The following is a 55871-nucleotide window of genomic DNA, read 5'->3' as shown; positions in this document are numbered from 1 at the left end:
TGGAAGCTGGCGAGGTCGAAGCGCAAGCGCGCGATCGGCAGGCCGGCGGCATCCAGCTCGTCCATGCCGAAGTCGTGGCTCTGGTGCAGGAAAGCCGGCTTCAGCCGGATCGGCGTCCGGTAGCGGTCATAGGAATAGATCGCCCGCTGCACGGCATTGCGGCTTTCGACCACGAAGGTGATGTCGCTGTTGCCGATGCGACCGGTGTAGATGGCGTGCGAGGCCCACGATGGCAGGGACAGCAACATCAAGGCAGTGCCAGCGAGCCGGGCGATCCAGGCGCAATGGGTGGCCATCAGAACCGCTCCTCGCTTTCGCCCACCCGTTCGAGACGGGTCGGTGTGACGAAGCGGTAGTGCCGCCACTGGATGGTGCCGGCTCGGTAGTCGATGCCATCCTGCGGGCGCAGGCTCACCCTCCCCTCCTCGCCGAGCTTCAGGTCACCCTGGGCTGCCAGCGATCCAAGCTTCTCGTTTCGCACGTAGCCGGTGTCTGCTCCGTAGATGTAGTAGTCCCGCTGCCTTGCGGTACGTGTCGGATCGTCCGGGCGCATCGGCATGACGGAGAAGTCGAGCACGCCGTCGCCGTTGAAGTCGTGCAGTGCCAGTGTGTCCGTTCCCGAGAAGAACAGGTCGAGCCCGTCGATGACCTGCACCGGTTGCCCGTGCGCCCTGTCGAAGACGGTGATGGTGTCCACCCGCCCCCCATGCTCGCCCCGTGCCTTGCGCGCGTGCACCCGGAAGTAGAAGCGCTCGTCCGCCGGGACCTGCAGGAGCTCCCCATCGTAGGCGTCGCCCTGGTCACTGGAGAAGCGCACCACCCGCTCCAGCTGGATGTCCTGTTGCTCCCGGCTGCGCAGGTCGATCGAGCGCCCCCGCAGATGCTTCGCGCCGGGCACGGCCGGCTGCAACGCAAGGGCCGCCGTCGGCAGCTTCGGATCGCCGAGCACGTTGATCAGCAGGCCTTCGTCCTCGCTGTACGGCGTCTTCTCCAACGGCACCAGCGAGCGCTCGACATCCGTGAAAAGGTATCCGTCCATGCCGTCCAGCTGCCAGTCGTGGATGAGCAGCACTTCAACCGCAGCCCCCCCGATGGTGCCGCGGTAGGCGGTGATGGGCTTCGCCTGCGCGGAAGCGGTGTGCACGTGGAACGAAAGCATCGTCGCGAAAACGGCGGCCACTGCACCGACTACGCGCCACTGCCTGCCGGCACCGGACCAGATCTCCAATTTCGCCCTGCCATACCCCAATGAGGCGGAGAGATTAACCGGTCCGGCGCGATTTTCGTCGGCGAGTCCAATGGCCGATGCCCCGGAACTCCCTCGTTGGATGGGATGAAGGCCCCGCTCCCATGCTTCGGGGCCTTCCCGGGCCGGAGGGTCCGGTTCCACCACGGCATGGATCCGCTATGGAATCGAGGGATCGACATGAAATCCATCAACGACAACCAGCTCCAGTCGCTCAAGAGGCGGCAACCGAACAACGTGATCAAGGTGTCACTGCCTGCCAGCGCCTACTACGACCTGGATTCATTCCAGAAGGTACAGAAGGACATCCTCGGACGGCTGGGGTGCATGGCCTGTTGCTCCGGCTGGGACATCCGGTGGGATCTGCAACGCCGCTTCCTGGTCGACGAGAAGCTCGACATCCAGGGCGACAGGTTCGGGGGACCGGGGTACTGAGGCATGTCCCCACTTCCCGAACTCGGCGTCGGGATCGTCTACTTTCCCGCGCTCGAGCATGTGCTCGACGCGGGGGAGGGACTCATCGACCTCATCGAGGTCGAGCCGCAACCGCTGTGGTTGAAGGATTCGCGGCAGGGCGCTCCCCGTCTTGACGATCGCGCCTTCGCTCGCCTGGACTCGCGCCCACAGCGCAAACTGGTCCACGGCGTAGGCATCCCGCTGGCGGGGACCGTGGGCCTGGACCCGTCGCAACTGGGGGCTTTCAAGGAATCGATCGAAAGGCTGGATCCTCCGTGGGTCAGCGAGCACCTGGCCTTCCTACGCGCCGGCCAGGGGCATGGCGCGTTTAACAGCGGATTCCTGCTGCCCCCACTGCAATCGAGCGAAACCGTCGATACCTGCGTCCGCAACATCCGACAGCTGCAACGCGCGATCGACCGCCCACTGGCATTCGAGAACGCCGCCAACTACCTCAAGCCACTGACAGGCGAGATGCCCGACGGCGAATTCATGGCCGATATCGCCGAGCAGGCGGACTGCGGCATCCTGCTGGACCTCCACAACCTGTGGTGCAACCAGCTCAATGGCCGGCAATCGGTCGAGGAGGTGCTCTCGAGCCTGCCGCTGGAGCGCGTGTGGGAGATCCACCTGGCCGGCGGTGATGACGTGGACGGATACTGGCTGGACGCACACTCCGGCCCAGTACCGGAAGCACTGATGGAGCTGTGCCGGCATTGGGTTCCGCGCCTTCCGAATCTCAAGGCGATGGTGTTCGAGATCATTCCCGATTACCTGGCCGCCAAGGCCATCGGCACCGACGATGTGTTGGGGCAATTGACGACGATGCGCGAGGTCTGGGCCACCCGGGGATCGCGTGCCGCTCCGACGCACGTCCCGGCACTGACGCGTGCCGCGCCGCGAAGTGCACCACTCCCGGCACAGGCCGAATGGGAGGAAAGCCTGGCGCTCGCCGTCAATCGCCGAGTGCGGGTATCGCCCTCGCCTGCCGCATGGCTGGACGACCCCGCCGTCGGCGTGTTGCAGCAACTGGTTACCAACGTCCGCGCCGGCATGCTGGTCGACCTGCTCACCCTCAGCTATCGCCTGATGGTGCTGCACCTGGGGGAGGAGCGCGTCCACGCGCTGATGGACACCTACTGGCAGCAGACCCTGCCCGAGCCGTTCGCGGGCCAGGAGGCGGCACGCTTCGCGAGCCATGTGCGGGACCTGCGGCTTCCGGTGCCCCACCTGGAAGACGTGCTGGCCTACGAGGTCGCTTCAATGGACGCGGTCGCTACTGGAGTCGACGTGCAGGTGCCGTTCTCCTGCGACCCGCGCCCCGTCATCAATGCCCTGCGTGCAGGCCGGCGTCCGACGGTGTCAGCGGTTGGGCACTACGAGCTGACCGTGACGCCCTGAGTCGAAAAGATACTTGGCACTGTCACGCGTGATCCGACGCTCCATCACCGCGCAGGCGCAGCGTCAGCCCCTTGAGGAAGTTGCGCAGCAACTGGTCACCGCAAGGCCGGTAGTTCTTGTGGCCGGGCTGCCGGCACAGCGCCGACAGCTCCGGCTTCGACACCGGAAACCCCGCATCGGCGAACACCTGGTGCATGTCCACGTCCTTGAGCTCGAACGCCACACGCAGCTTCTTCAGTACGACGTTGTTGCTGATGCGCTTCTCCACCGGCCGCGGCGGCCGGCTCTCGTCGCGGCCGCGCAGATGGATGATCAGGCCGTCGAGGAAGTGCGCCAGCACGCTGTCGCTGCAGGCCACGTATCCCGGCTCGTCCTCCTTCAGCAGGAACGCGCGCACATCGTCCTTGTCGATGTCGAGCGCGGGGTCGGCGAGATGGGCGATCTCCACTACCTTGCCGTCGCTCAGGTCGAGCATGTAGCGGATGCTGCGCAGGACGTCGTTGTTGATCATGGATCCAGCGGGGTCTTCATGGGCGAGGCACAGTCTACCGGTGGCAGCGCGTCAGCCCTGGAACACCGGGCCCAGCATCCGGAACGTACCTGCGTCGGCATCCATCTCCACCCTGCCCCCCACCGGCACGATGAACTGCTGGCGGCTGTGCCCGATCATCGCCCCGCGGTAGGCGGGAATGCCCAGCGGCTTGATGTGGTCATCGAAGATCTGGTCCAGCGTCAGTGACCCGTAGCCTGCACCGGGATCGCAGTCGGTGCACTCGCCGAAGATGAACCCTGCGATCCGGTCGAGCGCGCCCATGAGCTTCAGCGTGGTCAGCATCCGGTCGACGCGGTACGGGGCTTCTTCGACATCCTCCAGGAACAGGATGCGGCCCTCGAAATCCGGCAGGTAGGGCGAACCCGCCAGACCCACCAGCACCGACAGGTTGCCCCCGACCAGCTCACCGCGGGCCTTGCCGCCGGTGATGGTGAGGGTGCGGTTCCTGCGGGGGACCAGCTCGTCGCCCGGGTCGGACACATTCTTGTAGTGCATCAGCTCGCGGTCGAAGAACAGTCGCCGGAACTGATCGACGTTGAAGCGGTTCCAGCTGGCGGCGCCGATCGGCCCGTGGAAGGTGACCAGGCCCGCCTGCGCGAGGATCGCATTGTGCAACGCGGTGATGTCCGAATAGCCCAGCAACGCTTTCGGGTTGGCGCGGATGGTGTCGTAGTCCAGCAACGGCAGCAGCCGCGCCGCGCCTGATCCGCCACGGACGCAGACGATGCCCCTGACCGACGGGTCGGCGAACATCGTGTTGAGGTCGCCGGCACGCTGCGCGTCGGTGCCCGCCAGGTGGCCGTGCCGTGCGGCGTAGTGCTCGCCGGTCTTCACCTTGAAACCCAGCGCCTCCATCACCTCCCGTGCAAGCTGCAGGTTGAGGCGCTCGTCGGTCGCCGAGGACGGACTGACCAGCCCCACCGTGTCGCCAGGATTGAGGGGCACCGGCAGCACCCGCCCGCCTTCCGCCGCAACCGCAATGCTGCCTGTGCCTACCAGCGGCAACAGTGCCGTCAGCGCCGCGCTTCCCAGGAAATCCCGCCTGTGCATGCCATCGCCTGTCGAGTGGAATGCAGCCGAGATTACCGCACCGGCCGCAGGCTTCCGCCGGTTTGACATCACATCGCGCGCCTCGGAGCATCTATCCGGCATCGCCACGGAGCACCCCATGCGTCGCGTCGCACTGTCCCTGCTGCTGTTGTCTCTGTTGTGGCCAGGCGCTTCCGTCGCCCGTCCGGACAACATGCCCACCGGCGCCGCCGCCAGGACGACGCCACCGCCGGCCTGGCTCGGCGAGCTGGACGCGCTGTACGAAGCCCGCATCCGCGTGGCGGGTTTGGAGGATCGAGCCTTCCAACCCGAACACTGGTGGCAGGTTGCCAATCCCTTGCTGGAGGACTCGCGCGGTTTCGAAACCCGCGAGATCGGCCGCAGCGTGGAAGGGCGGCCGCTGCGCCATGTGTCCTGGGGTCGCGGCAACATCCCGGTGCTGCTGTGGTCGCAGATGCACGGCGACGAAAGCACGGCGTCGATGGCGCTGGCGGACCTGTTCCACTTCCTCGGCGGTCATCCGGGCCACCCGCTCGTGCAGCGCCTGCGCGAGGCCACCACCCTGCACTTCCTGCCGATGATGAATCCCGACGGCGCCGCGCGCTTCCAGCGCCACAATGCGCAGGGCATCGACATCAACCGGGACGCGCGCGCCCTGGCCTCGCCGGAGGCGCGCGCCCTGCATGGACTACGCGAACAGGTGAGACCGGCATTCGGCTTCAACCTGCACGACCAGCAGGTCGGCTATCGGGCCGGCGATTCCGACCGCGGTACCGCCATCGCCCTGCTCGCCCCGGCTTTCAACGAAGCCCGCGAAGTGGACGCAACCCGCGCCCGCGCCATCGAAGTGGCAGTGGCCGTCCGCGCGGTGCTGGAGCCCTACATCGCCGGCCACATCGCCAAGTGGGACGACACCTTCAATCCCCGGGCATTCGGCGACCTCACCGCCAAGGCGGGGGTGTCGACGGTGCTGATCGAATCGGGCGGCATAGAGGGCGACCTGCAGAAGCAGCAACTGCGCAAGCTGAACTTCCTTGCCCTCGTCGGCGCACTCGACGCCATCGCCACCGGCGACCACGCCGGCCTGCCACGCGACGCCTACGAGGAGCTGCCAGAGAACGGCGAGGTCTGGCCGGACCTGCTCATCACCGGCGGCACCCTGGCGCCGCCGGGGCAAGCCCGCACGCAGGTGGACCTTCTGATCAATTTCGATCGTCCACTGCTGGAACGCGGCGGCACCATCACCGAGATCGGCGACCTCGCCGATACGGACGCACGCCGCACGATCGACGCCTCCGGCCTCTACATCATCCCGTTCCACCCGTCCGGCGAACCCCCGCGCGAGACCGGCGGGCGACTGACAGACGACATGCCCGCGTACTTCCACCTCAGTCGTGACCCCGAAGGCCGAAATGTCGTATGGACCCTGGCCGGCGACGTCGACCCGAAAAATCCGGGACCAAGCGCCGACGGCCAGGCATCTGCCAGCCCGCAACTGCGGTGACGGCCGCTACTCGATCTCTACGAACGGCGGATTGGAACAGGAACGGCACCAGAGGAACCATTCGGCTCCGTCATCCAGGATGACGGAGCCCGTGCCGTACTGGCGAACCGTCCATGTGCCCTCTCGCCCATCCGCCAGCACCACCCGCCCCCGCGCAAGGCACGGCGACCATGGGAGATGGTGCATGTACTGGTCACGACTGATCGCCTCGCCAGCCTCCAGCGCCTGTCTGGCCGTAGGCTCGTCGATCACGAAGCCCTCGCATCCCCGGGCTTCCACCTCCGGCGAAGCTGCGCCGTTCTCCGTAATGCGTAGCGATTCCACAGCCAGGCCAGCCCCTGCATGGCGATCGATATGCGCATGCCTGGACGACACACCGCACGCAGCGACCAAGCAGCAGGCCCCGAAGGCGGCGGTTCGGAAGACCCACCTCACCATGTCGCGGTCGCCGCTTCGGTCGTGGTCTTGTAGGACACCTGTGGGTGCCGATACACCTCTTCAGCGGCCACCTTGAGCGTGCGCCGCAGCTCTCCGACCAGCCACCGCAGTGCGGCGTTCTGCTCGCCGGTAACCGCGACGTATACGAACTCGTCGGCCCCGCGAATCTTGCCAAAATCGGGATTCCGGTTGTATTCGCCGACGAGCTCCACGCCGATGCTGTCGCGGTTCGAAGGGAATCGGTCCGGAAAAACTTTCCCGTGCTCCATCGTGCTGCGCTTCCGCAAGGTAGTGGACTGCAATCGCTTGAGCTCCGCCGGAGCGCAGGCATGCCGCTCCAGGCAGCGCGACTTCAGCAGCCCAACATGATTGGCACGCTTGAGCAAAGAAGCCGTCTGGTAGATCTTTCCGTCCTTCTCGATCAGGAAGTGGGCACCAATGGTGCTGTTGCGGTAGCTGTTGAACGTGGACTGCGCCGTCGACCCGCCGGTCTGGTGGACGACGATGCCGTTCACCACCGGCATGTCACCGCGCTCCAGCGCAGTGAGTCGGCGCGCTTCGACGAGCGCGCTGCGAACCATCCCGTCCTTGTCGATACGAAACATGCATCCTCCTTGATGAAACAGAGCCGCGATCCTGCGACACGATGGAGTTTGCCGCCCGGGCCTGATGGAGGCAAATCCCGGCCAGCAGTAGGATTGGCCCTGCATCCAATACCCACCGTCAAGGAAGTGACCATGAAAATGAAGAAGACACTCGCGCTCAATGTCCTGGTCGCAGTCGCGCTGCTCGCCATGTCCACCGTGGCCGCCGCGCAGGAAGTCGCCATACGCAAGGGCGTCGTGACCGGCATCGCGCCGATCCAGGTCCAGACGCAGACTGCCCGGCCGCAGCGCCCGACTTCCACGGGCAACGCCCTCACCCGCTCGCTGTCACGCCTAGCGGGCCGCGCCGCTTCGAATGCGACTGATGGCTCCTACGACGCCTACGACATCGCCAGTAGCGCCACCCGCGACGCGACCACGTCGACCACGGCCGCGGCGTCGGCGCGGCAGAACACCGGCACTGCCTACATGGTGATGATCAAGTTCGATGATGGCAGCGAATCCGCCATCCAGTCCGCCGACGCCAGCGGGCTTATCGTCGGCGCTCCGGTTCGTGTATTGGGTTCGGGCGAATCGGCGCAGATCATCCCCGGGAGCTGAGCCTGCCCACTTCCGCCCGTCAGGCCACGCGCGCCTCTTCTCCCAGCAACCGCCCGAGATCCTCGTCCTTCTCCTGCCACAATCCGTTCATCCACTGCTGGAACCGGACGCGGAAGGCGCGGTCGTTCTGGTAGTCGCCGTGCAGCAACTCCTCCGGGATGGGCCGCTGGCGCACGTGCACGTGGATGTCGGGGATGCGGTCCGCCAGCAGGTCGACCATCGACGGCCGGCCAGCGGGATAGGCGATGGTGACATCGAGGATGGCGTGCAGGCCGGTGCCCATCGCGTCCAGCACGAACGCAACGCCGCCTGATTTGGGCTTGAGCAGGTGCCGGTAGGGCGATCCCTGCCGGGCATGCTTCTCCGGCGTGAACCGGGTCCCCTCGACGAAGTTCATGATCGCCACGGGAATCTCGCGGAACTTGTCGCAGGCGCGGCGGGTGGCTTCGATGTCCCGGCCGGCCAGCTCGGGACGGCGCGCGATCTGCTTGGGCGTGTGGCGTCCCATGAAGGGGAAGTCCAGTGCCCACCAGGCCAACCCGAGCAGTGGCACCCAGATCAGCTGCCGCTTCAGGAAGAAACGCATCAGCGGGATCCGCCGGTTGAACACCTTCTGCAACACCACGATGTCGACCCAGCTCTGGTGGTTGGCCAGAACGAGGTAATGACCGTCCTCATGCAGCGTCATGTCCTCCTGGACGTGGAAGCGTGTGCGAAAGAAACGGTCCACCATCCAGCTGTTGACGCCGATCCAGCTCTCGGCGATCCCGGTGAGCCAGGGGTCACTGGCCTTGCGTAGCCGCTTGGATGGCAACAGCGCCTTGATGAGCGCCACCAGCAGCAACGGGCCCACATGCAGCACCGTGTTGGCCACAAGCAGGAGGGAGACGAAGGTCACGCGCAATGGGAGCATCGGGATCGCTGGGGGCACCGGGGTCCCCATTGTCGCGGATAAGTGGTCACTTCCGCGTCTCCGCCTCCTCCCGATCGTGGACAATGCGCCCATGAGAACCTTCGTACTCAGGGCCCGGGCAGCCCCCACCGACAGCGCGAAGCTGCTGGCTTCCGTCGGCACCGAGGTGCATGCCGAGATCCTCGCCCACACGCTGATGAACGCCATCTTCGTGGCGCAGTCGCACCGCCCCGACGTGGTGGTCTACCTGGTGCTTGAAAGCACGCAGGATTTCTCGCGCACCATCCGCTTTGAGGCCCGGGCCATGCACGAGATCGGCGGCTTCAACGAGCAGGCACTGCTGGGCAAGGTCGCGAAAGCGCTCGATGCATCCCGGGGAATGGGCAAGGAGGAGGAACGACCGGTGGAATCCGGCGTCACGGTGCGCACCATCAGTTTCGAGCGGTTGGTGCAGCAGCTGGCGGAGGACCACCAGCTGTTCGTCATGGACCGCAAGGGCACCCCGATCCGCGAGCAGGCTCTCGAAGGCAACCCCTGCTTCCTGCTGACCGACCACATCCCGATGCCGAAGAAGACCTTCAACAGCCTGGACCGGCTCGGTGCGAAAAGGATCACGCTGGGCAGGACGATGCTGTTCGCCTCGCAATGCGTGGTCCTGATCCACCACGAACTGGATCAACGGTAGGGCCCAGGGACCCGGCGATCCGCGACAGCAAAGCCCGGCCCCCGCACGCGGCCTATTAGTCCAGCGTGGGGTAGTCCGTGTAGCCACGCTCGCCGCCGCCATAGAAGGTCGAGGGATCGGGTTCGTTGAGTTCGGCACCCAGGCGGAAGCGTTCCACAAGGTCGGGGTTGGCGATGTAAGGGCGACCGAATGCCACCGCGTCGCCGCCGCCATCGCGGATCAGCGCATCCGCAGTGGCGGCCGAATACCCGCCGCAGAACACCAGAAGGCCTTGGAACTGCTTGCGCAGCGCGCCCCGGAAATCATCGGTGAGCTTGGGACCGCCTGCCCAGTCCGGCTCGGCGATGTGCAGGTAGGCAATGCCGCGCTTGCTGAACTCGCGGGCCAGGTAGAGCGCACTGTCCTCGGCATCCTCATCGGCAATGCCGTGGGCAGCGAAGTGCGGGGAAAGCCGCACGCCGACGCGGCCGGCGCCCAGCTCCGCGACCACCGCGTCGACCACCTCGAGGATGATGCGCGCGCGGTTCTCGAGCGAACCGCCGTACTGGTCCGTGCGGGCATTGCTGTTGGTGGCCAGGAACTGCTGCAGCAGATAGCCATTCGCTGCGTGGATCTCGACCATGTCGAAGCCGGCGCGATCGGCGCGCTTCGCCGCCTGCACATAGTCCCCGACGATGCCGGGGATCTCACTGGCTTCCAGCGCCCGCGGCATCGCGGTCGGGATATTGGCGGGCGTCCCGTCGGGCTGCACGACGAAGCACTTCGCGCCCTCGGCAACGATGGCCGAAGGCGCGACCGGGTCTGCGCCATCCGGCTGGATCAACGGGTGTGAGATCCGCCCTACGTGCCACAACTGCGCGGCCATGCGCCCTCCCTTGGCGTGCACGGCATCGGTCACCAGCCTCCATCCGGCTTCCTGCTCGTCGCTGTGGATGCCCGGCGTCCACGCATACCCCTGCCCCTGCCTGGAGATCTGTGTCGCCTCGGAGATGATCAGCCCGGCACCCGCGCGCTGGGCGTAGTACTCCGCGTTCATTGCCGTAGGCACGTCGCCCGGCTGGCCGGCACGCGAGCGCGTCAGCGGCGCCATGAAGACACGGTTGGGGAGTGTGGTGGAGCCGGCGTCGACCGGCGACAGCAGGTGGGTGTACATCGGATCTTCCGGGTGCCTGGGGATCCGTCTAGATGGGGGCGCAACCGGACCAGGGCAACTCGGGAAAGTCCACCCGGCTGACGGGTCGGCATCATCAGCCCGGTTGCGACGCCGCAGGGACCGCGCTGGGCGGGACCGAGTCGTCCGCATCGACCGAGCTACGTTCAGCGGCGGTGCTCAACACCACGATGCTGATCCGCCGGTTGATGGGGTTGCGCTCGTCCGTCTTGTCGAACGGCACCGAAGACGACAGACCCACCACCCTTGAAAGCTTGTCGTCGTGCAGCCCACCGGAGACCAGCGCGCGGCGCGCGGCGTTGGCACGCTGGGTTGAAAGCTCCCAGTTGCTGTAGCCGCTGCGGCCGGAGTAAGGCGCGTTGTCGGTATGCCCCGAGATCGCGACCCGGTTCTCCACCTGGTTGAAGTAGGTCGCCAGCTCCACCAGGATCTCGTTGGCGTAATCCTTCAGGTTGGACGAGCCCAGGTCGAACATCGGCCGGTTGTGCGTGTCCACGATCTGGATACGCAAGCCCTCCGGAGTGATGTCGATCAGCAACTGGTCCTTGAACGGTGCCAGCGCCTGGCTGCTGGCGACAGCCTCCTCGAGGGCCCGTTGGAGGGCCTCCAGCCGCTGCCGGTCCTGCGCGTCACGAGCCGCCTGCCCTGTATCGTCCCTGCTCCCTGCCCCTGCGATGTCGGGCCCGGCACCCGGCGGGTTGCGAACCTGTTCGAACATCTTGATAGGCGCGTCGCCGGCGCCCCCGGGACCATTGGAACCGGGCGCCATCAGCGCCGCCTTGCCGTCGACGATGCTCGGGTTCTTGAAGTAGTCGGCGATGCCGCCGAGCTTCTCCTGGGGCATCGTGGCGACCAGCCACATCACCATGAAGAAAGCCATCATCGCGGTCACGAAGTCGGCGTAGGCCACCTTCCAGGCGCCGCCATGGTGGGCGCCGCCGCCGCGCTTCTTCTTGCGGACGATGATGATCGGTTGCAGTTCGGCGGCCATGTCCGTGCCGTCAGCCCTTCGCGGCCTTCAGGTCGGCTTCCAGGTCCTGGAAGCTGGGACGCACGTCCGAGAACAGCAGCTTGCGCGCGAACTCGATCGCGACCGGGGGCGCATAGCCGCGCAGCGAAGCCACCAGCGCCATCTTGATCACTTCGAAGGCCTTGCCGTCCTCGTGAGCGCGGTTCTCCATCGCGCTGGCAATCGGACCGACGAAGCCGTAGGCGATGAAGATGCCGAGGAAGGTACCGACCAGCGCCGAGGCCACCTTCTCGCCAATCTCCGCCGGGGGCGCGGTGCCGACGATGGACATCGTGATGATGATGCCCAGCACCGCCGCCACGATGCCGAACCCCGGCAGCGCATCGGCCACCTTCTGTATCGAGTGCGCCGGTTCCAGCGCTTCCTGGTGGTGCGTTTCCAGTTCGTACTCGAGCAGCGACTCGAGCTCGTGGGGATTCATGTTGCCGCCCACCATCAACCGGAGGCAGTCGGTGATGAACGCCAGGATGTGGTCGTCGGCGGCGACCTTCGGGTACTTCTGGAAGATCGCGCTGTCCTTGGGGTTCTCGATGTGGCCCTCGATCGACATCGTGCCTTCCCGGCGGATCTTCAGCAGCAGCTCGTAGATCAGCTTCAGCAGGTCGACGTAGTCCGCACGACGGTACTTCGGGCCCTTGAGAAGTGATTTCATGCCATGCAGCGCACTTTTCATCACCTTGGGCGGCGTGGCGATGACGTAGGCACCGGCGGCGCAGCCGCAGATCACGATGATCTCGTTGACGTGCCAGAGGGCCAGCAGGTTCCCGCCGACCATCGTGAAGCCGCCAACGACGCTGGCGATGACGACGATGGCACCAATGATGAGATACACGAGCGGCAATCCACGGGAGCAGGAGTCAGGCAAGTAACGGCACCCCGCCCCCCACCTTTAACCAGCACCTCGCGCTATATCCGCGCCGACAGCGGTGCCGAGCTACGCGTATCGGGCGCGGTGCCGATCAAGCGTGCGTGAGACCCGGTCCAGCGCCCCCTCGACCTCCCGGGTAAAACCACCCGCCGGCAGGTGTCTCACGGCCGAATGCGCCGCACAGACGGTTCGCGTATCGGCCCAGTGGGCAGCCAGCCCACGTGCCCAAGCGGCGTAGGCATCGGCCGCACCAGCTTCCGGCTTGAGCGCGTGCCGCAGCATCGGGTGCATGCGCAGGGACGACTGCGGCAGCAGACGGCGCAGCACGCCCGGGCCGGCCATGACGTTGAGCGTGTCATCCACGTGGACAATCCCGCTTTGCCGGTGGCGCACCAGCACCGAGGCGACGTGCACGCGTTCGTCCGGGCAGGTGAACTGCACGCCATCCGGCACCGAGAGGTCGAACAGGTCGGCGAAAGGGTGATCCGGCCCCCACTCTTCCACGGGCGCCTCCGACCACGGCAATGACGGAGCGAGCCGGCGGTGGCGCGCGGTGCCATGCAACTTCGCCGACGGGAACAGCCGGTGCGTGGCCTCCACGTGCAGCGTATGGAAGGGATGCACGTGCACGACGGCCGCCACCCGTTCCCCATTGGACGTCAGTGCCATGAGGGCTTCACGCCCACCCTCGTCCAGCGCGCAGCCGTCGATCAGCACGAAGCATCCATCGCCGCCTTGCACCACCGACATATGCGTGCCGATGTCGAGCACCCCGCCGACGCGGTAGGTCCCACGGATGTTCCAGAAGTTTTCAGCGAGTTTCTGCATCCCGACAGCATAGGCCGGTGGCGTGAAGGCGCTGCGCCTGTCTTCGCCAATGCACACGGGGCCTCAGGCGGCATTCCGTTGTACCTTGCGCGTCCCCGTTGCCCGCATCCTGCCGCCAGCTCCAGTGAAGCCACAGCCTCCCCATCGCGCCCGCCCGGCTGCAGGCATTGCGCCTGCAAGGCCCGCGCTGCACCCGCGCAACCGCCACCAGGGACGCTATGACTTCGGGCGACTGGTGAAGGGGAGTCCCGCCCTGTCGGCGCACCTGGTGACCACGCCACGGGGCGACACCAGCATCGACTTCAGCAGTCCCGCGGCAGTGCGGGAGCTTAATCGCGCGATCCTGCGCTGCGACTACGGAATCGCCCACTGGGACCTGCCGGACGGCGCACTGTGCCCGCCCATCCCTGGTCGGGCCGACTACCTGCACGGGCTGGCGGACCTGCTCGCCGCGACCGGCGACGGTACGATCCCAGGCGGCGCGGCGTTCCGCGTGCTCGACGTCGGCGTCGGCGCCAACTGCATCTACCCGCTGCTGGGCCACGCCGAGTACGGCTGGCGTTTCGTGGGTTCCGACATCGATGCGACATCGCTCAGGGTGGCTACGGCGATCGTGGAAGCGAACCGGCTCGACAAGGCGATCGCGCTGCGCCTGCAACCACGGCGCGGCAACGTCTTCCGGGGAGTCATGCGCGCGGATGACCGGTTCGACCTCACCCTGTGCAACCCGCCCTTCCACGCCTCTGCCCGCGAGGCCGCCGGCGCCAACCAGCGGAAAGTGCGCCAGCTCGGCAAATCCGCTCCTCGTCCGGCGGCCACGCCTGAGCTGAACTTCGGCGGGCACGCACACGAGCTGTGGTGCGAGGGCGGCGAAGCGGAGTTCCTCCGTCGGATGGTCCGCGAGAGCGCCGATTTCCGCGAACAAGTGCGGTGGTTCAGCAGCCTCGTCGCCCGCGCCGAGCATCTCCCTGCACTGCGGAGCCAGCTCCACCGGCTCGGCGCGACGGCCGTGCGGGAGGTGCCGATGGCCCAGGGCAACAAGCAGAGTCGATTCATTGCCTGGACGTTCCGGAGTGTCGATCCGCACAACTGAAGGCATGGCGCGCGAGCCACCAGGACACCTGCCGCGGGACTTCGCGTGACTACACTTGTGCGATGTGGGATCAGAACAGCGTGCGGGACAAGGTGGACAGTGGCGACACAGGCGTCGCGGACGACCGGGCACTGCTGCGCGGCATCCTGGCCCACGATATCCGCCAGGACCTTCGGCGCCACTTGCGCCCGATGCTCGCGTGGTACCTGCTGTTCACCGCATTCGCGACGGTGGCGGCCGCGCCGCTGACGACCTGGTCCCTCGCTGCGCTGCTGCACTGGATCGAGGGGCCGCTCGCGGGGTACTTCGATGGCCTGCCGGCGGGCCTCCTGGCACTCGCCTGGCTCATGCTGGCGGGTGCGCTCTCCTGGTACGTCGTGATGCTCCAGCAGGCCGGCATGCTGCTGGTCTCGGCCAGCCACGGCTGTCGCTACCGCACCGCCGCCGCGGCCCTGGTCGGCATGCTCCGGCGTGCGGGCCCCCTCGCCGTACTCGCTGCCTCGCAGGTCGTCGCGCATTCGCTGTTGGCATTGCCGTGGCTGCTGGTCGGGATGGCGCTCTACGGATGGCTGCTCGGGTCCTACGATCCCTACTACGTGCTGATGGCGCGCCCCCGGGAGCTCTGGTGGTTCCTTGGCGCCTTCCTGCCCGTGCTGGCGGTTGGCCTCGTGTTGCACGCCACGCTGTACTTCCGGTGGTTGCTCGCCACGCCGGCACTGGTACTGGAAGGCCTGTCGCCGGTGGCGGCGCTCATCCGCAGCCGGCGGCTCACCCGCGGCCGACACCTGCGGATCGCGATACTGGTGGTGGGCGTCGCCCTGACCGTCGCGGCCATGCCGGTCGCCGTGACCGAGCTCTACGACCGTGCGGCCACGCCGCTGCTGGACTGGCTGCCGGACCACCGCGCAATGGTCAACGCGGGCATGGTCGTCTACCTCACGCTTTATGCCACCACCGTACTGGGCGTGCTGCTGCTCGGGACCACCTTGAACACGCTCCTCGTACGTGCGCTGTTCCATCGCCTCGGCGGCGCCCGCGGCCGCCGCGTGGTCGAGGCCACGCCACCGCATCCCGGCCGGTTCGTCTGGGGGGCGGAACTGGCCTTCCTGGCCATGGCACTGGTACAGGCATCGCTCGCCGTCACCAGCATGAACCTGCGCAACGAGGTGACCGTGACCGCACATCGTGGCGCCGCGCTGGTGGCACCGGAGAACACACTCGCGGCCTTCCAGGCCGCCATCGACGCCGGAGCGGACGCGATCGAGTTCGACGTACGGCTGAGCGCCGACGGCGTCGTGGTGGTGTTCCACGACAGCGATTTCCTGCGCGTCGCGGGGGACCCACGCGCCGTCGTGGATACCCCCCTCGCGGCCATGCGCGACATCGACGTCGGCAGCTGGTTCGATCCCGCGTTCTCGGGAGAACGCATCGCGACACTGGCCGAGGTGCTGGCGTTCATCGATCGCCGGGCGCTCGCGCTGGTGGAACTCAAACCGGACCCGGGCAACGAACAGGCGTTGCTGGACGCCACGCTGCGCGTGGTCGAGAGCGGCGGCTACGGGGACACCGTCACCCTCGCATCGCTCTCGCCCGACCTGGTACGCACGGCACGCGCCGCCGCACCCGACGCGCGCCTGGCGCTGTTCGCCAATGCCGCGCTGCCGGGCATCGCACGCAGGACGGACTTCGACATGCTGGGGCTGAACCACCTGCAGATCGATACCGCCGTCGTCGCCAACGCCCGGCGCCGCGGCTACCTGCTGCAGGCATGGACGGTCAACGATGCGGACCGCATGACGCGCTACATGGACCCGGGCGTGGACGACATCAGCACCGACATGCCGGCCGAAGCGGTCCGCCTGCGCGCCGAGCGTGCTGCGCTGAGCGACGCCGAGCTGCTGCTGATGCGGCTGCACAGCTGGTTCCGGCGCTGACGTCACCCGCACCCCGGCGTCTCTGCCGCACTGCATCAAGCCCTTTCGTACAGTGGTCCGCAGGCACGCGCGGGCGGAGGATCGGTTCGATCCCACCACTCGAGAGGGTGCGCCATGAACGTCGATTCGTCCCCAGCCCGGCCCGCGACCGTCCGCTTCCGCCTGCAGATCGCCCTCCTCGCGCTCACCACGCTCTGGGCCGGCGGCGCCGCGGCGCTGGAGTGCGGCGGGAACAACGGCTACACCTGCACCGGTCCCGGCAGCCAGTACGCCGGGGGCTTCAATCCCGGTACCGGCTACGGCGGCTTCGGCGGCGGCGCCTGCACCGCCAGCAGGACGCCGGTGGTGTACATCCACGGCAACGGGGACTCAGCGATCAGCTTCGACATGCCGTCCGGCACGGTCGCGGGCTACTCCAGGCCCACGCGCTCACCCTATGAGGAACTGAGGGCCGCCGGCTACAACGACTGCGAACTCTTCGGCGTGACCTATCTCTCCGACGTGGAACGCGCCAACCCCCAGTACAACTACCACGAGCCTTTCACCTACGACGTCCTCAAGGACTTCATCGACGCGGTCAAGGCCTATACCGGAAAGGCGCAGGTGGACATCGTGGCACACTCGCTCGGCAGCTCGATGAGCCTGGCGATGCTCAAGTACACCGGCTCACAGGGCAGCGTTCGCCGTTTCGTCAACATCGCCGGTGCCATCCGGGGCCTGCAGACCTGCCGCTACACGGGCTACCAGAACCCGATGGCACAGACCTGCAACGCCGAAGCCTGGATGTATCCGTACAACCACTACACCTTCGGCCTGTATCCGAGCAGCGGCATGCCCGGCTACGGCTACAACCGCTGGACCGGCAGCGGCAGCGGTTCGCTGCGCAACCTCCCGGGCAGTTGGACGTCGGTCCGCTTCTACACCATCACCGCAGGCGTGCACGACCAGGTGCATTGCTTCACCACCAACAACGCCGCAACCTGTCCCAGCGGTGCCTTGTTCAATGCCCGGAGCAACGTCGCCGCGCAGGTCGACGTCGGCTTCGGCAACAGCGCCTACAGCTACGACTGGGACTGGGGCGACGGCATGCCGGTCAACGCCGGCGGCGGTGACAACAGCAACGGCGTGGGGCACTTCCGCTCACTGGCCAATACCGGCGTGATCCTGCGCAACATGCTGACGACCACCTGCACGACCGGCTGCGGCAGCGGATATGCGGGCGTGCACGGGCCGGCGCAGAACCTGTAACCGCTGACCCTGCCGGTCCGGTCAGTACCCGGCCGAGCGCTCCACGCGGATGCGCTCGGCCAGCCATTCGTTGTTTCCCAACGGACGTACCTGGACACGCACCTGGTCACCACGCTCCAGGTTCTCCGGGCGATAGCTGCGGCCCTGGTACTCGACGGTGGTACGGCTGTCGAAGCGCAGCCGGGTGGCGTTGCGGTAGCCGACGCGGTCCAGGCTGATCAGCTGGGCCCGCTCGTCGACGAAAGCTACCTGCCCGCTCAGCTCCTGGAGAGGACCCGCACCGTACCGATCGTCGTAGCCACGATCGTCGTAATCCCTGTCGTCGTAGCCGTCGCGACCGTAGCCGTCGTCGCGGTAGCCACCGCCATAGCCGGTCTCGCGGACGTTCCGCACCACCTCGATGGTTCGCGCCCACAACTCACGGCCTGCGTCGGCCACCTCGACCCGGATCACATCGCCCCGCTCCAGGCCCTCCACCGCGTGCTCGCGCCCCTGGTAGAAGAGCCGGGTGCGCTGGTCATAGCGGACTTCCCGCCGCTCGCCGCGTCCGCTGCGAGGGTCGTCGACCAGCAACAGGATGCGGCCATACCGGGTGTCCACCGCGTCCACGGCCCCCTGGAGCTGGCGGCCATACTGTGAGGGATAGCCTGCTCCCGGCTGCCCGTAACCACTCCCGGTGGTGCCACCGAGGATGCCCGGACCGACACAGCCCGCAAGGACCAGCACGCTCATGGCCAGCATGATGCCGAGGCGGCGGCGGATCACGTCGTTCATGGAATGCTCCTGACTCTTCGAAGAGGTGCCATATGGACCCGGGGCGCGTGAACGGGAGGTCTTCCCGGCGCGGCACGACCGGCGGCCGTTGAACCGCGTTACGGCGACAACCAGCCCGGAGCGGGAATCTGCCGGTGCGCCTCGCTCAATGCCTGCGACCAGCGCTCCCGCATCATGCTGAAGTACTCGTCGCCTTCCTCGATGCGCTGTTCCACCACCCCATCGATGCTGTCATTGCGGTAGACCAGCAGGTCCAGCGGCATGCCCACGCTCAGGTTGGAGCGCAGGGTCGAGTCCATCGAGATCAGCGCCAGCTTCACGCCTTCGCTCAACCCGAGGCCACGTGTCACGGCACGGTCGAGCATCGGCTTGCCGTACTTGTGCTCGCCGATCTGCAGGTAGGGCGTGTCCGTGGTGGCCTCGATGAAGTTGCCGGCGGCATAGACGTGGAACAGGCGCAACGTGCGCCCTTCGATCTGTCCGCCGAGCATGATCGATACGTCGAAGCCCACGCCCTGCTGCTTCATCGCCTCGCCGTGCGTCTTGTGGACGCGGCGCACGGCCTCGCCAACCAGCGCGGCGGCGCGGAACATGGTGGGCACGGTGTAGATGGTCTCGACCTGGCCCGTTTCCGGATCCGGCAGGCCCTCCTGGATCAGGTTGAGCACCGCCTGGGAGATCGCCAGGTTGCCCGCCGTCAGCGTGGCGATCAGGCGTTCGCCGGGCTGGTGGAACTTCTGGAGCTTGGAGAAGCAGGAGATGTTGTCGAACCCGGCATTGGTGCGGGTATCGCCCAGCATCACCAGGCCTTCGTCGAGCAGCAGGCCAACGCAATAGGTCACTCGGTCACTCCCAAACAGGAACGCAGGCTGCGAACGTTACTGCGTAGTCTGCGCGGACTGCGTGATGCGCACATCCACGTCGAGTGTCTCGTCGCCCCCGCCACGGTGCAGGCCGCGGACGGGGGCGGCGTCGCGGTAGTCGCGGCCGCAGGCCACGCGCACGTAATGTTCGTCCGGCGAGACCCGGTTGGCCGGGTCGAACCCCACCCAGCCGAGCCCGTCGACGAACAGCTCCGCCCAGGCATGGCTGGCGGCCGCGTCGTCCGCCTCCATCGGGCACAGGTAGCCACTGACATATCGCGCCGGGTAGCCGAGGTGGCGGGCCGCGGCGATCAGCACCTGGGCGTGGTCCTGGCAGACGCCCGTACCGGCCTCGAAGGCCTCGGCGGCACTGGTGCAGGCGTCGGTGGTGTCGCTGACGTAATCGACCTTGTCGCGCACGGCATTGGCCAGGCGGTGCAGGCGTCCTAGGCCCTCGCCCTCGCCCTCGCCCTCGCCCGCCGCGGCATCGGCCAGGGCGATGATGCCCGGCGACGGCAGGGTCAATGGCGTGGGCTTCAGGAAGAACATCGGCGGCAGCCCGCCGGCGTCGTCACCGTGCACGCCGCTGCGGTCCAGGGTGCGCACTTGGGCATGCACGGCCAGGTGCAGTTCGCTCACCTGGCGGTCGATGGCGTGGGTGGCGACCGGGTTGCCGAAGCCATCCACGCCGGTGGGCTGCAGCACCTTGCCGTCCACCTCCACGCGCCAGCTCTTGACCTGCTGGCTCTCGCTGGGCGCGGGCCACATGCGCAGGGCCTGCACCACCAGCCAGGCGGCCTGGCCGTAGTGGTAGCGCGTGTGGTGCGTAACGGAGAGCTGCATCAGAAAAGATGTCCCTTGGCGATTCCCGCACCCAGGTCCCGGGTGCGATCGATCACATCGGTGAGGTACTCGTGCAGGCCGTCCTCTATGACCTGATCGGCGCGCGCGAAGCGCAGCTGGGCATACATGGTGTGGGCCTGGCGGCGGGCATCGGCGGCCAGCTCCGGATCCTGCGCCTCGATGGCATCCAGGTGCTGGGTGATCTGCTCGTAGCAGAACGCCAGCGAGCGCGGGAACACTGCGCGGGAGATCAGCAGCTCGGCCACGTGCGCCGGCTGTACCCGCCCCTTGAACAACACCCGGTAGGCACGCCGCGCGCCGACCACCCGCAGGATCGCCAGCCACTGGTAGTAGTCCACCACGCCGCCGACATCCTTCACGTCCGGCAACTGCACGTGGTACTTCACGTCCAGCAGGCGCGCGGTATTGTCCGCGCGCTCCAGGAACTGCCCGGTACGGATGAAGTGGTAGCTGTCGCGCCGCAGCATGCCGTTGGAGCACACGCCGTGGAACAGGCCCACGCGCGCCTTCACCCAGTCCAGGAACTCGGCCAGGCGGTCGGCATCCAGCGGCGCCTGGGTGAAGTCGGCCAGCTCCTGCGAGGTCTGGTTCACCGCTTCCCACATCTCGGTGGTCAGCGTGGTGCGCACCGAGCGGGCATTGCGGCGGGCGGTCTCGATGCAGTTGGCGATCGATGAGGGGTTTGCGCGATCGAAGGCGAGGAACTGGATGACGCTGGCCTCGTCGGCCGGCTGACCCGAGGCCTCCAGGCCTTCCTCGCAGCCGGCGGCGACCAGCGCCGATTCCCACTCACTGCTGCGGTTGCTGTCCACGCGCACGGCGTTCATGTGCCCGGCCACCTGCAGCAGGCGCGCCACGTAGTCTGCCCGCTCCATGTAACGGGCCAGCCAGAACAGGTCACCAGCGGTGCGCGCGAGCATCATTCCTCCAGCACCCAGGTGTCCTTGGTGCCGCCGCCCTGCGACGAGTTCACCACCAGCGAACCCTCGCGCAGCGCCACCCGGGTCAGGCCGCCTGGCACCACGCGCACCTTGTCGCTGCCCGACAGCACGAAGGGCCGCAGGTCCACGTGGCGCGGCGCCACGCCGGATTCAACAAACGTCGGCACCGTGGACAGCGCCAGCGTGGGCTGGGCGATATAGGTCTCCGGCTTGGCCTTCAGCAGCGCACGGAAATCCTCCAGCTCCTGCTTGCTGGCGTGCGGACCGACCAGCATTCCGTAACCGCCGGAACCATGCACCGCCTTCACCACCAGCTCGTCGAGGTGGTCGAGCACGTACTTCAGCTCGTCCGGCTTGCTGCAGTCATGCGTGGGCACGTTGGACAGCAACGGCTCCTCGCCGAGGTAGAAGCGGATCATCTCCGGCACGTGCATGTAGACGGCTTTGTCGTCGGCGATGCCCGCGCCCACGGCGTTGGTGATGGTCAGGTTGCCGGCGCGGTTGGCGAAGTGCAGCCCGGCGGCGCCCAGCGCGGACTCGGGGCGGAACACCAGCGGGTCGAGGTAGTCGTCATCGATGCGGCGGTAGATGACGTCAACGCGCTCCAGCCCGGCGGTGGTGCGCATGTAGCAAACATCGTTGCGTACCAGCAGGTCCGCGCCTTCGACCAGGTCGATGCCCATCTCGTCGGCCAGGAAAGCGTGTTCGTAGTAGGCGCTGTTGTGGATGCCCGGCGTCAGCAGCACCACCGTGGGCTCGCCGTGGCAGTTGGGCGGCGCGACCGAGCGCAGGGTCTCCAGCAGCTCGTCGGCGTAGTGCGCGACCGGCGCCACCCGCGCCTGGCGGAACAGCTCCGGGAACAGGCGCTGCATCACCTCGCGGTTTTCCACCATGTACGACACGCCCGAAGGCGTGCGGCAGTTGTCCTCGAGCACGTAGTAGTCATCGGGCCCGGTGCGAACCATGTCGATGCCCGAGACGTGCGAATACACCCGCCCCGGCAGGTCCAGGCCGTTCATTTCCGGCCTGAACTCGTCGTTGTGCAGGATCAGGCGTTCGGGAACCCGACCGGCGCGGATGATGTCGCGGTCGTGGTAGACATCGTGAAGAAAGGCGTTGAGCGCCTTGGCCCGTTGCTCCAGGCCTTGCCGCAGGCGCTGCCACTCGGCCTGCGCCATCACCCGGGGGATCAGGTCGAAAGGGATGAGCCGTTCCGCGTCACCACCTTCGGTATAGACGGCAAAGGTGATGCCGATGCGGCGGAACAGCACCTCGGCTTCGCGACGCTTGAGCGCCAGTTGCTCGGCCGGGGCCGACTTCAACCAGGCGTCTATCAGCGAATAAGGCGGCCTGATGTCATCGGGCCAACCCATTTCGTCGAAGATCGGTGGGGTGCTGGGCATCGGGATCCAAGTGCAGCGTTGGACCCATCATGCACAGCCGGATGTAAACAAAATGCACCCACTCAGGTACCGGGCAGTGGCCGGTGCTCATCCTGGTCCCGGGTCATCAGGCTGACGAAGTAGATCGCGGCCCATGCGGCGGCGAAGCCCGGGATGATCTCGTACACGCCCGGCCCTCCCATGAAACTCGCGTTCCAGCCGAGCAGGATCCAGCCGATCACCGTGGCCGCACCCACCACCAGCCCTGCGACGGCACCAGTGCCGGTCATGCGCGGCCACGTCAGCGCCAGCACGATCAACGGTCCGAAGGCTGCACCGAACCCGGCCCATGCATTGCTGACAAGGTCCAGCACCTTGGAATCGGGATCCCAGGCGAGGTAGGCGGCCACCAGGCCGACCAGCAGCACGCTGATCCGCCCCACCAGCACGGTTTCCTTCTCGCTGGCGTCCTTGCGCAGGAACAAGCGATAGAAATCCTCCGTCAACGACGAGGAGGCCACCAGCAACTGGCTGGAGATCGTACTCATCACCGCGGCCAGCAATGCCGCGAACAGGAAGCCGGTCACCAGCGGGTGGAACAACAGGTCCGCCAGCACGATGAAGATGGTCTCGGGGTCGGCGACCTCCAGCCCGTTGCGCACTGCGTAGGCGCGCCCGAAGATGCCCAGGCTGATCGAGCCGATCACCGAGATGGCCATCCACGACATGCCGATGTTGCGGGCTCGCGGAACATCCTTGACCGACCGCAGCGCCATGAAGCGGACGATGATGTGCGGCTGCCCGAAGTAGCCAAGGCCCCAGGCGATGGCTGATACAAAGCCCACCGCCGTGAGCCCCGAGAACCACGAGAGATAGTCCGGTCCCGCGGCGGCCAGCGTCTCCGAGGCGCCAGAGATACCCCCACCACCCGGCCCGAACAGCACCACCACCGGCATGATGATCAGGGCGAGCATCATGATCACGCCCTGGACGAATTCGGTCAGGCTGACGGCGAGGAAGCCGCCGATGACTGTGTAGGCCAGCACCACGCCGAGTGTCAGCGACACGCCCATTGCGTAGTCGCTCATGAAGTCGGACTGGAGCACCGCGCTGAAGGCGCTTTGGGCGAGCTTGCCGCCTGCCACCAATCCGGACGCGGTATAGACGGAGAAGAACACCACCACGATCAGCGCCGAGACGATGCGCAGTGCCAGCGCCCTGCTGGGAAACCGGTTGGAGAGGAACTGCGGGATGGTGAGGCTGTTGTTGTAGCGCTCGGTCTGCTCGCGCAGGCGCGGCGCCACCACGATCCAGTTCACCAGTGCGCCAAGCGTCAGACCGATGCCGATCCACGCCGAGACCAGGCCGCTGACGTACAGCGCGCCCGGCAGGCCCAGCAACAACCAGCCGCTCATGTCGGATGCGCCGGCGGAGAGCGCCGCGACCGAAGGCAGCAGCTTGCGCCCGCCGAGGGTGTACTCCTCGGACGACGAGGTCGAGTTGCGATACGCGTAGAAGCCGATCCCCAGCATCAACGCGAAGTACAGACCCAAACTGATCCAGACACCAATCGCCATAAATCCCCACTTTTGCAACGGCTATGGGCAAGTACCCATAACGTTGCAGTCAATCACAGGGAATGTTGCAGAAGCAAACCGCCCCCGGCCCGGCGATGTCATGCGGACGGCAGCCCGGGTGGTCGGTCACACGCCTACAGTACGGACAACGCAGCTTCGAAATCAGGATCGTTCCAGTACCGCTCGAAGTCCCGATCCCGCCTGAACTGCGCCGCCGGTTTGCCCAGTCGGACGGCAGCGGCGACGTGCCGCAGCATCTGCGCCTTGTCCCCCTGCAGCGAGTGGTAGCACGCCAGGTTGTACAGCAGGGTCGAGTTGGGATGCTCGTCGGGATCGAAGCCAGGCCCCAGCAGCGTGTTCATCACTGCGTTGCCCACATCGGCGTCCTGCGGGCGATGCACCGCCACCGCCAGGGTCTGGCTGACGATCACGCTGGTGTTGTACGCGACGCTGGGGTCGTCAGATTGCCCGGCCGTACGCGGATGCACCTCCTCCAGGTAGTGCCGCACCAGTGCCATCGACGCGTCCCCGCGGCCGCTGGAGTTCAGGCCACTGAGCAGGAGGGCATAGCCCTGGGTGATGAACGGCGTCGCCCGCGCCACCATCCCGGTGTCCCGCGCCAGCGCTTCGGCCTGGGCCTGGAAGCGAGGTAACAGGTCGTTCTCGCCCGCCAGCAGGCGCTGCGCGGTCTGCTCCATCTGGGCCACGCGCGTCGGTGGCGCCGCTTCGCCGTCACGCGCATGCCAGGGCCGGAACGGCGGGCGCCGCAGGTACTCGATGCTTGCCGGCTCGAGGGCCACGTCGGTGTCGCCCAGGCGCAGCAACAGCTGCATGTCATCGGCCTCGCCGAACAGATCCGGTGTCCGCAGCAGGAGCCTGGCGGGTCCATCGCCTCGCGGCAGCCGAGCGAAGGCGGCGCGGGTCGTGGCCGGATCAAGCTTCACCTCGACAACGGTGTGTTCGTCCCCGTCCCACGGCGAGCCCCACTCCACCCGCATGGCGGTCGGCGGCCCGACAAGTGGCGGGCTGTCCGCGTCCACCGCCACTTCCGGAGCGCTGATGCGCATGCGCGCCGGCCTGGCACGCAGCCACCGATGGGCCTCGGCGCCGTTCTCCAGCACCACCGTGCCGGTCACCGCATCGCGCTTGGTTTCCGGGCCTTCGAACGCAGGCTCCCACGCCGGCAGGGACTGTGCCGGGGCAGGAACATCGTGCGGACTCCGTCGCGGCCGCACGGCGTACAGGCCGAAGTCGTCGCGGTAGTGCTCCCACAGCTCTTCCTCACCGGCGAACTCCATGTAGCCACGCATGTGCACCCGCAGCCACGGGCTGGCACCCGGCATGACGCTGGAGGGGTCCCACCAGTCCACCGCGTGCAGGAACTCGTAGTCACCCTTCTGCCTGGCTACGAACACCTTGAACTGCAGCACCTCGTCGCCCAGCCGCAGGCGCGTGTGTGCATCGCCGAACCAGTAGCGCTCCGGCAGGCCCCCGGGCAGGTCCGGCGCCAGCGACTTCAACACCCCCCCGACGACGGTCTCGGCCACGTAGCCGCGCACCCCGCCCTCCAGGTGGTAGCGCCGACGGTCGAAGTCGACCACCTCCACGCGCACGGGCGCGCCGCCGTAACCGCCTTCGAACGACCCCGGCCTGACCTCCACCATCAGTGGCGCCGGCAGGCCCAACCCCTCCAGACAGGTATCACGCCAGGACAGCTCATCGTCGGTGGACGAGCGCGGGGTGCAGTAGGTATCCACCCGCTCGCGATGCCGGCTGATGTCCATCTTCCAGGCCTTGTCGCCGTCCCACAGCCACGCCCAGGCACTCTCCTTGTCCCGGCCAAATGCCACCACCCGGGCCGCGGCCAAGACGGAATCCAGCTGCTTTGCATCCAGCGCGTTGCCGTCGACCTGCGGCGCGTAGGGCTTCTGGACGCGCGCACCGGTGTGCACCCAGTCAACGAAGCTGTCGTCCCCGAACGAGATGCCGTTGCGGTGCATCCAACCCGGTTCCTTCAGGCTGTCGAGCAGGCGTCCGTCGGCACTGAAGCGCCACAGGTAGCCGTCGGCGACCACGATGACCTCATTGCGCGCGGGCAAGGCGAACATGGCCTGCACGTGGCCCTTGATCTGCCGCCGTACCTCCAGCTTGCGGGATGCGGCGGTGTTGTCCGACAGGCGCGGAAACCCGGGATCGCGCGGGGCGGCGAACAGCGTCGATGCAAGGCTTGTCATCAGGAGCACGCACACGGAGAGCGCCAGCACCTGGCCGGCGGAGAGGAGTTTCCTGGGGATGGGCATGCACATGGTGCGCGGAAGCGTGCCGTAGAACCGGGGCCGAAGCCACCGCTGCCGCCTCTGCTAGATTCGCAAGGCCCGACGCATCGTGCGTCACCTTCGTCCCGGCCACAGGAACCCATCGATGACCCGATCGCGGATTGCGCCCACTGCTTCGCCACATGCACGAGCCCTGCGTGTGCGTCCGCCCCTCCTGCTCGCCATCCTGCTGGCCGCGCCGTTCACGCCGGCCATGGCGCAGGTCAGCATCGTCAACCCCGGTGCGCCCGGCGCGGATCCGCGCGTGCTCACCCCCGACGATGCGGTGCAGATCGCCGGCTCCCGCTATTCGCAGGCGGACGTGCGCTTCATGCAGGACATGATTCCCCACCACCACCAGGCGCTGGAGCTCGCGGCACTGGTCGGCGAGCGGACCAACTCGCCCACGCTGATCGAAGCGGCCGGGCGCATCGAGGCCTCGCAGCGCGACGAGATCAAGTTCATGCAGCAATGGCTGGCCGAGCGCGGCGAACGCGTGCCGGATCCGCAGGCGCACGCGGCCATGCACGGGTCGCACGCGATGGCCGGCATGGTGTCGCCGGAAGACATGGCGGCACTGGCCAACGCCGAGGGCTCCGATTTCGACCGCCAGTTCCTGCAACTGATGATCAGCCACCACGCCGGTGCGCTGGAGATGGTCGAGGACCTGCTGGAGCAGTCCGGCTCGGCCTACGACCCGACGCTGTTCGAGTTCGTCAACGACGTCAGCAACGACCAGGCCGCCGAGATCGAGCGCATGAGCGCCCTGCTGGCCGACGTCGGCAGCGATCCGCGCACCGGCCTGGCCGCCGGCTTCCGTGACGCCGGGGAAGCCATCGAGAACCTGCGGCTGGTCGCTTCGCTGCCGAAGCCCGCGGGATTCTTCGACCCCGAGAACCCGGCCGGGCTGCCGCTCGAGCCCGAGAAGGACGAGGACGAGAAGGAAAAGGACGAAGAAGCGCTCGCCAAGCAACAGCGCGACCAGGCGTTCAAGCGCTACAAGGGCGAGTCCACCGGCAAGGCGCGGCGTGGGCTGCTGAGCTTTGCCAACACCGACATGGCGTTCTCAGGGGACGTGCTGGTGGTCGGCAACTACCACGGCTTCAACGCCTACCGGCTGGGGGCCGACGGTGTGCCGACGCTGGCGAGCTCCGTCGTGTGCCCAGGCGGCCAGGGTGACGTGTCCATCGTCGGAGATCTCCTGCTTATGTCGGTCGAGGAAACCCGCGGCCGGCTGGACTGCGGCCTGCAAGGCGTCATCGAGGACGTCTCGAAGGAGCGCTTCCGCGGCCTGCGCATCTTCGACATCAGCGACCTTGCGCGGCCGAAGCAAGTCGGTGCCGTGCAGACCTGCCGTGGTTCGCATACCCACTCGGTGGTCTCCAGCGACGAGGAGCGCATCGTGGTCTACAACTCCGGCACCGCCTCGGTCCGCGAGCAGGACGAGCTGGAGCGCTGCGTCGACGAGCTCGCTGGCGACCAGCGCACCGCGCTGTTCCGCATCGACGTCATCGAGATCCCCGTCGCCGACCCTTCCAGGGCCCGGATCATCGACAGCCCGGCGGTCTTCGCCGACGACGAAACCGGCACATTGGCCGGCCTGTGGCGCGGCGGAGACCACGGCGATCAGACCCAGGAAACCAACAAGACCGACCACTGCCATGACATCACGGTGTTCCCGGAAGGCAACATCGCGGCAGGCGCCTGTTCGGGCAACGGCATCCTGTTCGACATCACCGACCCGATGAAGCCCACGCGCATCGACGCGGTGATCGACCCCGGCTTCGCCTACTGGCACTCGGCCACCTTCAACAACGATGGCACCAAGGTCATCTTCACCGACGAATGGGGCGGCGGCTCGCGCCCGCGCTGCCGGGCGTCGGACCCGCGCAACTACGGCGCGGACGCCATCTACGATATCGTCGACGGCAAGCTGGTCTTCCGCAGCTACTTCAAGCTGCCGGCGCCGCAGACGGTGACCGAGAACTGCGTCGCCCACAACGGTTCGGTCGTGCCGGTCCCGGGCCGCGACCTGTTCGTCCAAGCCTGGTACCAGGGCGGGCTGTCGGTCATCGACTTCACCGATTCTGCCAACCCGTTCGAGATCGCCTATTTCGACCGCGGCCCGGTCGATGCCGAGAAACTGATCACCGGCGGGTTCTGGTCGGCGTACCACTACAAGGGGCGCATCTACGGCACCGAGATCACCCGCGGGCTGGACGTGCTGGCGCTGGAGCCGAGCGAGCACATCACCGGGAACGAGATCACCGCCGCCGCGCTGGCTGCCGGGGACGCCGTGTTCAACCCGCAGCAGCAGTTCGCGGTCACCTGGCCGGCGTCGCCGGTGGTGGCCAAAGCCTATGTCGACCAGCTCGCGCGCAGCGGCTCGCTCGACGCTGGTCTGGAGGCCGAGCTGCGGTCGGCGCTGGACGCTGCCCGCACCGCGCTGGCGGGCCCTGCGCCGACCGCGGACCGCGCCCTTGCCAACCGACTGCAGGCGCTTGCCGGTTCGGTGTCCAGTGCCTCCGATGCCGAAGGCCGCGACTCCCAACGCCGAGCATCGCTATCGGCACTTCTGACGGACCTGGCGGAACGACTGCAGTAGCCGCCCAGGCTTTCAGGAGACAGGTGTTCCGGGGAAGCGGAGCTCCCCCGGGGCAGGGTGCGACAGCACCACGACGCGGTCGCGCCCCCCGTGCTTGGCCTGGTACAGGGCGATATCGGCCGCGCGCAGCAGGTCCGTATGGCGCGGGATGTCGCGCGGGCGCAGCACGGCGACGCCCGCACTGACCGTGATGGGATCGATCCGCGCGTCCGCCGCATGCAGCTCGAGCGCGGCGATGTCGCGGCGCACGCGTTCACCCATGGCGTGCAACTGGTCGGGCTGGGGGTCGTACCAGATCAGCGCGAACTCCTCGCCGCCATAACGGGCGGCCAGGTCCAGCGGGCGGTTCGCGTGCGCGCCCAGCACATCGGCCACGGCACGCAGCGCGGCGTCGCCTTCGCCGTGGCCATGCCGGTCGTTGAACTGCTTGAAATGGTCGACGTCGATCAGGGCCAGTCCGACGTTGCCACCCTCGCGCGCGGCCTGTTTCCAGACGCGCTCCAGGTGGTCATTGAAGCTGCGACGGTTGTGTATTCCGGTCAGCCCGTCGCGCTCGGCCAGCTCCGACAGCAGCCCGGCCGTCAGGAAGCTGGCGCGGGCCCGGTGCTCCAGGGCATAGCCGCCCCACGCCCCCAACACGTTGGCCAGCAGCATGTACGACAGCTGGTAGGTCAGGATCATGCGGTCGGGCTGGACCAGCGGTACCAGCACCACGAACATCGCCAGCGCGATGAGGTTGGACCCCAGCGCCTGGCGCCACGGCAGGCCGAGCAGCAGGTGGATGACGAAGGGCAGCAGCAGCGTGCCCTCGTACGGCACGGGAGCACCCAGCGCCAGTGACAGCACCACGATCCCGACGGTGCCGCACCCGACGACCGTGGCGGTCAGGAAGACCACCGGCGTCAGCACCGCGCGGCTTGCGGTGCGATAGCTGACCGCCAGGGCGACGACGAGGGTCGGAACGATCAGCAGGAGGCGGATGGCCGCCGTCCAGCGAGAAGCCTGCAGCGGGATGGTGGCCAGATCGATGGCCACGAACGCGAGGTAGGTCGCAATGCCGATCCACGATACCCAACGCATCCAGGCCAGGTTCGTGAGGTACTGGGCGTCGCGGAACCCCGCCTCCAGCGCCGGCCCGAACAACAGGCGCGCGTGACCGCGCTCCATCGCCTCTCGGTAGGGCGAGGTATAGGTGGTATCGAACGGCAGGTGGTGCGGAGGCATGGAGGCTTGGAACCCTTCGTGGCAGGTGATGCGCGCGGCGGGAAGTACCCGGCAAGCGCGGATCCGGCGCGGCTGGTCGAAAGTCCATGTCCTGCGGTCCTTATCGGCCGCCAGCACGCAATATTGAGTATCGAGCAGCACTACCGCCCGTGTGTCGATTTCCGGGCCCTTCGCTCGTCGATCAGGATACGCGGGCGCCCCGCCCGCCCCGGCAACCCCGAGGAGACACCGCATGATTACCAAGAACACGATCTGCCTGTGGTACGAAGGCGATGCGCTGGAAGCCGCCAGGTTCTACGCCGAAACCTTCCCCGACAGCTCGGTCGATGCCGTGCATCACGCGCCCGGCGACTACCCCGCCGGCCAACAGGGCGACGTCCTGACCGTGCAGTTCACCGTGATGGGCATCCCCTGCCTCGGGTTGAACGGCGGCCCCGCGTTCAAGCACAGCGAGGCCTTTTCCTTCCAGGTCGCCACCGACCACCAGGCGGAGACCGACCGCCTGTGGAACGCGATCGTCGGCAACGGCGGACAGGAGAGCGAGTGCGGCTGGTGCAAGGACAAGTGGGGCCTGTCCTGGCAGATCACCCCGCGCGTCCTCATCGCGGCGATCACCGACCCTGACCCGGCGGCGGCCAAACGTGCCTTCGACGCGATGATGACGATGCGCAAGATCGACATCGCCGCGATCGAAGCGGCGCGGCGCGGGTGACCGCGGCCAACCCCCGCCGGACCGCGACTGAGCCCCGGGGGTCCCACCAGGGCGGGGCCGGCCCAACCGGCCCGTGCTTTCGTTGATAATTACGCCCTGATGACAGCCGGCGCGCCTGCCGGCCACCACTCCAAGGGACCCCCACATGGCTAACAGCTTCGTCGCCAGTCTTTTCGGCCGATCGCCGGTCCGCCCGCTGCAGAAGCACTTCCGGGAAGCCGCGGCCTGCGCGCGTGAGCTCGTGCCGTTCATGGAGGCCGTACTGCGCAGCGACTGGGACGCCGCGACGGCATCGCGCGACCAGATCGTCGCCAAGGAGCAATCCGCGGACGACATGAAGAAGAGCGTGCGCCTGAACCTGCCCGACAACCTCTGGATGCCGGTGGCGCGCGCCGACCTGCTCGACCTGTTGATGGTCCAGGACCGGGTGGCCAACACCGCCAAGGATGTCTCCGGCATCGTCATCGGCCGGCACATGGCTTTCCCCACCGAGATCGGCGAGCCGTTGATGAAGCTGGTGCGCCGCTGCATCGACGCCGTCGACCAGGCCGAGCGCAGCGTCTCCGAGCTCGACGAACTGTTCGAGACCGGCTTCCGCGGCGCAGCGGTGGAGGTGGTGGAAGAGATGATCGGCCAGCTCGACGCCATCGAGGACGATACCGACCAGCTGCAGGCCGAAGTCCGCGCCGCCCTGTTCGTGCGCGAAAAGGACCTGCCGCCGGTCGACGTGGTGTTCATGTACCAGGCCATCGAGTGGATCGGCGAGGTCGGGGACTACGCCCAGCGCGTGGGCAGCCGCCTGCAACGCCTGCTCGCCCGCTGAGGACCGGACCATGGACCAGATGACCCTCTACATCGCGCTGGCCGCGGTCTTCGGCCTTTACATGGCCTGGGCGATCGGCGCCAACGACGTCGCCAACGCCATGGCCACCTCCACCGGCGCCAAGGCGATCAGCTTCAAGCAGGCGGTGATCATCGCCGCGGTGTTCGAGTTCGCCGGCGCGGTGCTGGCAGGCGGCAACGTCACCTCGACCATCCGCAGCGGCATCGTCGATGCCAGCCTGTTGAGCGGCACGCCGGAACTGATGATCTACGGCATGCTCGCCTCGCTGCTGGCCGCCGCGGTATGGCTGAACGTGGCCTCGAAGTTCGGCTGGCCGGTCTCGACGACCCACTCCATCATCGGCGCCATCGTTGGCTTCGCCGCGGTCGGCATCGGCATGGAGGCGGTGCAATGGGGCAAGGTCGGCCAGATCGTGATGAGCTGGGTGGTGTCGCCGCTGGTCTCCGGCGTGATCGCCTTCGTCATCTTCCGCACCGTGCAGATGCTGATCCTCGACCGGGCCGACCCCATCGAGCGCGCCCGCCGCTGGGTGCCGGTCTACATGCTCGTCGCCGCCTTCCTGGTGGTGATGATGACGCTCACCAAGGGGCTGAAGCATGTCGGGCTGGACCTGACGACGTCGCAGAACGTGGCCATCGCCACGGTCATTTCGATCATCGTCGCGGTGGCGGGCAAGTTCATCATCGACCGCATCAAGGTCGACCCGGCCGCTGATCGCAAGTTCCGCTTCGCCACCGTGGAGCGCATTTTCGGCGTGCTGATGGTGATCACCGCCTGCTCGATGGCCTTCGCACACGGCTCCAACGACGTCGCCAACGCCGTGGGCCCGGTGGCAGCGGTGATCTCCGTCGCCACGACCGGCCTGGTCGAAGGCGAGTCGGCGGTGTCCCCATGGGTGCTGCTGCTGGGCGGCGGCGGCATCGTGCTGGGCCTGGCCACCTACGGCCGCCAGGTGATGCAGACCGTCGGCACCCAGATCACCGCGCTGACCCCGAGCCGTGGGTTTGCCGCCGAAATGTCGGCGGCCAGCACCATCGTGCTCGCCTCCAGCACCGGCCTGCCGATCTCGACCACGCACACCCTGGTGGGCGCCGTCCTCGGCGTGGGCATGGCCCGCGGCATCTCGGCGATCAACCTCACCGTGATCCGCAACATCTTCCTGTCGTGGCTGATCACCGTGCCCGCCGGCGCCGTGCTGTCGGTGATCTTCTTCTTCATCCTGCGGGCGGTGCTGTAGGGGGACGCGCCTGCTGGTCAACGGGACACGGATCTCTCAAAGCAGTACTTCCAGCCCCTTGCGGTCGATCAGGTCCAGCAGTTTCAGTGATGGACCGCTCGGCCGCTTGGCTCCAATCTCCCATTGCCGCACGGTAGAAGCGCTGGTGTTGAGCACGCCAGCGAACACCACCTGGCTCAGCCGATGGCGCGACCGCAGCTCGCGGATGCGTTCGGCGGGCCAGTCTGCAACCGGCGCGAGGCAAAGCGCATCGAATTCACGCATGCGCCGCGCATCGATGAAAGCCGCAGCATGGAAATCCTGCGCGGTCTCGTGGACCTCGTCCAGGATGCGGCTAGTGGTTCGCGCCTTGGTCATGGGGAATTTCCTTGAGTAGCTGTTGTGTCACTTGAGCGTCCAATTCGGCAGCCGACAGATCCAGCAAGGTCCTCGCCAGAGCCTGCAGGGCTTCAAGCTCGCGCCGCGTGATGCTGCTCCGTTCGTTCTTTTCGAACCCGAACACGAAGAACCATCGATCACCACGGTTGGTCGCTACCAACGTCCTTGCACCGCCACGCTTGCCCCGGCCGGCGATGGGGACCCGCTTCTTGACTACGCTCCCGCCGAGATCCGCATCTACGAGGCCAGCCGACATTTCCGCGACCGCAACCGATAGCGCCGCTTCCGATACCGCGCTCCTGCGCAGCCACCGCACAAACGCGCGGGTCATGAAGATCCGTTTCATGACGTGACTATAACACTTAGAGTTATAGATAGAACAATGCCGCGGGCCAGACAGCCGCGGTAATACCATTGCAGCCCCGCCCCCTCCCCAGACACCCCGACACTTGAACACCTCCTCCGAGCTCCTGCTGTTCGTCGTCGGGCTGTTGCTGATGCTGACCGTGATGGCGGGCAGTTTCTCCAGCCGCTTCGGCCTGCCGGCGTTGCTCGGCTTCCTGGGCCTGGGGATGCTGGCGGGTGCCGACGGCCCGGGTGGCATCAACTTCGAAGACCATGCCGCCGCCCAGGGCGTGGGCGTGCTGTGCCTGGTCTTCATCCTGTTCTCGGGCGGCCTGGACACGCACTGGAAGAGCGTGCGGCGCGCGACGGTGCCGGCGCTGGTGCTGGCCACCGTTGGTGTGCTGGTGAGCGCGGGCGTGGTCGCCATCTCGGCGATGTGGCTGTTTGCGTTCACGCCCCTGCAGGGCTTCCTGCTGGGCTCGGTCATCGCATCGACGGATGCGGCGGCGGTCTTCGCCATCCTGCGCTCCAGCCGCCTGCCGCTGCGCGACGAGGTGCGCGGCCTGATCGAGCTGGAATCCGGCTCCAACGATCCGATGGCGATCTTCCTGGTCGGCGCCGTGCTGCTGCTGATCGCCACGCCCGATACGTCGGTCGCGGCACTGGTGCCGGACTTCATGCTGCAGATGGCCGTCGGCGCCGGCGTGGGCTACGGCATCGGCGTCGGCATGCCGATGTTGCTGCGGCGGGCCCAACTGCACGTCGGCGGGCTGGCACTGGTGGTGTCGATCGCGGTCGCCCTGCTGGGCTATGGCTTGGCGGGACTGATCGGCGGCAGCGGCTTCCTCGCCTGCTACGTGGCCGGCATCGTCGCCGGTCATCGCGAGTTCCCCGACAAGGAGACCGTCTCCCTGTTCCAGGATGGCCTTGCCTGGCTGGCGCAGGTGGTGATGTTCCTGACCCTGGGCCTGCTGGTCTACCCGACCGAGCTGCTCGACGTCGCCGGCCCGGGCCTGGCGGTCACCGCGGTGCTGATGCTGGTCGCACGGCCTTTGAGCGTCTTCCTGTGCCTCGCCCCATTCCGGGCCTACGGCTGGCGCGAGAAGCTGTTTGTCTCGTGGGCCGGCCTGAGGGGCGCGGTGCCGATCGTGCTGGCGACCTTCCCCATCGTCGCCGGCGTGGAGGGCGCACAGTCGATCTTCAACATCGTGTTTTTCGTGGTGCTGGTCTCCAGCATCGTGCAGGGGCCGACCCTGGGCTGGATGGCACGGCGGCTGTCGCTGGATCGCCCTGGCTAGGCTGCGATCCGCTCGATCTGACCGATTGTGTCGCCGAGCGTGCGGTGTGCCTCTTCGAGATCGTAGTCAGCCTGCAGCCCCAGCCAGAACCGCTCGCTGGTGCCCAGTGCGGCGGCGAGTCGAACGGCAGTATCGGCGGTGATACCGCGCTTCCCCAAAACGATCTCGTTGATGCGACGCGGAGGTACGCCTGCGGCTCTCGCCATCGCGTTCTGGCTAATACCCAGCGGGATGAGGAATTCCTCCAGCAGCACTTCACCGGGGTGGATGTTGGGCAGGGCCTTCACTGTCGTCTCCGTTGCTTCAGTGGTAATCGACGATCTCCACGTCATGGGCGTCACCATTCCTCCAGCGGAAGCACACGCGCCATTGGTCGTTGATCCGGATGCTGTGCTGGCCCTTGCGGCCACCTTTGAGTGCTTCAAGACGATTGGCGGGAGGAATCCGCAGGTCATCCAGGGTGACAGCGCTGTTAAGCATGCGCAGCTTGCGGCGGGCGACCTGCTGAATCACGGCAGGCAGTCGTCGGGACGCCGAGCCGCGCCAAATCTTTTCCGCTTCCTTGTCGGCAAAGCTCCGAATCACACAGCAACCATAACGCCACCCGTTATATGACGCAACCCGTTACAGGTCCCAAGCCATCAGCTGGGCATGCTCGACGTCCTCGAAGCTCTGTCCCACGGCTCAATCGCGCCGGAGACGGCGAGCCTGTTCAGCCGCAGCCTTCAGCACGCGGACGTAGTCGGTCTGGAACTTGGGGGCCTGCTCCGCGACGTTCTCCAGCCCCTCCACGTAAGCCGCCACCAATGTCGGCGCGTTGTACTGGTCGGCCAGCTCGGCCATGGTCTTGGCCACGGCATCGCGCACGTGCCAATCCACGTTCATGCCCTTCTGCGCTTCATTGGCGAGGTCGACGACGCGCAGCAAATGCGGCGTCACCAGACCCACGATGGTGGTTCTCATCCGTACAACCCTGGTTTCAAAACTGCGGAAGGCTCACGCGGCGGGCGCCAATAGTAGCGCCAGCATCCGCCCGTGCGTGAAAACCCCGCGTCCTGGCGCAGCCGTCGTTATTGCACCGGCGCCAGACGGTGGGACGGGTGCGAGCAAACCACCAGCCCGCCCTCGCCCGACGCGTCACCGACCACCTGCACCTGCATGCCGACGGCCAATGCCTCCACGTCCACCGGCGGCGCCTCGCACAGGTTCCAGCGTGCCGGCAGCTCGACCGCAACGCGACCACCGTCGGCGGCATCGACTTGTACCACCGCATTGCCATCGTACGCCCATGGCTGGGTGTCGATGGACGCGACAGTGCCGGTGATCGTCACCGGACCGGCGGCCCCAGGTTCATTCCCGGGCGTGTCGACGGCGGGGGACGTGGCGCAGGCGGTGGTGGCGAGCACCAGCGCGCAGGCCAAGGGGAACAGAGCGACGGAAGCAATGGGGCGCATGGGTGGTCCTTGTATGCAGGTGCGATCAGTCGCCGAGTATGGTCGAGATCAGGCCAGTGGCCATCTGCACCAGGTAGTAGGTGTCGTCGTCCTGGTACGGGCGCACCCAGACGTGGCCGGCCGGCGGCGGGGCCAGGTCATAGCGGCCGTAGTCGCGCACGTAATAGCTGTCGCCGAGGTAATCGCGCGGGATGTACTCGCCACGCGCCCAGCGGCGGTGCTCGCGGACATCCTCGCGCCACTCGCGCTCGGCCTCGCGGCGGTCCTTCCAGTATTCGCGTTCGGCCTCGCGGCGGTCCTTGGCGACCTCGCGCGCGTGCTCGCGGCGGTCTTTCTCATACTCGCGGCGGTCCTTCTCGTATTCACGGACAGCCTCGCGACGGTCCTTGGCATGCTCGCGCTGTGCCTCCGCGTAATCCCTGCGCAGCTCCTTGCGGTCGTCGTCGGCAAAAGCGGTGCCGGAGAAGGTGATGGCGGCCAGCGCACTGGCGATCAGAAGCTTCTTCATGGCGTGCTCCCGGGATGCTGGAAAGGAGCCCCGACTCTATGCCGGGCCGCCTGAACCGCTCATCGCCGCGAAGACTCGGTCAGCCGTCTCCCGGCGACCCCTTGCCCAGCAAAGACTTCAGCCCGGCGAAGGGGTTGGACGTGGCCGAGGCCGCCTTGTCCTCGGCATCCAGCGCGCTGACGCCGGTGTGGTCGATCTGGCGGGAGTGTTCGTTGTCGTGGCAGTACACGCACAGCAGCTCCCAGTTGCTGCCGTCGGGCGGGTTGTCGGAGTGGTTGTGGTTGCGGTGGTGGACCGTCAGCTCCTGCAGGTTGGCCCGGGTGAACTCGCGCGCACAGCGGCCGCAGACCCACGGGTACATCTTCAGCGCGCGCTCGCGGTAGCCTTTGTCGCGCTGCTCGGCGCTGCGCCGGGCCTCGGCGACGATGCGGTCGAGCTTGGTGTCCTGGGGCGTGGGCATGGTGGCGGGTCCAATGGGCGTCGGTCGAGTCGGGCGCCGATGCTGGCACCTGCCGCAGTATCACCCGAAGCTTCCGGATCCGCGTGTTTGGCTACCCGGAGCTGAAAGCGATCCGACACCTGCCCCGCCGCCTGCGGCAGACTGGGCGGCGTCTTCCCGCCACAGGACGCCGGCCATTGATGGACACAGTGTTGCTGCTCGGATTCATGCAGGGTGCGATCACGGGCCTGGCGCTGCTGTTCTATGCCGGCCGCAAGAATGGGTCGCACTGGCTGGCACTCGGGGTGCTGGCGCTGTCGCTGACCCTGCTCCGGCTGTGGACGCACGCTGCGGGGCTTGAGGGGCACTTGTTGCTGCGGCGGCTACCGCTGAGCTTCGACCTGGCGATCTTCCCGCTGTTCTACCTGTACGTGCTCAACCTCACGGCGGCCCCTGCCGCATCGACCCGTCGCGCGCTCGCATGGTTGCTGCCGTGGGCGATCTTCATGGGCTATTCCGTGCTCGTCTACGTTGCCGGCATTGGAGAGCCGAGCATCGCGAGGCTGGATGCCGTCGCTGCGCGGTGGCACTACGGGGAGCTCAAACGGCTCGAGGACTACCTGACCATCGGGATCAACACCGTGCTGGCGGTGCTGGTGTGGTCGAGGGTGAGGCGCCATCACGCCCGTATCGCCAACTGGATCCCGGAGCGGTACGCGGACCTGCTCGGGCTGCTGAAGGCAGTCATGGCCCTGGCGCTGGTGGCGGCCATCATCAATCTGGCCAGCTTTGCGGCCAACCACCTGCTCGGGCTGGGCGCGCGCAGTGTCTTCAGCCTTTCGGCCCAGGCGTTCTACGTCGTGCTGGTCTACACGGCAGGCATCGTCGGCTTCCGGCTGAAGGACCTGCCGCGTTTTCCGGACGCCGCAGCCGAGCCCGCCCCGCCTGCCCGCCCTGCCCGTGCTGACCTGCCCACCGACGAGGCCTTCGGCCGGCTGCAAGCGCTGATGCAGGAATCACAGCTGTTCGCCGAGCCCGATCTGGACCTCAACATGGTGGCGCAACGGCTGGGCCTGACCGCGGCTGAAACCTCCCGGCTGATCAGGGAAGGCGCCGGCAAGAACTTCCGTACCTACGTCAATGAGTTCCGTGTCGAAGCGGTCAAGCGGAAACTGCGCGATCCCGGCTACCGCAGCGTGTCGGTGTTGGCGATTTCACTCGAAAGTGGCTTCAACTCCGAATCGAGCTTCTATCGCGTATTCAAGGCTGACACGGGCCTGTCGCCAACCGAATTCCGCCAGCAACCGTAGACAGGAATGGCCTCCCGTTTTTTTTGGGAGCATCCCATTGGCCAGCGGGAGGCATGTCTGCCGGGGCCGGGTGAGTCTGAGCGCCCACTTCCTCGGAAACAGGCACCCATGACCTCCAGCCATTCCGGCTCCCGCCTCGCCGCCGTTCTCTATGCGGCGCTGCTTTCCCTTGCCACCGGTTGCGCGTTGGATACGCGCCCGCACGGCCTCGCGGACTTCCCGAAGTCCCCGCACTGGAATGCGCCCGCCATCACCCGACTGGCGAGCGACGCCCCCCAGCACCGCTCGGACGCATTGATCATCGCCAAGGACGGCGAGCTGGTACTCCGGCAAGGCCAGGCCGTGGAGAAGATCAATACGCATTCCGTCCGCAAGAGCATCCTCGCGGTGCTCTACGGCATGGCCATCGAAAAGGGCCTCGTGGAGCTCGATGACAGCCTGGAAGAACTCGGCTTCGACGACCGCGAAACACCCCTGACAACTGCGGAAAAGCAGGCCACGATCCGCGACCTGATGATGTCCCGATCAGGCATCTATATCGATGCTTCCGGGCAGAACTGGGAACGCCCGGACCGCCACGCCGCGAAACCGGGCGAAGAATTCTTCTACAACAACTGGGGATTCAACGCGCTCGGCGAAATCCTGGAGCGCGAGACGGGCATGGAGCTGGGCGAGGTGATCGCCACGTGGCTGGCGGAGCCTCTCGGCATGCAGCACTTCGAGCCGGCCGATGTCGACTGGGACAGCATCGATGGGTCCAGTGTCCGGCAGTACGTCATCTACATGAGCGCCGACGACCTGATGCGCCTGGCGGTGCTGGTGGCCGACGAAGGCAGCTATCGCGGCAGGCGGCTGGTATCGGCGGAGTGGATCCGCGACATGACCGCCATGCACTCGTCCACCGCGACCGACCCGGAAAAAGCCTTCGGTGGCGGATTCTTCGAGGGATACGGCTACATGTGGTGGACGCGCCAACAGAACGGGCGGCGCCTGCTCTGCGCCGACGGCTGGGGTGGGCAGTTCGTCATCATTGATCCCGAAAGCCGCCTGGTCATGGTCAACCGCCGAAATACCGGCACGAACCTGCTGGCCCAAGGCTGGTTCCTGTGGCGGGGCGTCGAAACCGACCGCCCCTACATGTTCAACCTCTTCGAACAGGTGAACGACATGCTTGATGCAGGCGCCGGGCATGCATCAGCCACGCAGCCCGAACGGGACGACCCTCTCCAGCAGTGAAACGTCACCCGCCTTCCCGGTGATCGGGAGCAGCCGCCGCCGGGTCGACAGCCGGCCCGGCCCCTGCGCTCCAGAATGCGAAAAGCGCCTGCATGCGCTCGCGTTGCTCGGGACGCCAGTGGCTGATCCTGTCCTTCATTCCGGCCTCGGTGCTCCAGTCCTTGCTCGCGCCGACCGCAGCCTGGTACCACTTCATCGCCTGCTCGACGTCGCCTTGCGTCCAGTACGTCAATGCGAAGGTATAGGGGACCCAGAACGGGCGGCCCCCGTGAAGGCGTACGGACTCCTGCCAGTCTTCGAGCGCCCCGGCCAGATCGCCCATGTCGTAGCGGCTCCAGCCGCGCGACCAGAGGATGTGCCGAAGCTCCGGGCTCTGCGGCGGTGCAGCTTCGAGTGCCGCATCGTAATCGCGCCGCGCCCGCTCATGGTCGCCTGCCCTGTCGAGCAGATAGGCCCGGTGTATCCGCGCCGACACGTTGCGGGGATTGCGCCGCAGCTCGTGGTTCAGGAGCTCGCGCCATCTGCTGTTGTGTCCCGGCGGCGGCTGCCAGGCAATCGCCGACGGGTCCTCGTGAACCCATAGCCCCGATGTCGCCGTGTCGTCGGCGGCCCACGTCACGGGCGACAGGCAACCCAGCATCAGGAACAGCACCAAACGACGGCCGATCATGGACATACCTGGCATTCCTCGAAAACAGTTACAGACTGGCTCCGGGACTGCAGCCGGTCCGAAGCGTACATCTTCAGGGTTCTCGCCAGTTAGCTCTCTGCCACGCTCACCGGCCGGCACCCCGCCTGGGTAGCGACGTGTTCCTGCAGGAACGCTTCGACACGGTCGAAATGATCGACCACCGCCTCGTGCCCGCCTTCCACCACGACCAACTCTTTGGGATAAGAAGACCCCGCGCCTTCCAGCCGCTCGACCATGCGGCGTGACATCCGTACCGACGGCCACATCTCGTCGTCCTGCGCAGCAACCAGCAGGATGGGCCCCGCGATGCGCTCCACCGGAATCGCTGCCGCGGCGGCGGTCTCGCCCGCCAGCGTCCGCTCCATCACGGCATGGAGATTGCCGCCGATCAGGTCGGGCGTGGCCGACCACGGGATGGGCGCAAACGGCAGCGGCTCCCCGCGATACGACCACGAAGACGTGGTCATCGCGTCTGTATGCGCGGGGAAGACCGTGTCGCCCGGGGCCATGGCAACCACCGCATCGATGTCCGGGTCATGCGCGGCGAGGAGCAGCGCCAACTCGGCACCCTTCGACCCGCCCATGAGGATCACGCAGTCGCCGTTGACTGCCGGGTCGCCCTGCGCCTCGCGGATTGCCTCCTGCACGCCCTCCAGCGCGATGCGGTCCAGATCCTGCGGAGTATTGGGCTGCCCGAAATACCCCAGCGCCAGGAGTGCATAGCCCTGTTGCTGGAAGCGGTCGCGCTGTTGTTGCCAGTGATCACGCGTCCAGCTGTTGCCGCCCTCGGCGCCGCCCAGGCCAACCAGCAGGGGCCGCGGGGGGCCAGCGGGCGCATACAGCCGCGCGTCGACCTGCCCATGTCGCTCGGGCAGGGTCTCGGTATCGAAGCTGTAGACCCGCCATAACACCCACGCCGCGCCAACCAGCAGCAGCGCCAGCGCGATGCCGATCGCCCACAGCAGGATCTTGAGTAAGAAGGGAAATGCGCGTGCGCTCATGTCGGGTCGCCTTGGTGGGTGGACTTGGTGGGTGGAACGGGATTACGGCTCGCGGGTTATTGCTAGCGGCTGCGGGGTACCGGGTGCGGAACTCAATCCTCGTCGCCCGTCCAGAAAAAGACCTCGTCGACGCTCAGATCGAAGCTGCGCGCCAGCCGCATCGCCAGTTCCAGCGAAGGTGCATAGCGGCCGCCCTCGATGGCGATGATGGTCTGCCGGGTCACCCCTACCCGGCGCGCCAGCGCCTCCTGTGAGAGCCCGCCGTGCTCGAACCGCAGGCGTCGCAAGTGGTTGCCGACCGGTGGCGCAGTCATTGGTGCAGGTCCGCCTCCGACGCCATCGCTTCCAGCGCGTATGCCCGCAGCCGCGCGATCGCATCCACCAGCACGCTGGCGATGATGGCCAGGATCAGCGCATGGGCGATGGTTGGCCGCGAAAGCTGGCTGACCCAACCGTCGTGCACGAACCCCAGCACCAGGATCTGCACCACCAGCACCGTCAACAGGCCGTAGTGCGCGGTGCGCAGGCCCTGCGAGGCGATGGCGCGGTCGCGCTCGTCGGCACGCGGCGCCGGGTCACGGACGATCCAGTACGCCAGCAAAGCGCCGGCGACCAGCGTCCAACTGTCCCGCCCCAGTGCATGTACGACCGGCGTATGCATCACCAGCGTCGGGCCGATGTGGTACATCGCGGCCAGCAGGTGCCCCGCGACAACGGCATTGGCGGCCAGCGAGACCCAGAGCATGCGCTCGGGCGAGCCCGGTGCGGTGTCGGCCAGCAGCCCCCAGCGCCGCCGCACCACCAACGCCACGAGCATCATCAGCAGCGCACCCGCGACGCCCGGAGGCACCGGCCAGACCGCTGCGCCGGAAGCCAGCAGACCGCCCAGGCCAAAGCTCAGAACCACCACGATGAGGATGCGAGCCATATGTACGCTTTACCGGACATTGTGTCCGGTGGAGCGTACATGTGTGGCTGGGGCGCCGCAAGCGCGAAATGCAGCCACGCAGCATGGCGCGCGCCACCGGCAGCGCTACCATCGCCAGATACGGGAGGGGATATGGGACGTCGAAGAAAGAGTGGCCTGGATGAGGTCGCGTCATCGCCGTGGCCGGTGGGCATTGTGGCGGGCATCCTCGCCTTTCTCCTCATCCGCTACGGCGTCGGGACATGGTTCTCGGCTGCGGGCAGTTCGCTGCTCGGGCCTCTGGGGCAGCAGATTGGCGGGACGCTGGCGCCGCTGGCGTGGTTCGCGATGCTCGCCTGCTGGATTGCAGCGGGCGTGTCCTGGCTCAGGGCGAAGCAGCGACGACGCCTGCACGACACCCGCAGCGACCTCGACAGCCTGGCTGACATCTCATGGCGCGAATTCGAGATGCTGGTGGGCGAGTCGTTCCGCCGACAGGGCTACGAGGTTGCCGAAACCGGACTCGGGGGCAAGGACGGCGGCATCGACCTGATCGTGTCCAAGAGCGGCCGTCGCGAGCTGGTGCAGTGCAAGCAGTGGAAGCGCCGCCAGGTGGGTGCCGCTACGGTCCGCGAAATGTGGGGGCTGGTCGACCACCATGGCGCAGCTGCCGTGCATATCGTCAGCCTCGGGGATTTCACCCCCGATGCAGCGCGCTTCGCCGAAGGAAAGCTGATCCACCTCGTGACCGGGCGCGACCTGCTGGAACGGATACGCGCCGCACAGGCTGGCGGAAGACCGGCACCGACACAGGCGGCTCCCGCCAGTGACACGCCTTCCTGCCCTGTTTGTGCCGGTGCGATGGCCCTCCGGCATAACCGGCACACGCGACAGCCGTTCTGGGGCTGCACGCGTTTCCCGCAGTGCAAAGGCACGACGGCAGTCTCGTTTTGATCCGTACATCGCCCACACGCCGCACCGACCTCAATCACATCCATCCGGCTCGCCGCAAACAGACGAGCAGCCCGTAGCCGACAATCCAAAGGAACCAGATGGACTGGATAGCCATATTTGCCAACAGCGTCTTCATAACCTCGGGAGTCGCCTTCACTCTAGCCGCAGCCTTTACGTGCTGGCGGGCCGGCTCATTCCACCCGATCAACGCACGGCTCTTACGATTCTTCATCAGCAAGGATGACATCGAAGATCCCGTAATCAGAAAAGACCTAGCGGATCAAGCTGCACTAGCCAGCTTCCGGATGACGCATGGAGTCCGCGCGCAGACGCTGAGCGACGCCAAGGCTCTATTGGCGTTTTCCGAAGAGAGCAACATCCCTCTCTATCTGGTTGGACGGGCCGGCTCTGCTTTCGACAAAAAAAGCCTGACGCTGACTCGCTCCCATGGGTCGGCGAAAAGGTGGTTGGGGGGACTAATTATCCTGTTTTTACCTCTGTTCTTAACGCTGATTATGCTTTTGGCCGCCACTGCAAGCAGTCGCTTACTTGTAACGCTCAAAGCCACCGACACCTGGCTCTGGCTCGGCGAAAAAGAAGCAGAGATTGCCTCCCCATTCTCACTAAAAAACCACGAGCCACTCTACGTCAGCTCGTGCAACGGCGACAGCATCGAACAATCGCCCGCCGCCGGGTTTTCTAGGAAAGAGACTCAGATCCTGTGTGATATCTGGGGCGACGCGGAACTCCAGGTACACTTGGAGAAAGAAGTGCGGAAGCAGAGAATCACCCTGATTCTGCCAATCGCTTTTCTCCTATGGTGCTTATACGAAAATTTTGTGGCCATTCGGAAGTGGAGTTCCGTAACAGAATTAGGCCCCCTGCTTGCAGATCAAGCAGGGGTAGTCAGCAAGACCTTGACTCCCGCCGCAGACGCCCCACCGGCGGCTGAGTGACCGTCGCATTTAGTGCGACCCGTTGCCGACACTTCGGTGCGCAATGTCCTGTCCGATACGCCACAGTCGTCCGGTAGCTGTGTAAACCCAGTACGTTGCTCAGTGGGATCTGAAGGCGACTGATAAGCGGGTTATAGCCAAGGCTGGCGTGGTTGCGGTGCCAGCTGTAGTGGTGCAGCCAATACGGCGGCTCACCGACGCGCTGGTCGGAACTGGCGTAGGAGCGCACGTACGCTATTCGCCACCCCGGATGAATAGCCTACTGACAGATCACATCTAGGCACTTATTCGCAGTTGGGTGACAGTCTCACATCCCATCGCCCTTTGGCTGCCAGCATGAGTTTCACCAGGTCGGACAAGGCGCCAGCCACAGGAAGACTCTCGACTTCCTCTACGGAAGCAGAGCGGAGCGCGACGAACTCGTGATACGCGTGATCGAGGTCCGACGGCCCCTCACCCGTTGCAGCGAAATGTTCGGGGCAAAGCGATGGCACACCAACCTGCTCCGCCACGAACTGGTCTCCCCACTCGAGGCACTCACGCACGGCTGACTCGAGCGGCGCTCCCGATAACAGCAGAGCTCCGTGTGTCTTCCAGTTGCCGGCATCCCGGTACATGTATTCGAAGATGCTGCACCCGTCGTCATAGGCCAGATCCGCCATATCGATTCCCCCAATTACTGGACGGAGATATCTTCGCTAGGAGCAGTCGCTCCAACTGAGACCAGGGGGGCCTCCCAATCGACGAATCTGGCCAGCAGCGGTGCTAGCCTGGGCGGCATGACCGGACTCCAGCGTGGGCTGTACGAGCAGCTCATTACCGTGGCGCTTGAAGCGCAGCTAAGAGAGCTTGATGCGAAGCATGAGGCCTTTCGCGCCCGGCTCCACGGAGAAGAAGCGGCCGACCGGATAGCACTGCACTTGGGGACGCTCATACGGCGAGCGATTTCAGGTCTCGATGCCAAACGGCGGACCGACGTAGGCGTGCAGCTTGCCGGACAAATCGTGGATCTTCTCAACGCGGCTGCAAAGGGCGTCGATGCGGCAGATGCACCCTCCCCGGCAGGTGAAGTCCTCCAAGCCATAGCCTCACTGCGGCCCGACGGCACGGCCGAGCACATCAAGCTCCCCGCGACGCCACTGTTGGATACCACCCTGCTGACCAATGCACCGGGGGAACCGCGGATCGGGTTCCAGCTCCAATCCGAAGTCCCGTCCGCCGATCGCATCGACATCCTGATGGCCTTTGTCCGACGCTCCGGTATTCAGCCACTGCTCGAGCTCCTGCGGCGACACCGAGACGCAACGCGACCGTTGCGACTGCTGACTACGACGTACACCAACTCCACGGAGTTGTCGGCACTCCAAGCGCTGCGCGACCTCGGGGCCGATGTACGCGTTTCCTACGACACTTCCAGCACACGTCTCCACGCTAAGGCATGGCTGTTTCATCGTGCTTCTGGCTACTCGACGGCTTTTATCGGTTCGTCGAACTTGACCCACTCCGCGCAGGTCACGGGGCTGGAGTGGAATGTGCGCGTCTCCGGCGCTCGAAACCCTGACGTCATCGACAAGTTCTCGGCCGTCTTCGACAGCTACTGGAACAACGACGACTTCCGCCCCTTCGACGAGGCTGAGTTCCGTGAGCTGACACAAACACCGGCCAGCGGCCCGAGGGTATATCTCAGCCCCGTCGAAATCCGCCCTGAACCGTTCCAATCCCGGCTGTTGGAGCAGATCGAGCTCTCACGGCTGCGAGGCCGGCATCGAAACTTGCTGGTCTCGGCCACAGGAACCGGTAAGACGGTCATGGCGGCACTGGACTACCAGCGCCTGCGGGGGCGCTTGCCACGTACGCGCCTGCTCTTCATCGCTCACCGCAAAGAAATCCTCGAGCAAAGCCTTGCGACATTCCGACACGCGTTGCGGGACGCCGCGTTCGGCGAGCTCTGGGTCGGTGGCAACCATCCGACGCATTTCGATCACGTGTTTGCGTCAGTGCAGAGCCTGACCGCTACCGGCTTGGCCAACATCGAGCCGGACCATTTCGATGTTGTGATCATCGACGAGTTCCACCATGCCGCGGCACGTACCTACAAGGCGCTGCTCGACCACCTTTGTCCAATCGAGCTGCTCGCCCTCACCGCCACGCCCGAGCGCAGTGACGAGGAACCAATCCTGCATTGGTTCAACGGCAGGATCGCCGCTGAACTGCGTTTGTGGGATGCCATCGATCAGCACCGCTTGAGCCCCTTCGCCTACTACGGCATTAGCGATGGCGTGGACTACCGCGGGGTGACGTGGAAGCGAGGTCGCGGCTATGACCCGCAGGAACTCAGCAATTTGGTGACTGGTGATCACGCGCTGGCTCGATTGATCATTGAAAACGTCGCCAAGGTCGCTCCGGATCCCGACTCGATGCGCGCATTGGGCTTCTGCGTCTCAGTGGCACACGCGCGATTCATGGCGGACCAGTTCTGCGAGGCCGATCTGCCGGCAGTAGCGGTATGGGCAGACACGCCACCCGAGCAGCGACGCCATGCTCTAGAGGCGCTGAAAGCCGGCGAACTCCGAGCGGTGTTCTCCGCAGATCTCTTTAACGAAGGCGTAGACGTGCCTTCCGTCGATACTCTCCTGCTGTTGCGGCCGACCGATAGCCCGACTGTTTCCTACAGCAACTCGGCCGTGGCCTACGTCGCCAGGAAACAAAGTCCGTTTGCACCGTGCTGGACTTCGTTGGCCAGCACCGCAAGGAGTTTCAGTTCCACCGCAGGTTTGGAGCGTTACTGGGCGGCAGCCGAAAGCAACTGGAGAAACAGATTGAGAGTGGCTTCCCCTTCTTGCCCAGCGGTTGTCATATGCAACTTGATGCCGTTGCCACGCAAACGGTGCTCGAGAATATTCGTCAGAGCCTGCCTTCCACGTGGCCTGCAAAGGCGCGCGAGCTGCAGCGCGTGGCGGAAGCCACACCCGACATCACGCTCAAGAGATTTCTCGAGGAATCCGGACTCGAGCTCGAAGACATCTACTCCAACAACCACTGCTGGTCCGACTTGCTGGAAGCGGGTGGCGTAGCAACTTTGCCGAACGGGCCTGAGGAGAACGCACTGCGGCGCGCGTTGGGGAGATTGCTCCACCTCGACGATGAGCAGCGGATTAAGCAGTACCGCAGCTTTGCGCAATCAACGCTGCCGCCGAGCATTGGCTCGCTCGATACTCGTACCCGCCGGCTGTTCCATATGCTGGCAACGGTGCTCACCGAGAGCGTAAGCACGGTTGGCGAGAACCTCAATGACGCCGCATCACTGATATGGCAGCACCCACAAGTTTTGATGGAGCTGGACCAGCTGATGGATGTCCTTACCGAACGTATCGATCACGTACAGGCTCCGCTTTCAACGCACCCCGAAGTGCCCTTGTATGTCCATGCCCGATACACACGGAGGGAGATTCTTGCCGCTTTCAGCGAAGGGGATCGGTTGAAAGTGCCGGAGTGGCGGGAAGGCGTGCGCTGGCTTCCGGACGCATCGGTGGACTTGCTGGCATTCACTCTCGACAAAGCAAGTGGACACTTCTCGCCCACCACGCGATATCGGGACTACGCGATCAGCCGGGAGCTGATCCACTGGGAAAGTCAGTCCGTTACCCGTGCGGAGAGCGACACCGGTCAGAGGTACCAGCAGCACGGGACCGCCGGAAGCATTGCACTGCCATTCGCCCGCCTGACGACGGATCAGCGGGCGTTCTGGCTATTGGGGCCTGCGTCATACGTCTCGCATAAAGGCGAGCGCCCGATGGGAATCACATGGCGCCTTGCTCACGATCTACCGGGTGACCTATACGCGCGTTTTGCTGCGGCCGTTTCATAGGCTCGGCGGCAAGACCTGCGGATTGGCCGCCATCACCCGCAGGGTCTGTCGGACGAACACCTCCGAGCGCGGGCCCATGTAGATGAGGTTGCGGCGCTCCGAATCCGGAATCGCCACCAGCCCGGGCAGCGCGGTGGCCAACTGGTCCAGCCCGGCGCGGGCGGTGGTGACCTGATCGTCGGTGATGTCGAGCGAAATGTGGTTCTGGGACACGGTGATCTCCTTGTCGATCCATGTGTGAATCCGGCGAGTGCCGGATGCGTCCTTGCTCCGCCGGTCCGTGTGGCGTGTGGGTTGATCGTGGGTACGGGGCGATCCTGCCAGAAAAGCTTGGTCAGTCCGATTGGCGCTCTGGCCTCGCTACATCTCCGGAGTCGGCGCTTCCAGCACCTTCATCGCCGCATCCGCCTTACGTGTGAGTTCGCGGCGCCCCTCTTCCGTGCGAACGGTCGGTGGGGTCGAACTCATGCAGTGGTCGATGTAGGTGCCCGAAGGTGCATCGATCAGTTCGCGACACCGCTCTGCTGTGGGTACCGGAGCTCGCGCCTGCGACGTCTGGATGTAGCTGGAGTCCGGTGTTGCTGTCGGCGCCGTCCGCGACTGACTGACCGACCTCGTAACCCTGACCGCGGAAGTAGACCGCCAGCAAACTTTCGAAGTGGTCCCAGCCCACGCGGGAAAGCGCGTCGTCGTGACGCTGACGCAAATTATTCAATCCAGACATTCCGCCCCTCGAACTCACACTGATCGGAAACTACTCATGTTACTTGGAAAGCTGGATATTCCCGAGATCATTGAAATAACGGCTATGGCTACTCTTAAGGGAGTCTAAGTTATCGGCCTCCAAAATCACGATTTCAGTCTTCACCGACTTCCCAATAGCAGCAATCTCAACCTCGCGCTTCGCTTTAGATGCCTCGGCACTGTCGCAATACTCCGTTATGCTTAGCAGCTTTCCATCCTGACGACTGTAGTTAATCAGAAAGTACATTGCGATCCTCCATCTGATCAAATTTGAGTAAGATTGCTCGTGCTTCGTACATGGTGTGACGTAGCTGCTGTTCCTGATCCTTGATGCGCTTATTTAGCGTCCGCACCTGATCCCGCCTATTCTGTGATAGTGCAAGCACATGATCGTGCTGCATCTCGTGAAGCCGGTTTACTAATAAATCAAAGTGCCGGGTGTTGTGCGAGAGCCGATCAAGAAGTGATAGGACCTTTTGATTACCTTTTCCATACTTGATCTCCTGCCCATACGTATCAGACAGCTTTTCCGAAATAGTTGCCCAGAAGTGTTGGATCCTAGTACGAATCTGAACTTCCACACATTTTCCTTCATGCATGACCAACAAATGAACCGCGCGATATCCATGAGTTGGATTGTCGCGCTTATCATCCACTTGCAACGACACAAACCAGTCTTTCGCCCTCTGAATGGCTTCATCCTGGGCGGCCAGATTGTGGACGATAGTACGACAACCTGACACATCCTGAACTTGAGAAAGCCGGGAATTGATCCGTCTAAGCTTCTCGATAATTGACAATGTCGACTTGGCCGGCCGACCGGTGATTGTTAGGTACATCTTCTTCGTAAGAATTCTCTCGACATACTTATAGGCGGGAACAAATTCTTCCTGATACTGAAAAAGCTTTGTTAGCGCATCCTCATCAGCCTCGTCACGCCTTAATTTATCGCCAACTTTATCTATTTGAGTTTTGCTCAACATTTCGTCGCCCCTGTTTCAAAGAAAAGCCCGCAAGCGCGGGCCGTTCTTCTGCAATCAATTCAAATAAATCACATATTCCGTCGGTATTCCCCACCCACCTCATACAACGCATGGCTGATCTGCCCTAGCGAGTGCGTCTTCACCGCTTCCATCAACGATTCGAACACGTTCCGGCGGTCGCGGGCGGTTTTCTGGAGGTAGGCGAGACCGGCGTCGCGGTCAGAGGTTCCGATCGCGACTGACGTCGCTCCTACAGGGGCGGACGGGGTCAGGGCGTTGCGGAGCTGCTGGTAGTTGGCGACGTTGTCGATCTGCTGGCCCTTCTCTTCCTCGGTCGAGCGGATCAGTTCGATCTCGGTGACGATGTCGCCGGCGTGCTCCTTCGGCAGGAACGTGTTGACGCCGACCAGCGGCAGGCTGCCGTCGTGCTTCTTGTGCTCGTAGTACAGGCTCTCTTCCTGGATCTTGCCGCGCTGGTACATGGTGTCCATGGCGCCGAGCACGCCGCCGCGCTCGCTGATGGCCTCGAACTCCTTGTAGACGGCCTCTTCGACGATATCGGTGAGCTTGTCGACGATGAAGCTGCCCTGCCAGGGGTTCTCGCAGAAGTTCAGCCCCAGCTCCTTGTTGATGATCATCTGGATGGCGACGGCGCGGCGCACGCTCTCTTCGGTCGGCGTGGTGATGGCCTCGTCGTAGGCGTTGGTGTGCAGGCTGTTGCAGTTGTCGAACAGGGCGTACAGGGCCTGGAGCGTGGTGCGGATGTCGTTGAACTGGATCTCCTGCGCGTGCAGGGACCGGCCGCTGGTCTGGATGTGGTACTTCATCATCTGGCTGCGGGCGCTGGCGCCGTAGCGTTCGCGCATGGCGCGGGCCCAGATGCGGCGGGCGACGCGGCCGATGACGGTGTACTCCGGGTCCATGCCGTTGCTGAAGAAGAACGACAGGTTGGGCGCGAAGTCGTCGATCTTCATGCCGCGCGCGAGGTAGTACTCGACGATGGTGAAGCCGTTGCTCAGGGTGAAGGCGAGCTGGCTGATCGGGTTCGCCCCGGCCTCGGCGATGTGGTAGCCGGAGATCGACACCGAGTAGAAGTTGCGCACGCCGTTGTCGACGAAGTACTGCTGGATGTCTCCCATCATCCGCAGGGCGAACTCGGTGCTGAAGATGCAGGTGTTCTGGGCCTGGTCTTCCTTGAGGATGTCGGCCTGCACGGTGCCGCGGACGGTCTTGAGGGTGTGCGCCTTGATGCGGGCGTAGGTCTCGGCATCCACCAGCTGGTCGCCGGTGATGCCCAGCAGGCCCAGGCCGAGGCCGTCATGGCCTTCGGGCAGGGTGCCGCCATATTCGGGGCGTTGCTTGCCTTCGAACAGCTTGTCCATCTTCGCGCGGGCGTCGTCCCAGCGGGCCTGGTCCTCGCGCAGGTACTTCTCCACCTGCTGGTCGATGGCGGTATTCATGAACATCGCCAGGATCATCGGCGCGGGGCCGTTGATGGTCATCGACACCGAGGTGGTCGGGGCGCACAGGTCGAAGCCGGAGTACAGCTTCTTCATGTCGTCCAGCGTGGGGATGTTGACGCCGGAGTTGCCGATCTTGCCGTAGATGTCCGGGCGCGGCGCCGGGTCCTCGCCGTACAGGGTGACGGAGTCGAACGCGGTGGACAGGCGCGCGGCCGGCTGGCCGAGGCTGAGGTAGTGGAAGCGGCGGTTGGTGCGCTCCGGGGTGCCCTCGCCGGCGAACATGCGGATCGGGTCCTCGCCGGTGCGGCGGTACGGGTAGACGCCGCCGGTGTAGGGGTACGCGCCAGGCAGGTTTTCCTTCTGCAGGAAGGTCAGCAGCTCGCCCCAGGACTTGTACGTGGGCGCGGCGATCTTGGGGATCTGCTGGTGCGACAGGGACTCGCGGTAGTTCTCCACGCGGATGGTCTTGTCGCGGACCTGGTACTCGTTGACCTCGTCGGTGATGGACTTGAGGCGTGCCGGCCAGTCGCGCAGGAGCTTGAGGGCCTCGGAGTCGAGGGATTGGACGGCGTCGTTGTAGCGTTGGCGGAGGTTCAGCAGCGTGCGGTCGGGGGCCCCTGCGCCTGTGTGGGCATTTGTAGGAGCGGCTTCAGCCGCGATCGGAGAATCGGTTTCCCCGCGGGTTTCGCCGTCAGCGGATGTCGCGGTCGGGCCTGAAGACCCTCCTACAGCGGTCGCGACTGACGTCGCTCCTACAAGGGCCTCTGCCTGGTAGAGGTCGAGCTGCTTGGGGAGCTGCGGGTCTTCCAGCTCGCTCAGGGCCTGCCACATCGACTGCGCGCGGTCGGCGATCTCGGCTTGGCTCTCGATGCGCTGGTTGATGCCCCTGCCCTGTTCGGCGATCTCGGCGAGGTAGCGGACGCGGTTGCCGGGGATCAGGACGGTGGCGCGCGGCTCCTTCAGCGAGGTGTCGATGTCGGGGTGGAAGTCGCAGCGGGAATTGCCTTTCGATGTAGGAGCGACGTCAGTCGCGACCTGTACATCGTTCGGGGAGCTCTGCGGGGTCGCGACTGACGTCGCTCCTACATTGGAGCCACCCACGCCGGATGCACCGGCGTCGGCGCCACCACCCACGCCCAGCTTCTCGCGCAGCAGGCGGCAGAGGTTGGTGAACATCCAGCTGATGCCGGGGTCGTTGAACTGGCTGGCGATGGTCGGGTAGACGGGGACATCCTCGTCCTTGGTCTGGAAGGCGACGCGGTTGCGCTTCCATTGTTTGCGGATGTCGCGCAGGGCGTCTTCGGCGCCGCGCTTGTCGTACTTGTTGAGCACCACCAGTTCGGCGAAGTCGAGCATGTCGATCTTCTCCAGCTGGCTGGGGGCACCGAAGTCGCTGGTCATGACGTACATCGGGAAGTCGACCAGGTCGACGATCTCCGAGTCGCTCTGGCCGATGCCGGCGGTCTCGACGATCACCAGGTCGTAGCCCAGGCCCTTCAAAAAGCCGATCGAGTCCTTCAGCACGGCGTTGGTGGCGGCGTGCTGGCGGCGGGTCGCCATGGAGCGCATGTAGACGCGCTCGCTGCGCAGGGAGTTCATGCGGATGCGGTCGCCCAGCAGTGCGCCACCGGTGCGGCGGCGGGTGGGGTCGACCGAGATCACGGCGATGCGCATCTCCGGGAAGTTCGCCAGGAAGCGGTTGAGCAGCTCGTCGGTGACCGAGGACTTGCCGGCGCCGCCGGTGCCGGTGATGCCGATGACCGGGGTCTTGCCGCCAGCCAGCTGCCACTGCTTGCGCTGGTGGGAGAGCTCGGCCTCGTCCAGCAGGCCTTCCTCGATGGCGCTGAGGGTCTTGCCGATGGTGATCTCGTCGTCGATCGCGGCCGGCTTGTCCGGGGTGGTGTCGGCCTGGCGGCCTTCGCTGGCGCGGCGGACCACGTCCTCGATCATCGCCACCAGCCCCATGTGCATGCCGTCGTTGGGGTGGTAGATGCGCTCCACGCCGTAGGCCTGCAGCTCGCGGATCTCCTCGGGGGTGATGGTGCCGCCACCGCCGGCGAAGATCTTGATGTGGCCGGCGTCGCGCTCCTTGAGCATGTCCACCATGTACTTGAGGTACTCGACGTGGCCGCCCTGGTAGCTGGACAGCGCGATGCCGTCGGCATCCTCCTGCAGCGCGGCACGCACCACGTCCTCCACCGAGCGGTTGTGACCCAGGTGGATGACCTCCGCGCCCTGGGCCTGGATCAGCCGGCGCATAATGTTGATGGCGGCGTCGTGGCCATCGAACAGGCTGGCGGCGGTGACGAAACGCAGCGGCGTGGCGCTGGCGGTGGCCGCGCCGGTATCGGCGGCGGAAACGTTGCTGGCGGGGGTGCTCATGGACGCAACTCGACTGCTGGATGCGGGAATGCCCGATTGTAACGCGGCGCCAAAGGCGCTCCCGGCGACGCCCCCGCTCGTCCCCGCCCCGCCACGACGACGGCCGGACCGTGCCGGACTTGCCGTTGGACAGGTGACATGGCCATGCCCGCGACCGTCGTGGAGCCCACCCGGACCGCCCGCCTGCGCGCGGCGGCACGGGATGGTGCGCCTTGGTCGATGTTCAGGCTGGCGACCGCGCTTGCGGCCAGCGGCAACGCCGCCGCGGAGGAGGAAGCGCGGGCGCTGCACCGTCGGGCGGCGCGGGCGGGCCATGTGGGTGCACAGGTCGCCTACGGGCGAATGCAGTTGCAGGGCATCGGCGGCGAGTCCGATCCGCAGCACGGTGTGGACTGGTTGATGGCGGCCGAGCGGCTCGCCCACCCGGTGGCCGGTTACTGGCTGGCCTGGGCGGCGTTGGGCAGCGTGCTGCTGCCCCGGACCGCGCGCATCAACCAGCGCATCCTGGCGGCGATGCAGTACGGCTATACGCCGGCGCTGGTCGCCGCGGCCGTGCACCTGGGCCGGCGGCCGGACCCGGGCGACCAGGCGCTGTGCGTGCGCATGCTGGAGTGCGCCACGGCGAGGGGCAATGCGGTGGCTGCGCTGTTGCTGTCCGAGCGCCTGCAGCACGGCGAGGGCTGCCAGCCGGAGCCACGCCTGGCCGCGGCGGTAAGGGCCCGACTGCGCGGACAGGGGGTGGATCCGCTGCCGCTGTCGGTCGCCCTGCCGGTGCCGCCGGATGCGGCCGGCGCGGCGCCTGCCACACTCGCGTTCGAGGAGGCGCTGGCTCCGTCGCGGGCGGTCCTGCTGGCACCGCGCCCGCGCCTGTCGAAGATTGATGCCCTGCTCTCCACCGACGAGTGCCGGTTGCTGATGGCCGCCGCGCTGGTGCGCACCCGCCGGGCCGCCAGCACCACGGCGACGCTGCGGCTCGACATCGCCAATGAGGACCTGGCGCTGCGCATCGTGCAGTTGCGACTGGCCCGGGCGGCGCATGCCGAGCTCGCGCATGCCGAGCAGATCCAGATCCAGCGGCGCGGGCCTGGGGCCGGGGACGGCATCACCGCGGCCGGCTCGCGCCACTTCGACAGCCTGCAACCGGACGTATTGGCCCGCGACCACCCCGAGGCCGGCAACCGCGTGCGCACCCTGCACGTCTGCCTGCGCCCCGCGGACGGGGGCGGCGGCATGGTGTTCCCGCAGGCCGGGATGGGCACTACCCCGCGCGCCGGCTGCGCGGTGATGTTCGACACCCTGCACGCCGACGGCAGCCACGACAGCGACGCCTTGCACGCCGACCTGCCGGTGCGCAGCGGCGAGCAGTGGCAGGCCACCCTGTGGCTGCGGGAGGGGCGTTACCGGCAGGCCTGAGCACTGCCGGACTTCAGTGGCGGCTTTCGCTCTCCGCGATGGCCATCTGCAGCACTTCGGCCAGGTCCAGCGCGTGGCGCCCGGTCAGCTGGCGAATCTGCTCGCGGCAGGAGAAGCCGTTCGCCATCAGCAAGGTCTCATCCGGCGTCTGGCGCAGCTTGGGCAATAGTTCGTGCTCGGCGATCTGCAGCGAGACCTCGTAGCGGTCTTCGGCGAAACCGAACGAGCCGGCCATGCCGCAGCAGCCGGCGTTGCTGAAGGCGAAATCCACCCCTGCCCGCTCCAGCACCCGGCGCTCGGCGTCGGTATCCATCACCGCGTGGTGGTTGCAGTGCGGGTGCACCAGCGCGCGGCGGCCGAGCTTTGGCGGGCACCAGTCACCACGATCGAGGAACTCGCTGAGGATGAAGGCGTTGTCGGCCAGGTAATGGGCGCGGCCGTCGCTGGGGAACAGGCGCGGGAGTTCCTCGCGGAAGCTGGCGACGCACGACGGCTCCAGCCCGACCACGGGCAGGCCTTGGTCGATGTACGGCGCCAGTGCGTCCATGGTGTCGCGCAGCTGCGCGCGGGCCAGGTCGAG

At 66.1% G+C, this 55871-nt stretch carries 56 protein-coding genes (2 of these 56 cut by a window edge); 20 read left to right on the top strand and 36 right to left on the bottom strand.

Going from position 1 to position 55871, the window contains the following annotated elements; all coding sequences use genetic code 11:
- On the bottom strand, positions 1-296 hold the 5' portion of the coding sequence (locus B5D37_RS10150; protein ID WP_078758618.1) for a hypothetical protein. The gene continues 403 nt to the left of window position 1, outside the view; the window shows 296 of its 699 coding nt (coding positions 1-296); its start codon is at positions 294-296; its stop codon lies off the left edge, out of view.
- A complete protein-coding gene (locus B5D37_RS10145; protein ID WP_143814257.1) occupies positions 296-1180 on the bottom strand; it encodes a hypothetical protein in 885 nt (294 codons plus the stop codon). Before B5D37_RS10145 ends, B5D37_RS10150 begins: the two co-directional genes overlap by 1 nt.
- Before the next feature lie 246 nt (positions 1181-1426).
- Between B5D37_RS10145 and B5D37_RS10140 the strand changes: the two genes are divergently transcribed.
- Both B5D37_RS10140 and B5D37_RS10135 read left to right on the top strand, forming a co-directional pair.
- Positions 1427-1681: a hypothetical protein gene (locus B5D37_RS10140; RefSeq protein WP_078758616.1), complete on the top strand. Its 255-nt coding sequence runs from the start codon at positions 1427-1429 to the stop codon at positions 1679-1681.
- A 3-nt stretch (positions 1682-1684) separates the two neighbouring features.
- On the top strand, positions 1685-3103 hold the full coding sequence (locus B5D37_RS10135; RefSeq protein ID WP_078758615.1) for an MbnB/TglH/ChrH family RiPP precursor modification enzyme: 1419 nt from the start codon (positions 1685-1687) through the stop codon (positions 3101-3103).
- 22 nt (positions 3104-3125) lie between these two features.
- On the opposite strand, the gene B5D37_RS10130 is transcribed toward B5D37_RS10135, so the two are convergent.
- Positions 3126-3614, bottom strand: coding sequence for a YehS family protein (locus B5D37_RS10130; RefSeq protein WP_078758614.1), 489 nt, complete (start codon positions 3612-3614; stop codon positions 3126-3128).
- 51 nt (positions 3615-3665) lie between these two features.
- A complete protein-coding gene (locus tag B5D37_RS10125) occupies positions 3666-4706 on the bottom strand; it encodes a S66 peptidase family protein (protein WP_078758613.1) in 1041 nt (346 codons plus the stop codon).
- A gap of 118 nt (positions 4707-4824) precedes the next feature.
- Between B5D37_RS10125 and B5D37_RS10120 the strand changes: the two genes are divergently transcribed.
- On the top strand, positions 4825-6210 hold the full coding sequence (locus tag B5D37_RS10120; protein WP_159447381.1) for a M14 family zinc carboxypeptidase: 1386 nt from the start codon (positions 4825-4827) through the stop codon (positions 6208-6210).
- Positions 6211-6216: 6 nt separating this feature from the next.
- Here the strand turns inward: B5D37_RS10120 and B5D37_RS14690 are convergent, their stop codons facing one another.
- Both B5D37_RS14690 and B5D37_RS10110 read right to left on the bottom strand, forming a co-directional pair.
- On the bottom strand, positions 6217-6462 hold the full coding sequence (locus B5D37_RS14690) for a hypothetical protein (RefSeq protein WP_143814256.1): 246 nt from the start codon (positions 6460-6462) through the stop codon (positions 6217-6219).
- Between the two features lie 179 nt (positions 6463-6641).
- Positions 6642-7253, bottom strand: a complete 612-nt coding sequence (locus B5D37_RS10110; protein ID WP_078758611.1) for a peptidoglycan recognition protein family protein — start codon at positions 7251-7253, stop codon at positions 6642-6644.
- 132 nt (positions 7254-7385) lie between these two features.
- On the opposite strand from B5D37_RS10110, the gene B5D37_RS10105 reads away from it, so the two are divergent.
- Positions 7386-7853 carry a hypothetical protein gene (locus B5D37_RS10105; RefSeq protein WP_143814255.1) on the top strand — a complete coding sequence of 156 codons (468 nt, stop codon included), beginning with the start codon at positions 7386-7388 and terminating at the stop codon, positions 7851-7853.
- A 19-nt stretch (positions 7854-7872) separates the two neighbouring features.
- On the opposite strand, the gene B5D37_RS10100 is transcribed toward B5D37_RS10105, so the two are convergent.
- Positions 7873-8766 (bottom strand): acyltransferase, encoded by an 894-nt coding sequence (locus B5D37_RS10100; protein WP_078758609.1) that lies wholly within the window; start codon positions 8764-8766, stop codon positions 7873-7875.
- 91 nt (positions 8767-8857) lie between these two features.
- Between B5D37_RS10100 and trmY the strand changes: the two genes are divergently transcribed.
- Positions 8858-9451, top strand: coding sequence for a tRNA (pseudouridine(54)-N(1))-methyltransferase TrmY (trmY, locus tag B5D37_RS10095; protein WP_078758608.1), 594 nt, complete (start codon positions 8858-8860; stop codon positions 9449-9451).
- Positions 9452-9506: 55 nt separating this feature from the next.
- Here the strand turns inward: trmY and B5D37_RS10090 are convergent, their stop codons facing one another.
- From B5D37_RS10090 to B5D37_RS10075, 4 genes are all read right to left on the bottom strand, one after another.
- Positions 9507-10604 (bottom strand): alkene reductase, encoded by a 1098-nt coding sequence (locus B5D37_RS10090; protein ID WP_078758607.1) that lies wholly within the window; start codon positions 10602-10604, stop codon positions 9507-9509.
- A 94-nt stretch (positions 10605-10698) separates the two neighbouring features.
- Positions 10699-11613: a flagellar motor protein MotB gene (gene motB / locus B5D37_RS10085; protein WP_078758606.1), complete on the bottom strand. Its 915-nt coding sequence runs from the start codon at positions 11611-11613 to the stop codon at positions 10699-10701.
- Positions 11614-11623: 10 nt separating this feature from the next.
- Positions 11624-12484, bottom strand: coding sequence for a flagellar motor stator protein MotA (gene motA / locus B5D37_RS10080; RefSeq protein ID WP_078758605.1), 861 nt, complete (start codon positions 12482-12484; stop codon positions 11624-11626).
- Positions 12485-12586: 102 nt separating this feature from the next.
- Positions 12587-13348, bottom strand: coding sequence for an MBL fold metallo-hydrolase (locus B5D37_RS10075; RefSeq protein ID WP_078758604.1), 762 nt, complete (start codon positions 13346-13348; stop codon positions 12587-12589).
- Positions 13349-13472: 124 nt separating this feature from the next.
- On the opposite strand from B5D37_RS10075, the gene rlmF reads away from it, so the two are divergent.
- The 3 genes from rlmF (at position 13473) to phaZ7 (ending at position 17623) form a co-directional block, all read left to right on the top strand.
- Positions 13473-14441, top strand: coding sequence for a 23S rRNA (adenine(1618)-N(6))-methyltransferase RlmF (gene rlmF, locus B5D37_RS10070; RefSeq protein ID WP_200809227.1), 969 nt, complete (start codon positions 13473-13475; stop codon positions 14439-14441).
- Between the two features lie 80 nt (positions 14442-14521).
- Positions 14522-16375 carry a glycerophosphodiester phosphodiesterase gene (locus tag B5D37_RS10065; protein ID WP_159447380.1) on the top strand — a complete coding sequence of 618 codons (1854 nt, stop codon included), beginning with the start codon at positions 14522-14524 and terminating at the stop codon, positions 16373-16375.
- Positions 16376-16489: 114 nt separating this feature from the next.
- Positions 16490-17623, top strand: a complete 1134-nt coding sequence (gene phaZ7, locus B5D37_RS10060) for an extracellular native short-chain-length polyhydroxyalkanoate depolymerase PhaZ7 (protein WP_078758602.1) — start codon at positions 16490-16492, stop codon at positions 17621-17623.
- A gap of 21 nt (positions 17624-17644) precedes the next feature.
- On the opposite strand, the gene B5D37_RS10055 is transcribed toward phaZ7, so the two are convergent.
- The 7 genes from B5D37_RS10055 to B5D37_RS10025 form a co-directional block, all read right to left on the bottom strand.
- The gene (locus B5D37_RS10055; RefSeq protein WP_078758601.1) at positions 17645-18397 is read right to left on the bottom strand and encodes a DUF5666 domain-containing protein; all 753 of its coding nucleotides are present in this window, start codon (positions 18395-18397) and stop codon (positions 17645-17647) included.
- Between the two features lie 98 nt (positions 18398-18495).
- On the bottom strand, positions 18496-19239 hold the full coding sequence (locus B5D37_RS10050; RefSeq protein WP_078758600.1) for a proteasome-type protease: 744 nt from the start codon (positions 19237-19239) through the stop codon (positions 18496-18498).
- A gap of 36 nt (positions 19240-19275) precedes the next feature.
- Positions 19276-20103 (bottom strand): transglutaminase family protein, encoded by an 828-nt coding sequence (locus B5D37_RS10045; protein WP_078758599.1) that lies wholly within the window; start codon positions 20101-20103, stop codon positions 19276-19278.
- On the bottom strand, positions 20103-21044 hold the full coding sequence (locus B5D37_RS10040) for an alpha-E domain-containing protein (protein WP_159447379.1): 942 nt from the start codon (positions 21042-21044) through the stop codon (positions 20103-20105). The genes B5D37_RS10045 and B5D37_RS10040 overlap by 1 nt, the downstream gene beginning before the upstream one ends.
- Positions 21044-22468: a circularly permuted type 2 ATP-grasp protein gene (locus B5D37_RS10035; protein WP_078758597.1), complete on the bottom strand. Its 1425-nt coding sequence runs from the start codon at positions 22466-22468 to the stop codon at positions 21044-21046. Before B5D37_RS10035 ends, B5D37_RS10040 begins: the two co-directional genes overlap by 1 nt.
- A gap of 62 nt (positions 22469-22530) precedes the next feature.
- On the bottom strand, positions 22531-24000 hold the full coding sequence (putP, locus tag B5D37_RS10030) for a sodium/proline symporter PutP (protein ID WP_200809226.1): 1470 nt from the start codon (positions 23998-24000) through the stop codon (positions 22531-22533).
- Between the two features lie 158 nt (positions 24001-24158).
- On the bottom strand, positions 24159-26324 hold the full coding sequence (locus B5D37_RS10025) for a TPR end-of-group domain-containing protein (protein ID WP_143814254.1): 2166 nt from the start codon (positions 26322-26324) through the stop codon (positions 24159-24161).
- 175 nt (positions 26325-26499) lie between these two features.
- On the opposite strand from B5D37_RS10025, the gene B5D37_RS10020 reads away from it, so the two are divergent.
- A complete protein-coding gene (locus B5D37_RS10020) occupies positions 26500-28944 on the top strand; it encodes a DUF305 domain-containing protein (RefSeq protein WP_200809225.1) in 2445 nt (814 codons plus the stop codon).
- 12 nt (positions 28945-28956) lie between these two features.
- On the opposite strand, the gene B5D37_RS10015 is transcribed toward B5D37_RS10020, so the two are convergent.
- Positions 28957-30168, bottom strand: coding sequence for a GGDEF domain-containing protein (locus B5D37_RS10015; protein ID WP_078758593.1), 1212 nt, complete (start codon positions 30166-30168; stop codon positions 28957-28959).
- Between the two features lie 232 nt (positions 30169-30400).
- Between B5D37_RS10015 and B5D37_RS10010 the strand changes: the two genes are divergently transcribed.
- The 3 genes from B5D37_RS10010 (at position 30401) to B5D37_RS10000 (ending at position 32961) form a co-directional block, all read left to right on the top strand.
- Positions 30401-30880, top strand: a complete 480-nt coding sequence (locus B5D37_RS10010) for a VOC family protein (RefSeq protein WP_078758592.1) — start codon at positions 30401-30403, stop codon at positions 30878-30880.
- Positions 30881-31025: 145 nt separating this feature from the next.
- A complete protein-coding gene (locus B5D37_RS10005) occupies positions 31026-31703 on the top strand; it encodes a TIGR00153 family protein (RefSeq protein ID WP_078758591.1) in 678 nt (225 codons plus the stop codon).
- A gap of 10 nt (positions 31704-31713) precedes the next feature.
- The gene (locus B5D37_RS10000) at positions 31714-32961 is read left to right on the top strand and encodes an inorganic phosphate transporter (protein WP_078758590.1); all 1248 of its coding nucleotides are present in this window, start codon (positions 31714-31716) and stop codon (positions 32959-32961) included.
- 36 nt (positions 32962-32997) lie between these two features.
- Here B5D37_RS10000 and B5D37_RS09995 read toward each other — a convergent pair whose 3' ends face one another.
- Entirely contained in the window at positions 32998-33318 is a 321-nt protein-coding gene (locus tag B5D37_RS09995; protein ID WP_078758589.1) for a helix-turn-helix domain-containing protein, read from the bottom strand.
- Positions 33296-33685, bottom strand: coding sequence for a type II toxin-antitoxin system RelE/ParE family toxin (locus B5D37_RS09990; RefSeq protein ID WP_078758588.1), 390 nt, complete (start codon positions 33683-33685; stop codon positions 33296-33298). Before B5D37_RS09990 ends, B5D37_RS09995 begins: the two co-directional genes overlap by 23 nt.
- Before the next feature lie 103 nt (positions 33686-33788).
- Here B5D37_RS09990 and B5D37_RS09985 point away from each other — a divergent pair, with 103 nt between their 5' ends.
- Positions 33789-34982, top strand: coding sequence for a potassium/proton antiporter (locus tag B5D37_RS09985; RefSeq protein ID WP_200809224.1), 1194 nt, complete (start codon positions 33789-33791; stop codon positions 34980-34982).
- On the opposite strand, the gene B5D37_RS09980 is transcribed toward B5D37_RS09985, so the two are convergent.
- The 6 genes from B5D37_RS09980 to B5D37_RS09955 form a co-directional block, all read right to left on the bottom strand.
- Positions 34979-35269, bottom strand: coding sequence for a HigA family addiction module antitoxin (locus B5D37_RS09980; RefSeq protein ID WP_143814252.1), 291 nt, complete (start codon positions 35267-35269; stop codon positions 34979-34981). The genes B5D37_RS09985 and B5D37_RS09980 overlap by 4 nt on opposite strands.
- A gap of 16 nt (positions 35270-35285) precedes the next feature.
- Positions 35286-35567, bottom strand: coding sequence for a type II toxin-antitoxin system RelE/ParE family toxin (locus B5D37_RS09975; protein ID WP_078758586.1), 282 nt, complete (start codon positions 35565-35567; stop codon positions 35286-35288).
- Positions 35568-35666: 99 nt separating this feature from the next.
- Complete coding sequence (locus B5D37_RS09970) at positions 35667-35945, bottom strand: hypothetical protein (protein ID WP_078758585.1); 279 nt, start codon at positions 35943-35945, stop codon at positions 35667-35669.
- Positions 35946-36052: 107 nt separating this feature from the next.
- A complete protein-coding gene (locus B5D37_RS09965; RefSeq protein ID WP_078758584.1) occupies positions 36053-36436 on the bottom strand; it encodes a hypothetical protein in 384 nt (127 codons plus the stop codon).
- 25 nt (positions 36437-36461) lie between these two features.
- A complete protein-coding gene (locus B5D37_RS09960; RefSeq protein ID WP_078758583.1) occupies positions 36462-36944 on the bottom strand; it encodes an RcnB family protein in 483 nt (160 codons plus the stop codon).
- A 79-nt stretch (positions 36945-37023) separates the two neighbouring features.
- On the bottom strand, positions 37024-37404 hold the full coding sequence (locus tag B5D37_RS09955) for a YajD family HNH nuclease (RefSeq protein ID WP_078758582.1): 381 nt from the start codon (positions 37402-37404) through the stop codon (positions 37024-37026).
- A 179-nt stretch (positions 37405-37583) separates the two neighbouring features.
- Here B5D37_RS09955 and B5D37_RS09950 point away from each other — a divergent pair, with 179 nt between their 5' ends.
- The gene (locus B5D37_RS09950; RefSeq protein ID WP_078758581.1) at positions 37584-38693 is read left to right on the top strand and encodes a helix-turn-helix transcriptional regulator; all 1110 of its coding nucleotides are present in this window, start codon (positions 37584-37586) and stop codon (positions 38691-38693) included.
- Between the two features lie 108 nt (positions 38694-38801).
- Positions 38802-39929, top strand: a complete 1128-nt coding sequence (locus tag B5D37_RS09945) for a serine hydrolase domain-containing protein (protein WP_159447378.1) — start codon at positions 38802-38804, stop codon at positions 39927-39929.
- A gap of 4 nt (positions 39930-39933) precedes the next feature.
- Here B5D37_RS09945 and B5D37_RS09940 read toward each other — a convergent pair whose 3' ends face one another.
- The 4 genes from B5D37_RS09940 to B5D37_RS09925 all read right to left on the bottom strand — a co-directional run bounded on the left by B5D37_RS09940 (position 39934) and on the right by B5D37_RS09925 (position 42549).
- On the bottom strand, positions 39934-40605 hold the full coding sequence (locus tag B5D37_RS09940; RefSeq protein ID WP_159447377.1) for a tetratricopeptide repeat protein: 672 nt from the start codon (positions 40603-40605) through the stop codon (positions 39934-39936).
- Positions 40606-40688: 83 nt separating this feature from the next.
- Positions 40689-41621 (bottom strand): alpha/beta hydrolase family protein, encoded by a 933-nt coding sequence (locus tag B5D37_RS09935; RefSeq protein WP_078758578.1) that lies wholly within the window; start codon positions 41619-41621, stop codon positions 40689-40691.
- Positions 41622-41713: 92 nt separating this feature from the next.
- The gene (locus B5D37_RS09930; protein WP_078758577.1) at positions 41714-41935 is read right to left on the bottom strand and encodes a helix-turn-helix transcriptional regulator; all 222 of its coding nucleotides are present in this window, start codon (positions 41933-41935) and stop codon (positions 41714-41716) included.
- On the bottom strand, positions 41932-42549 hold the full coding sequence (locus tag B5D37_RS09925; RefSeq protein WP_078758576.1) for a hypothetical protein: 618 nt from the start codon (positions 42547-42549) through the stop codon (positions 41932-41934). The genes B5D37_RS09930 and B5D37_RS09925 overlap by 4 nt, the downstream gene beginning before the upstream one ends.
- A 132-nt stretch (positions 42550-42681) precedes the next feature.
- Between B5D37_RS09925 and B5D37_RS09920 the strand changes: the two genes are divergently transcribed.
- Both B5D37_RS09920 and B5D37_RS09915 read left to right on the top strand, forming a co-directional pair.
- A complete protein-coding gene (locus tag B5D37_RS09920; RefSeq protein WP_078758575.1) occupies positions 42682-43482 on the top strand; it encodes a restriction endonuclease in 801 nt (266 codons plus the stop codon).
- A gap of 98 nt (positions 43483-43580) precedes the next feature.
- Entirely contained in the window at positions 43581-44438 is an 858-nt protein-coding gene (locus B5D37_RS09915) for a DUF6216 family protein (protein WP_078758574.1), read from the top strand.
- Between the two features lie 284 nt (positions 44439-44722).
- Here the strand turns inward: B5D37_RS09915 and B5D37_RS09910 are convergent, their stop codons facing one another.
- Positions 44723-45100 carry a hypothetical protein gene (locus B5D37_RS09910; protein WP_078758573.1) on the bottom strand — a complete coding sequence of 126 codons (378 nt, stop codon included), beginning with the start codon at positions 45098-45100 and terminating at the stop codon, positions 44723-44725.
- A gap of 117 nt (positions 45101-45217) precedes the next feature.
- Here B5D37_RS09910 and B5D37_RS09905 point away from each other — a divergent pair, with 117 nt between their 5' ends.
- Together B5D37_RS09905 and B5D37_RS14935 are read left to right on the top strand one after the other, a co-directional pair.
- Positions 45218-47512, top strand: a complete 2295-nt coding sequence (locus B5D37_RS09905; RefSeq protein WP_200809223.1) for a DEAD/DEAH box helicase family protein — start codon at positions 45218-45220, stop codon at positions 47510-47512.
- 53 nt (positions 47513-47565) lie between these two features.
- Positions 47566-48306 (top strand): DUF3427 domain-containing protein, encoded by a 741-nt coding sequence (locus B5D37_RS14935; RefSeq protein ID WP_200809230.1) that lies wholly within the window; start codon positions 47566-47568, stop codon positions 48304-48306.
- Here the strand turns inward: B5D37_RS14935 and B5D37_RS09900 are convergent.
- The 3 genes from B5D37_RS09900 to B5D37_RS09890 all read right to left on the bottom strand — a co-directional run bounded on the left by B5D37_RS09900 (position 48301) and on the right by B5D37_RS09890 (position 53878).
- Positions 48301-48519 carry a hypothetical protein gene (locus B5D37_RS09900; protein WP_078758572.1) on the bottom strand — a complete coding sequence of 73 codons (219 nt, stop codon included), beginning with the start codon at positions 48517-48519 and terminating at the stop codon, positions 48301-48303. The two genes, B5D37_RS14935 and B5D37_RS09900, sit on opposite strands and share 6 nt — an antisense overlap.
- Before the next feature lie 761 nt (positions 48520-49280).
- On the bottom strand, positions 49281-50033 hold the full coding sequence (locus B5D37_RS09895; protein ID WP_078758571.1) for a nucleotidyltransferase family protein: 753 nt from the start codon (positions 50031-50033) through the stop codon (positions 49281-49283).
- Between the two features lie 68 nt (positions 50034-50101).
- A complete protein-coding gene (locus tag B5D37_RS09890; protein ID WP_078758570.1) occupies positions 50102-53878 on the bottom strand; it encodes a methylmalonyl-CoA mutase family protein in 3777 nt (1258 codons plus the stop codon).
- 144 nt (positions 53879-54022) lie between these two features.
- Between B5D37_RS09890 and B5D37_RS09885 the strand changes: the two genes are divergently transcribed.
- Complete coding sequence (locus B5D37_RS09885; protein WP_143814251.1) at positions 54023-55291, top strand: hypothetical protein; 1269 nt, start codon at positions 54023-54025, stop codon at positions 55289-55291.
- Positions 55292-55304: 13 nt separating this feature from the next.
- On the opposite strand, the gene B5D37_RS09880 is transcribed toward B5D37_RS09885, so the two are convergent.
- Positions 55305-55871 carry the 3' portion of an FAD-binding and (Fe-S)-binding domain-containing protein gene (locus tag B5D37_RS09880; RefSeq protein ID WP_078758568.1) on the bottom strand. It continues 2322 nt past the right edge of the window, so only the last 567 of its 2889 coding nucleotides appear in the window; its start codon lies off the right edge, out of view — the gene reads right to left on this strand; the stop codon is at positions 55305-55307.

Origin of the sequence: Lysobacter spongiicola DSM 21749, from assembly GCF_900167055.1 — a bacterium.
GTDB lineage: Bacteria > Pseudomonadota > Gammaproteobacteria > Xanthomonadales > Xanthomonadaceae > Novilysobacter > Novilysobacter spongiicola.
The sequence above is the reverse complement of the archived record's forward strand: the minus strand, read 5'-3'. Positions and strand labels throughout refer to the sequence as shown.

What these genes read in the sequence shown, in the direction of transcription:
- B5D37_RS09910 (WP_078758573.1), bottom strand. Translation starts at nt 45,100, where the DNA reads ATGGCGGATCTGGCCTATGACGACGGGTGCAGCATCTTCGAATACATG.
- B5D37_RS10110 (WP_078758611.1), bottom strand. Translation starts at nt 7,253, where the DNA reads ATGTTTCGTATCGACAAGGACGGGATGGTTCGCAGCGCGCTCGTCGAA.
- B5D37_RS10045 (WP_078758599.1), bottom strand. Translation starts at nt 20,103, where the DNA reads ATGCAGCTCTCCGTTACGCACCACACGCGCTACCACTACGGCCAGGCC.
- trmY (WP_078758608.1), top strand. Translation starts at nt 8,858, where the DNA reads ATGAGAACCTTCGTACTCAGGGCCCGGGCAGCCCCCACCGACAGCGCG.
- B5D37_RS10100 (WP_078758609.1), bottom strand. Translation starts at nt 8,766, where the DNA reads ATGCTCCCATTGCGCGTGACCTTCGTCTCCCTCCTGCTTGTGGCCAAC.
- B5D37_RS09915 (WP_078758574.1), top strand. Translation starts at nt 43,581, where the DNA reads ATGGACTGGATAGCCATATTTGCCAACAGCGTCTTCATAACCTCGGGA.
- phaZ7 (WP_078758602.1), top strand. Translation starts at nt 16,490, where the DNA reads ATGAACGTCGATTCGTCCCCAGCCCGGCCCGCGACCGTCCGCTTCCGC.
- B5D37_RS10135 (WP_078758615.1), top strand. Translation starts at nt 1,685, where the DNA reads ATGTCCCCACTTCCCGAACTCGGCGTCGGGATCGTCTACTTTCCCGCG.
- B5D37_RS09895 (WP_078758571.1), bottom strand. Translation starts at nt 50,033, where the DNA reads ATGTTGAGCAAAACTCAAATAGATAAAGTTGGCGATAAATTAAGGCGT.
- B5D37_RS09940 (WP_159447377.1), bottom strand. Translation starts at nt 40,605, where the DNA reads ATGTCCATGATCGGCCGTCGTTTGGTGCTGTTCCTGATGCTGGGTTGC.
- B5D37_RS09960 (WP_078758583.1), bottom strand. Translation starts at nt 36,944, where the DNA reads ATGAAGAAGCTTCTGATCGCCAGTGCGCTGGCCGCCATCACCTTCTCC.
- motB (WP_078758606.1), bottom strand. Translation starts at nt 11,613, where the DNA reads ATGGCCGCCGAACTGCAACCGATCATCATCGTCCGCAAGAAGAAGCGC.
- B5D37_RS09885 (WP_143814251.1), top strand. Translation starts at nt 54,023, where the DNA reads ATGCCCGCGACCGTCGTGGAGCCCACCCGGACCGCCCGCCTGCGCGCG.
- B5D37_RS09920 (WP_078758575.1), top strand. Translation starts at nt 42,682, where the DNA reads ATGGGACGTCGAAGAAAGAGTGGCCTGGATGAGGTCGCGTCATCGCCG.
- B5D37_RS09905 (WP_200809223.1), top strand. Translation starts at nt 45,218, where the DNA reads ATGACCGGACTCCAGCGTGGGCTGTACGAGCAGCTCATTACCGTGGCG.
- B5D37_RS10090 (WP_078758607.1), bottom strand. Translation starts at nt 10,604, where the DNA reads ATGTACACCCACCTGCTGTCGCCGGTCGACGCCGGCTCCACCACACTC.
- B5D37_RS10015 (WP_078758593.1), bottom strand. Translation starts at nt 30,168, where the DNA reads ATGCCTCCGCACCACCTGCCGTTCGATACCACCTATACCTCGCCCTAC.
- B5D37_RS10000 (WP_078758590.1), top strand. Translation starts at nt 31,714, where the DNA reads ATGGACCAGATGACCCTCTACATCGCGCTGGCCGCGGTCTTCGGCCTT.
- B5D37_RS10125 (WP_078758613.1), bottom strand. Translation starts at nt 4,706, where the DNA reads ATGCACAGGCGGGATTTCCTGGGAAGCGCGGCGCTGACGGCACTGTTG.
- B5D37_RS10010 (WP_078758592.1), top strand. Translation starts at nt 30,401, where the DNA reads ATGATTACCAAGAACACGATCTGCCTGTGGTACGAAGGCGATGCGCTG.
- B5D37_RS10105 (WP_143814255.1), top strand. Translation starts at nt 7,386, where the DNA reads ATGAAAATGAAGAAGACACTCGCGCTCAATGTCCTGGTCGCAGTCGCG.
- B5D37_RS09970 (WP_078758585.1), bottom strand. Translation starts at nt 35,945, where the DNA reads ATGAGAACCACCATCGTGGGTCTGGTGACGCCGCATTTGCTGCGCGTC.
- B5D37_RS09965 (WP_078758584.1), bottom strand. Translation starts at nt 36,436, where the DNA reads ATGCGCCCCATTGCTTCCGTCGCTCTGTTCCCCTTGGCCTGCGCGCTG.
- B5D37_RS09890 (WP_078758570.1), bottom strand. Translation starts at nt 53,878, where the DNA reads ATGAGCACCCCCGCCAGCAACGTTTCCGCCGCCGATACCGGCGCGGCC.
- B5D37_RS09950 (WP_078758581.1), top strand. Translation starts at nt 37,584, where the DNA reads ATGGACACAGTGTTGCTGCTCGGATTCATGCAGGGTGCGATCACGGGC.
- B5D37_RS09955 (WP_078758582.1), bottom strand. Translation starts at nt 37,404, where the DNA reads ATGCCCACGCCCCAGGACACCAAGCTCGACCGCATCGTCGCCGAGGCC.
- B5D37_RS10055 (WP_078758601.1), bottom strand. Translation starts at nt 18,397, where the DNA reads ATGAACGACGTGATCCGCCGCCGCCTCGGCATCATGCTGGCCATGAGC.
- B5D37_RS10025 (WP_143814254.1), bottom strand. Translation starts at nt 26,324, where the DNA reads ATGCCCATCCCCAGGAAACTCCTCTCCGCCGGCCAGGTGCTGGCGCTC.
- B5D37_RS10035 (WP_078758597.1), bottom strand. Translation starts at nt 22,468, where the DNA reads ATGCCCAGCACCCCACCGATCTTCGACGAAATGGGTTGGCCCGATGAC.
- B5D37_RS10040 (WP_159447379.1), bottom strand. Translation starts at nt 21,044, where the DNA reads ATGCTCGCGCGCACCGCTGGTGACCTGTTCTGGCTGGCCCGTTACATG.
- B5D37_RS09945 (WP_159447378.1), top strand. Translation starts at nt 38,802, where the DNA reads ATGACCTCCAGCCATTCCGGCTCCCGCCTCGCCGCCGTTCTCTATGCG.
- B5D37_RS09935 (WP_078758578.1), bottom strand. Translation starts at nt 41,621, where the DNA reads ATGAGCGCACGCGCATTTCCCTTCTTACTCAAGATCCTGCTGTGGGCG.
- B5D37_RS10075 (WP_078758604.1), bottom strand. Translation starts at nt 13,348, where the DNA reads ATGCAGAAACTCGCTGAAAACTTCTGGAACATCCGTGGGACCTACCGC.
- B5D37_RS09995 (WP_078758589.1), bottom strand. Translation starts at nt 33,318, where the DNA reads ATGACCAAGGCGCGAACCACTAGCCGCATCCTGGACGAGGTCCACGAG.
- B5D37_RS09990 (WP_078758588.1), bottom strand. Translation starts at nt 33,685, where the DNA reads ATGAAACGGATCTTCATGACCCGCGCGTTTGTGCGGTGGCTGCGCAGG.
- B5D37_RS09925 (WP_078758576.1), bottom strand. Translation starts at nt 42,549, where the DNA reads ATGGCTCGCATCCTCATCGTGGTGGTTCTGAGCTTTGGCCTGGGCGGT.
- B5D37_RS10130 (WP_078758614.1), bottom strand. Translation starts at nt 3,614, where the DNA reads ATGATCAACAACGACGTCCTGCGCAGCATCCGCTACATGCTCGACCTG.
- B5D37_RS10140 (WP_078758616.1), top strand. Translation starts at nt 1,427, where the DNA reads ATGAAATCCATCAACGACAACCAGCTCCAGTCGCTCAAGAGGCGGCAA.
- B5D37_RS10120 (WP_159447381.1), top strand. Translation starts at nt 4,825, where the DNA reads ATGCGTCGCGTCGCACTGTCCCTGCTGCTGTTGTCTCTGTTGTGGCCA.
- B5D37_RS10005 (WP_078758591.1), top strand. Translation starts at nt 31,026, where the DNA reads ATGGCTAACAGCTTCGTCGCCAGTCTTTTCGGCCGATCGCCGGTCCGC.
- B5D37_RS09930 (WP_078758577.1), bottom strand. Translation starts at nt 41,935, where the DNA reads ATGACTGCGCCACCGGTCGGCAACCACTTGCGACGCCTGCGGTTCGAG.